Here is a 54,455-nt window from a genome sequence, read left to right on the forward strand (position 1 = left end):
GTACAGCGCTCCGCGCGGGGCCACGCAGCTCACGCCGGGGATCTCTTCGAGCCGCTCCGCGGTCAGGGCCAACTGGCGTTCGATCCGGCCGCCGGGGTCGATCACCTCGTCGTCGGTCCACGGCGAGTCCTCCGCCAGCGCCACCGGGATGGCGTGCTGGCCGGGCACGTTGGAGCACACCCGCATGTTGCTCAGCAGGGTGATGCCCTCGAGTAGGTCGGCGGCGGCGCCGAGCGGTCCGGTCACGGCGAGCCACCCGGCGCGGAAGCCGCACACGCGGTACGCCTTGGACAGGCCGCCGAAGGTCAGGCAGAGCACGTCCTCGCCCGCGGCGAGCGCCGCGTGGTGGTGGACGGCGTCGCCGAAGATCAACTTCTCGTAGATCTCGTCGCTGAGCAGGATCAGCCCGTGTCGGCGGGCGATGTCGGCCATGCCACGGACGGTCTCGGCGCTGTACACCGCGCCCGTGGGGTTGTTGGGGTTGATCAGGACCAGCGCCCTGGTCCGCGGGGTGACCTTGGCCTCGATGTCCGCGAGCGAGGGGTTCCAGCCGTTCGCCTCGTCGGCGAGGTAGTGAACGGGCACGCCGCCGGTGAGGTTCACCGCGCCGGTCCACGTGGGGTAGTCCGGCGCGGGCACCAGGATCTCGTCGCCCGGGTCCACGAGCGCCTGCAGGACGAGCGTGATGAGCTCGCTCACCCCGTTGCCGAGGAACACCTGGTCCGCGGTGATCCCATCGACGCCGCACCGCAGGTAGTACTCGGCGACGGCCTCGCGGGCGGGCCGGATACCGCGCGAATCCGAGTAGGCCTCGGCGGGCCGGATGGCGCGCACCACGGCGTCGACGATCTCCTCACGGGCGTGGAGACCGAAGGGATACATGTTGCCCAGGTTGAGCCGGAGCACGTCGTGCCCGGCGGACTCCAGGCGCATCGCCTCGGTGAGGACCGGGCCGCGCACGTCGTAGCGGACGTCGCGGAGCCGGCGGGACTGGCGGTAGGTGTGCATGCCTCCCAGGACACCGGAGAAGTGGAGCGTCAGGAAGGTCCACTTCCGTCAGTTCTGAGAGACCACTTTCAAGGCCCGCCGCGCCGGGTGCGTCAGACGGTGGGCCCCTGCTGCTCGACGATCTTCTCGGATTCGCCGGCATCGCGGCCCGAGGCGCGGGCGGAGCTCAGCCGCGTCTCGTGCGCGGCCCGGATGATCTCGGAGTACCTGTCCTTATGGTCGAGCAGCTCGTCGCGGTACTTGGGCGCGACGTCTTCGGCCTTGCGCGTCCAGGTGTCCATGAGCTCCTCGGCGCGCTCGCGGTCGGCGTCGGAGACGTCCTCGCGCTCGACGAGCTTGGAGTAGCGGAACGAGTAGCGCTCGGCGTTCTGCAGTGCCCGCAGCGCCTGGCCCTTGGGGCTGAGCAGGGAGAGCGCCACGGTGATCGCGAGGATCACCATGATCACGATGAGCGAGATCGTGGTGGGGATCTCGGCGACGGGCACGTTCTCGCCGTCGTTGATGAACCCCAGGTTGTTCTCGTGCAGCGCGTGCAGGATCAGCTTGACGCCGATGAACCCGAGGATGGCCGCCAGCCCGTAGGACAGGTAGACGAGCCGGTCGAGCAGGCCGTCGATGAGGAAGTACAGCTGCCGCAGGCCCATGAGCGAGAAGGCGGTGGCGGCAAAGACGATGTACGGCTCCTGCGTGAGGCCGAAGATCGCGGGGATCGAGTCGAACGCGAACAGCAGGTCGGTGGCGCCGATCGCCACCATGACCAGCAGCATCGGGGTGAGCACGCGCTTGCCGTCGATGCGGGCGAAGAGCTTGTCGCCGTGGTACTCGTCGGAGGCGGGGAGGACCTTCTTGGCCGCGCGGACCATGATGTTGTCCGCGGCGTCCTTGTCGTCGTCGCCGCCGGTCATCTCGCCCTTGAGCTGCTGGCCGGCCACGAGGAGCAGCGCGAGGCCGAAGAGATAGAACACGTCGGACCAGGCCGCGATGATCGCGGCGCCGAGCAGGATGAACGCCGTGCGGGTGATGAGCGCGAAGGTGATGCCGAAGAGCAGGACCTTCTGCTGGTACTCGCGCGGCACCTTGAACGACGCCATGATCACGAGGAACACGAAGAGGTTGTCGACACTCAGCGCCTTCTCCGTGATGTAGCCGGCGTAGTACTCGACGGCGTGCGCGCTGTCGCCCACGGCGAAGAACAGCAGGCCGAACAGCAGGGCGATGCCCACGTAGATCGCCGACCAGACGGCGGCCTCGCGGATCGTGGGCAGGTGCGCCTTGCGCACGTGGAAGATGTAGTCAAAGGCCAGCAGGCCCACGATCGCGGCGATCGTGAATCCCCAGAGCAGCGGCGTGATCTCCATGAACGGAGGAATCCTTTCGTGCGAGACAGGTGGGGACGACGAATCCCCGTGAGTCTCTCCGCCCGCATCGCCCGTGGTCGGGCTGCGGACCGCTGCGCCCGGCGGACCTCGTCGGCCCACGTGTTGACGTCCACAGCGTGTGGATACTCCCCCACTGTCGAGGAATCGTACACCTCTCGCCGGCCCTAGGCTGGGCCCCATGGTCCGCACCGCCCGCGCCGCGACGCTCGCCCTGGGGACGACGACGAGCTCGGCCGACCTCGTGGAGCAGATCGTCGCGAGGATCGCCGACGGGGCGCTCGCCGACGGGGACCGCCTGCCCTCGACGCGGGCGCTCGCCGCGCAGACCGGACTGTCCCGCGGCACCGTGGTGCGCGCCTTCGACGAGCTCGCCGCGGCGGGATTCGTCGAGGCCGCCCACGGCTCCGGCACGCGGGTCAGCCCGGGAGCGGCGCAGGCGGCCCGCGCCGGCGCGCGCACGCGGGGACGGGGGCCCGCCTCGTCGTCGTCACCGGACCCGGGGGCCGCGGGGAGTGCCGAGCCGCCGACCCCGACCCCGCGCACCGGCCGCTCCCCGCACGACCTCCGCCCCGGCACCCCCGACGCCTCCCTGGTGGACGAGCGGGCGTGGCGGGCGGCGATGCGGGCCGCCGCGGCGCAGGGCCTGTCCGGCCTCAACCCGTGGGAGGAGCCGAGCCCCGCGCTGCGCGCCGCACTGGCCGCCCACCTGCGCCGTCACCGCGGGATCGCCGACGCCGACCCGCTGCTGTTCGACAGCTCGCGCTCGGCGATCGCGGCCCTGTGCGCGGCGTTCGTGGCCGAGCACGGCGGCAGCGGCGAGCGCGTGCCGTTCCACCACGAGGACCCCGGCTACCGCGGCGCCCTGCTCGTGGCCCGGGAGCAGGGGCTCGACGTGCGCCTGCACCCCGCGGAGCCCGACGGCCTCGACGCCGCACGGCTCGACCCGGACGCGCTGGGTGACGGCCCCGCGATCGCGTTCGTCACTCCCGCCCACCAGTACCCGCTCGGCCACCGGATGAGCGTGGACCGGCGGGTGGCGCTCGTGGAGTGGGCGCGGCGCACCGGCTCGCTGGTGATCGAGGACGACTACGACGGCGAGTTCCGCTACGGCGTCGCCCCGCTGCCCGCGCTCGTCACGCTCCCCGGTGCCGAGGGGCACGTCGCGTACGTGGGCACCTCGTCCAAGTCCGTGGCCCCCGACCTGCGTGTGGCCTGGTGCCTGCCGCCGGCGTCACTGCGCCGCGAGGTGCAGCGGTGGCTCGCGGTGCACCGGCGCGGGCCGTCGACGATCCCCGCCGAGGCGCTCGGCGCGTTCATGGGCGCCGGCGCGATGGACCGGCACCTCGCCCGCGCCGGCCGGGTGTACGCCGACCGGCGCCGGCGGCTCGTGGCGGCCCTCGCGGACGAGTGCCCGGGCCTGGCCGTGACGGGTGTGGAGGCCGGCCTGCACCTGTGCGTCCTGCTGCCGGACCGGGACGACGACGAGGTGGTCCACGCCCTGTCGCGGGCCGGGTGGGAGACGCGGTCGCTGAGCAGCCAGTCGAGCGCGTTCCCGGTGTCGGGCCTGATCCTCAACTACGCGCGCCTCGGCGCACGGGACGCGCGGGAGTTCGCGGTGGCGCTGGCCGGGGTACTCCGCTGACGCGACGTCAGAGAATGCGGGTGGGGTCTCCTGCGGGGTCGAAAGACGAAGCACCGGAGGAGCCGGCAGCCGTCAGCACGATCGCCCGGACCGCCATGAGGATCGTCAGGCCCGCGCCCCAGCCGACGATCGAGAGGAACAGGCCGACGCCGCCCTGGCTGATCTCCGGAACGGCCAGGTCCACGCTGAACGCGGCCGTGAACCCGCCGGCCGTGCCCGCCGCGGCCGCCAGGCCACCGGCGACGACCGTCCGGGACCAGTGGGCGGCCAGGAAGCAGGCGCCGACCGTGGTGATCCCGCAGGCGACCACCTGCCACGTGGGGAAGGACGTCGGGGCGGGCAGGCCGGGACCACGCACCTGGCCGTCGTGGTCGGCGGCCGTCCAGCTGAGCCAGACCGCGCAGGAGAGAAAGCCGAGGACCAGAGCGAGGAATCCGGTCGCCCACATGCCCAGTCCACCCCGGGGCGCGTCGACCTCCCGCTTCCGGACGGTGGCGACCACCCCCGCGGCGACGGCCATCGGTACCACCACGAAGATCCCGAGGTTGGTCACCAACTGCTCGGGCGAGAAGTCGAAGGGCGCGGACATGGCAGCAGCGTAGGGCAGAGCACGTGTCGGGGGTAACGATGAGGCAACGCCGGTGCTCGTCCCGCCGCCCCGTGTCCCGTGCGGCTCTACGCTTCTGGGGACCGTCGCCCCCAACCCTCGAGGTGCTGACATGTCCGCGGACGCCATCGGCTTCGCCCTGTTGATCCTGGGTCTGGCCCTGCTCATCGGCAAGATGATGCGGGTCGGGTTCGGCTGGGTGCAGTCCCTGTTCCTGCCCAGCTCGATCCTCGGCGGGGCGCTCCTGCTGCTGCTCGGGCCGCAGGTGCTCGGCAAGTTCGACGGGCCGTGGGGCGAGAACGGACTGTTCACCGAAGCGATGGTCGACGTGTGGTCCGCGCTGCCGGGCCTGCTCATCAGCGTGATCTTTGCGACGATGTTCCTCGGTCAGAAGCTGCCTACCCTGAAGAGGGCCGTCAAACTCGTCGGCCCGCAGCTCTCCCTCGGCATGGCCTTCGGGTCGGGCCAGTATGTGGTGGGCCTGCTCCTGGCGGCGCTGGTGCTGGTGCCGATGTTTGCGGCCCAGCCCATGACGGGCGCGCTCATCGAGATCGGCTTCGAGGGCGGCCACGGCACCGCGGCCGGCATGCGCGGGGTGATGGAGGACCTGGGCTTCGGTGAGGGCGCGGACCTGGCGGTCGGCCTGGCGACGGTCGGCATCGTCGGCGGCGTGGTGCTGGGCATCGCGCTCATCAACTGGGGCGTGCGTACCGGCAAGACGGAGATCCTCAAGGGCGACGCCAAGATGTCCCTCGCCGAGCAGAGGGGCCTGTTCCGCAAGGACGAGAACTTCTCGGCCGGCACCATGACCTCTCGGCCGGCCTCGCTGGAGCCGCTCTCGCTGCACATGTCGCTCACGGCGCTGGCGGTCCTCCTCGGCTGGCTGATCCTCGAGGGACTGCGCTGGGTCGAGCAGCAGACCTACGCGTCGGTCATGCTCGACGACAACACGCCGCTCGAGATCTTCGCCTACGTCCCGCTGTTCCCCATGGCTCTGCTGGGCGGCGTGATCGTGCAGTTCGCGGCCGTCAAGGGCGGCTTCGACCACCTCATCGACGGCGCCACCATGCAGCGTATCCAGGGTCTCGCGCTGGACTTCCTCATCGTGGCCGCGATCGGCACGCTCTCGCTCACCGCGATCGGCGAGAACCTGGGCACGTTCATCATCCTGTCGGTCGCCGGCATCGTGTTCAACGTCACACTCTTCCTGCTGCTCGCGCCGCGGATCATCGGACGCTACTGGTTCGAGCGAGGCATCGGTGACTTCGGCCAGTCCATGGGCGTCACCGCCACCGGCCTCATCCTCATGCGCGTCGTGGACCCGGAGGCCAAGAGCCCGGCGTTCGAGACGTTCGGCTACAAGCAGTTGGTCTTCGAGCCGTTCTTCGGCGGCGGCCTCGTCACCGCGCTGGCCGTGCCGATCATCTACCTCTCGGGGCCGTGGCCGATGGTCGGCGTGATGTCGGTGGTGTTCCTCATCGCGGTGCTCAGCGGGCTGTTCTACTTCCGGCCGCGGGAGATGAAGGACCGGCGCCAGTGGAAGGAGAACGGCGGCCACGACGCGGAACCCGAGGGCGACGACGAGGCCCGCGCCGCCAGCCCGGATCCGGCCTAGGCGAGGTCCCGGCGCGCCCCGACTCGCGTGTACGACGCTCCGCGGTTTCGCTCACTCGCGCACCCGCTGGAACCCGAGCTGCGGCGGACCCGCCCGGAAGGTGGGCCGTCACCAGCGACTTTCCCGCCGCGTGTGGGCGAAGTCCGGCATCTGAGGGCGCGAGGTGGCCCGGCCCGGTCCGGTGCGGTGCCCGACGTGAGCGAATCCCGGGTGTCACCCTGCGCGACAGGGCTGGGCAGGGTCGATTCGCGCAGGGGTGGGCACCCTACTCGCTCACACGGCCCGTCGATGGGCGTCCGCCGGGCCTTTCCGGGGAGGCGCCCGGACCTCCGGGCGGGACACGGGTGGCGCGAGGGGCGAACGGTTCTCCTGGTGTCTGCGTGGGTGTGAGCGAGTGAGCGAAAACCCAGAGCCTCCGGAACGCGTGATCGCGGACCTCCGCGGCTCCGTGACACCCTGGGGTCGTGAAGACCCCGGTAACGGACTATCTGGACGAGATCCGCACCCTCTGCGACGCGGGGGAGGACGGCACGCTCGCCGACTACATCCCCGAACTCGCGGCGGTGGACCCCGAGCGGTTCGCGCTGGCAGTCTGCATGCGCGACGGCGTCGTGTATGCCACCGGCGATGCCGACGTCGAGTTCACCATCCAGTCCATGAGCAAGCCGTTCGTCTACGCCCTCGCCCTGCGCGACCGCGGCATCGACGCGGTCCTGGCCAAGGTCGCGGTGGAACCCTCCGGCGACGCGTTCAACGAGATCTCCCTCGAGGACTCCACCGGCCGGCCGGACAACCCGATGATCAACATCGGCGCGCTCACCACCCACGCGCTCGTCGGCGAGCCGGGGACGGGCGAGTTCGACCGCGACCTGATCATCTCCGCGGGACTGTCCGCGTTCGCCGGGAGGCCGCTGGGCTTCGACGACGAGGTGTACCGGTCCGAGATCGAGACCGCGTTCCGTAACCGCGCCATGGCCAACCTCGTGCGCGCCACCGAGATCATCACCGACGACCCCGACGAGATCGTCCGCGGGTACACCCGGCAGTGCGCCTACCGGGTGACGGTGCGCGACCTCGCCGTCATGGCCATGACCCTGGCCACCGGCGGCGTCAACCCCGTCACCGGGGAGCGGGTCGTGACCCCGCGGGTGTGCCGGCAGGTGCTCAGCGTGATGGCGACCTGCGGCATGTACGACGCCGCCGGCGACTGGATGTCCACCGTCGGCATTCCCGCCAAGAGCGGCGTCTCCGGCGGGATCTTCGGGGCGCTGCCCGGCCAGCTGGGCCTCGCCGCGTTCTCGCCGCGCCTGGACTCCCACGGCCACAGCGTCGAGGGGGTGCGGACCTTCGAGCGGCTCTCGCGCGACATGGACCTGCACCTGATGAACGTCGACGGCGCCGACGTCGAGGTGGTGCGCTCCGCGGTGACCGACGACGAGGGCGGACGGCGCTTCCGTCTGCAGGGCCCCATGACGTTCGCGACCGCCGAACTGGTGCTCCGGCAGTTCGAGGAGATCCCCGCCGGCCCGCAGACGGTCACCGTGGACCTCGAGCACGTCTCGACCGTCAACCACACCGCCCGGCGTATGCTGCTCGAGGGGATGCGGCGGCTCGGTCTCGACGGCCACGAGGTGGTGCTCGTCGACCCGGCGCACCGGCTGCCGGACCCGGGCCTCGGCTCCCCGTCGCCAGCCGGTCGGTGAACGCCCCGAGCGCGCGGACCACGGCGAGGAGGCGCGGAGACGGAGACGTTCACCCTCGCGTTCACGCGGTGGGAGGACGTCGCGCCGAGTCGATTCACCTGGAGGGTGTCATGAGGATCGCCGCCGTGCAGTTCGAGGGCGTGCCCGGGGACGTCGCGGAGAACCTGGGTCGTCTCGGGCCGCTCGTCGCCGAGGCCGTGGACACCGGCGCGGAGGTGATCGCCCTGCCGGAGTTCTGCACCTCGCCCGTCGTGTTCCGGCCCGAGGTGCACCGCGCCGTCCTCCCCCCGGAGAACACGGCGTTGGAGATGCTGCGCGACGTGGCGCAGAGGCACGGGGTGATGATCGGTGGGTCCCTGCTCGTGGCCGACGGCGACGAGGTCTACAACCGCTATCACCTGGTCGAGCCCGACGGTGCGGTCCACACGCACGACAAGGACCTGCCGACCATGTGGGAGAACGCCTTCTACGGGCCGGGCCGGGACGACGGCGTGGTCTCGACCGGGACCGCCGCGGGCCGCGTGGGCCTGGCGGTGTGCTGGGAGCTCATCCGCAACCGGACGGCCCGCCGGATGCTGGGCCGCGTGGACCTGGTCCTGAGCGGCACGCACTGGTGGACGGTGCCGACCAACTGGGGGCCGGTCGACCGCGTGCTCGGCGGGGTGGCGCAGTACAACCGCTACCTGTCCGAGAACGCCCCGGCCGAACTCGCGCGTCGACTCGGGGTGCCGGTGGTGCAGGCCTCGCACTGCGGGGAGTTCACCACCGGGTTCGGGCTCGTGCCGGGCGTGCGCGTGGCGCCGCCGTACCGCACGCACTTCGTGGGGGCCACGCAGATCGTCGACGCCGACGGGCGGGTCCTGGCCTGGCGCTCGACCGAGGACGGGCCGGGCGTCGTGGTGGCCGACGTCGAGGTGGGTGCCCGCGCACCCCGGCAGCCGATCGCGCGGCGCTTCTGGACCCCCGATCTGCCGTGGGCGATCCGCGCCTACTGGTGGCAGCAGAACGCGTTCGCCCGGCGCTACTACCGGGCGCGCGGTCGCGCGGCGGGGCTGGCCGCGGCCGCGCGGGAGAGCTGATCACTCCGCGGACGCGGATCGGAGGGCCCGGCGATCGACTCGCCTCGATCGGCGGGCCCTTCGTGACGAGCGCGATGGCATCGATCGCGCCCAGTGCGCCGGCGCTCGCCCGGGTCACCCCAGGAACGCCTTGTCCGAGAGCGTGGCGCCCTTGATATTGGCGAACTCCTGCAGCAGGTCGCGCACGGTGAGTTTGGACTTCGTTGCGGCGTCAGCTTCGTAGACGATCCGGCCCTCGTGCATCATGATCAGCCGATTGCCCAGGCGGATTGCTTGTTCCATGTTATGCGTGACCATGAGCGTGGTGAGCCCGCCCTGCTCCACGATCCGCTGGGTGAGCGTGGTGACGAGCTCGGCGCGCTGCGGGTCGAGTGCGGCGGTGTGCTCGTCGAGCAGCATGATCCGCGGCTGGGTGAACCCGGCCATGAGCAGGGACAGTGCCTGGCGCTGGCCGCCGGAGAGCAGGCCGACCCTGGCGGTGAGCCGGTCCTCGAGCCCGAGCTCGAGGGTGGCGAGCTGCTCGACGAACTGCGCCTTACGCTTCTTGTTCAGCCCCATGCCGAGGCCACGCCGCTTGCCGCGCAGCAACGCCAGCGAGAGGTTCTCCTCGATGGTGAGGGTGGGCGCGGTGCCGGCGAGCGGGTCCTGGAACACGCGGCCGACGTACTTGGCTCGCTTGTGGTCGGGCAGTTTGTTGACACATCTACCGTCGATCTCGATGGTCCCGGAGTCCGCGAAGATCCGGCCGGCGACGGCGTTGAGCAGCGTCGACTTGCCGGCGCCGTTGGAGCCGATGACGGTGACGAAGTCGCGCTCGGCCAGCGTGAGGTCCACGCGGTCGAGGGCCTTGCGCTCGTTGACGGTTCCGGGGAAGAACGTCTTGGAGATGCCGGTGATGGTGAGCATGGTCAGGCCTCCTTCGCCCCGGCGCCGGACAGGGCGCGTTCGTCGGCGGCACCGGTCGCGGTCGGGTTGCGGCCGAAGCGTCCGCCCACGCCCTTCCAGCGGGGTAATAGGAGCGCGGCCACGACGAGCAGGGCGGTGACCGCCTTCATGTCGTTCGGGTCCAGCCCCACGCGCAGTGCGGCGAAGATGATGAGCTGGTACAGCAGGGCGCCCAGGATGACGGCGAACACCGCGAACACCAACTTGCGCTGGCTCAGGATGGCCTGGCCGATGATCACCGACGCCAGACCCACCAGGATGAGGCCTATGCCCATCGAGATATCGGCGAAGCTGCGATACTGCGCTATGAGCGCGCCGCACATGCCCACGAGTCCGTTGGACAGGGCCAGCGTGAGGGTCTTGGTGAAGTCGGTGGAGACGCCGAAGGAGGCGATCATCGGGCCGTTGTCGCCCGTCGCCCGGATGGACAGGCCGAGGTCGGTGGAGAGGAACCACACGACGACGAGGCCGAGCAGGATGACGGCCACGGTGAGGATCGCGACCCCGCCCCACGTTCCGAGCAGGCCGGCTTCGCTGAGCGGGGTGAAGGCGGTCTCCCGGCGCCCGACCGGGACGTTGGCGCCGTCCATGATCCGCAGGTTGACGGACCAGAGCGCGATCATGGTGAGGATGCCGGCGAGTAGCCCGTCGATCTTGCCCTTGGTGTGTAGCAGGCCGGTGACGATGCCGGCGAGGAACCCGGTTCCGAAACCCGCGAGGGTCGCGAGCGCCGGGTTCCAGCCGGCGAGGATCGCCATGGCCGCCGTTCCGGCCCCGGTGGTAAAACTGCCGTCCACCGTGAGATCGGGGAAGTTGAGCACGCGGAAGGTCAGGAAGACCCCGAGTGCCATGACCCCGTAGATCAGGCCGACCTCGACGGTGCCGATCACTTCTTCTCTGCCTCGGCGAGGATCTCCTCGGGGATGGTGACGCCCTGGCGCTCGGCCGCGGCCTCGTTGACCACGTAGGTGTACTCCTTTGCGGTCTCGACGGGCATGGAGGCCGGGTCCTCGCCGTCGCGCAGGATGCGCAGCGCCATCTCGCCGGTCTGCTTGCCGAGCTCGGTGTAGTCGATGCCCAGGGTGGCGACGGCGCCGCCCTCGACGGTGCCGGACTCGGCGGCGATGACGGGGATCTTCTTGGCCTCGGCGATCTGGACGAGCGCGGCGATACCGGAAACGACCATGTTGTCCGTGGGAACGTAGATCGCGTCGACGTCACCGAGGGCCTCGACGGCCTGCTGGATCTCGTTGACCGTGGTGACGGTCTGGGTCTCGATGGTCAGGCCCTTCGGCTCCGCGGCCTCCTTGGCCTGGTCCACCTGGACCTGCGAGTTGACCTCGCCCGAGGCGTAGACGATGCCCACCGTCTTCGCGTCGGGGACGATCTGCTTGAGCAGGTCCAGTTGCTCCTCGATCGGCGCGGCGTCGGAGGTGCCGGTGACGTTGGCGCCCGGGGCGTCCGTCGAGTCGACGAGCTCGGCCTCGACTGGATCGGTGACGGCGGTGAACAGCAGCGGGATGTTCATGATGTTCTGAGCCATCGCCTGCGCGGCCGGGGTCGCCACGGCCAGTGCCAGGTCCAGGTCGTCCGAGGCGAACTGCTGGGCGATGGTCAGCGCGGTGCCCTGCTCGCCGTTGGCGTTCTTCTCGTCGAACTCGACCTCGACGCCCGCCTCCTCGAAGGCTTCCTTGAAGCCGGCGGTCGCGGCGTCGAGCGCCGGGTGCTGGACGAGCTGGTTGATGCCGATCTTGTACGACTCGCCGTCACCGCCCGCGCCGCCGTCGCCGTCGCCACCGGCACAGCCGGTGAGGACGAGCGCGCAGGCCGCGACCATGCCGCCGAGGATCTTGGAGGGGGAGACTGCCATGGTGATGCCCTAACTGCCGTCGCGGGGTCCGTGGACCCCTCGGGGTGTGACGTGTCTGGCAGTAGAGACTACTTGTTCTCCTCTCAGGGTTCGGCGCCGACGGCGAGACCGTTCCCCCCTCGCCTTCTTAACCGAGCCCATCCGCCCTCATCATGTCGGATATATGTGATCCGAGGGGGGCGGGCGGTGGGTGCGGATCCGAGACCTCCCGGATCGGTTCACCCACCTCGCGTTCTGGCTCCCGGTGGCCACCGTGGTGATGCAGCTCGCCCACCCGGGCGTCGGCTACGGAGGCCCACCGGATCCACGAGCAGGTGGACTCGGCCGGGTCGAGCCCGGTGCGCTACAACGCCAACTCGGCCCCTGCCCTGCACGCTGGGCGTCGTCACACCCCGGCCACTACGTCTGTATTGCGCCGTGGACCTGGCCGGTGAGCGGGTGCGGCGCCGCCTAGGGGTCAGCGTCTTCTGAACAGCGCCTCGCGCAGGTCGTAGGTGAGTTGGTCGAGCTCAATGGTGGCGCGGGCGAGGTCGGCCGCCGTGGTCGGCGGTTCGAGGACGGCCCGGGCGTGAGCGGACTCAGCCTGCAGGACGAGGTCCTGGAATCCCAGGTCGAGCACCGTGCGCTGCTCGAGCCGGTCGTACGAGTCCTGCAGCGGCGTGCCGATCGCGCGGGTCACGCTCAGGTGCTGCCAGGCGGAGAGCGTGGCGGACAGCGCGTCCCGGGCGGCGTCGTGCGAGCGCGCGGCGATCGCGTGCGCCCGGGCGCCGGTCACCTGGAGCGGCTCGGTTCCAGCGGCGAGCCGATTGCGGCGTCGCAGGTCCGCCACCGCCGAGTAGATGAGCCACCCTGCCGCGCCCAGCCCGGCGACGACGATCGCCAGGCCGACGAGGAACACGATGAGGCTGATGATCATCGACACCACGATCATCAGACCGACCACGCCGAAGCAGCCGATGCTCTCCCTCGACCCCATGCGTCAGCCCGCCATTCCGGCGCCCATGGCCACGGCGGTCCCGACGCCGAGCGCGCCGGCCAGGACGGCGCCGACCAACTTGGCGAGCGCGATCCACAGCAGCCGGCTCCGCTCGGACTGCGCCTCCGCGGGGGACAGCGGCTGCGCCGCGGAGGCCGCCCCCACGAGTTCCGCCACGTGGTGCTCGGCCCAGCCGGTGGGCGCGGCCGCGGCCGGGTCCTCGCCGAGCGGAACGAGGGTCGTGCCGCGACGGTGGAGATCGCGGCCGCGGCTCATCGCCTCGAATCGGGCGAGGGCGAGCCCGGCCTCGGCCTCGGCGCGCGCGGCCCGTTCGCGCGCCTCGTCTGCCGGCGACGGCGTACGCGGGGTGGTCATGATGTCCTCTTCTCCTAGGCGGGGATGGTCTCCGTCCGGTCTTCGGTTCCAAGGATAGGAGCGGGGTCCGACACGACCCGCCGATCCACGGTGCGAGCGCGGACCGCACGACCCAGCGAATGGACCCGGCGACCACCTCGTACGTGTGATCGACCACCGGCACCGTCTTGGCCAAGGTGAACCCCACCGCGGTGGCCGCGGCCCTCGTGGCGTTCCGGGCGAGACTCGTCAGCTGACCGGCCCCACCACGACCACCTCGCCGTCGCGCCCCGGTCGCGCCCCGTACGCGGCGAGCCGTGCCGCCAGCTCGGGCCCGGGCGGGTTGTGGTGGCCCAGGTGGACGGCCACGACGTCGGTGCGTGTCGTCACCGCGCCCACCCCGCGCATTCGCTCCACCATGCGGCCGAAGCGCTCCAGGCCGAGGTGCACCTCGGAGATCTCCTCGCGGTCGCCGAGCGTCTCCTCGAGGAACACCGCGCCGTAGCGGGCACCGGCCACCGCGGCGAACCACGCGTCCGGCCACGGCCCGGTATCGGTCGCCCAGAGGATCCGGGCCCCGTCGGGGCCGGTCACGTCGTAGAGGACCGCGTCGCCGTCGTCGAACACGCGGTGCCGCGCCGGCAGTACCCGCACGTCGGGGGCGCCGACACTCACCCGGTCCCCGGCGGCGACGGGCATGAACCGCACCGGCTCCCCGGGTCCCACCCACGGCCGGCACACCTCGAGCGCGGCGTCGGGTCCCACCATCTCGAGCGGGCCGGGACCCTCGGCCCAGGAGCGGCTGAGCAGGGCCTGCGGGCCGAGGTGGTCGGTGTGGGAATGGGTGACGACGAGGTGATCCACCGCGGTCAGTGTGCGGCCGTGGCGGACGGCCGCCCCGGGTGCCTCGGGGCCGCAGTCGAGGAGCAGGACGCCGTCCACGAGCGCGGCCGTCTGGCCCCGCAGATCGCCCCGGCGCGCGGCATCGGAGCAGGAGGCGCAGCGGCAGAACGGGTTGGGCCAGCCGTCGGCAGCGCCGGTGCCCAGCAACAGGACCTCCATCAGTGGCCCGCCATCACCGGAGACCGTGGTGGCCGGCCGCGAGGCCAGGTCGTGCAGGCCCAGCCGGTCGATGACGCGGTCCACCCGGGCCACGGCACGTCGCTGCCCCTGCTGCGGGTCGATCCCGGCCACGTCCACCACGCCGCTCGCCGAGACCGGGCCGGGGGCAGGGTGCGGGTGAGTGGCACGACCGTCCTTCGTCCGAGGGCAGCGGGTACGAACCGCCGCACCGGCCGGCCTGGCTCACCCTGACGGGATCGCAGTTGCGGGCCAGCGTCTGACTCGCACCGACTTCCACCGGGTACCGCGGTGCCCCGCCGCCGGGGCGGGACTCCTGCAGCTTATCCGCCCAGCGCCGCGGGTCGGTGCCGCCGACGGGCGTGCTGGCGTCGGCCACCAGGGGTGTTCGCCTCCGATGCCGGGCCCGGGGAGTCGTCGCGCGCGCCAAATAACAGGACCCGCAGGGTCGCCGTGAGTGCGCTCTGCTCGGGTCGTGAGTGCTCCCCGGTGAACGGGAACCAGCCGATCGAGTTGGAGGCCGGCGGGCCCACCGCGGTGCCCTCTGCGGTGGACACCGCGGACAGGGAGTGCGACGGCGAGGCGGTGCGCCTGTTCCGGCGTCAACTGACCCGAGCCGACCGGGTGTTCCGGGGAGGTGTTCAAGGCGCCCGTTGATGGCGTCGACGGGTCCGTTGGAGGCGCCGCACCTGAGCGGGGAGGATGGGCGCGGAGAGCGCCCGGTACGGAGAGCGCCCCACCACGGAGAGGACCACCGGAGATGACGACGACGAGTGTGAACCACCACGGGCCTTCGGCCGCCGACCTGCGCGACCAGGGCTTCTCGACACGTCGCGAGGTGATGAGTGACGCCTTCGTGGACCGCGCCATGGGCCGGGCCGAGGGCACCGCCTGGGAGGCGATCCAGTACGTGGTGACCGAGAACGTGTGGGGCAACATCTGGAACCGCCCCGGGCTGGGGCGCCGGGACCGGAGCCTGCTCACCATCGGCATGCTCGTGGCGCTGCGGGCGAACGCGGAGCTCGCCGGGCACGTTCGCGGCGGGCTCACCAACGGGCTCACGCGGGACGAGATCACCGAGGCCGTGATCCACGCCTCCGGCTACTGCGGTGCGCCGGCGGCACTCTCGGCGATGAAGACGGTCCAGGAGGTCTTCGACACCCTCGACGGGGAGGGCTGAGAGCGCGGCGGCGTTTGCGTCAGTTCACGGCCCCGGCGGGCTCCGCCTCGTCGGCCCCGCCCTCCGCGCCCTCCGGCGGGATGGTGCAGGCGAGGGGCTCGCTGTTCGACCAGTCGTGGCCCCAGTAGCTGTCCGCGGAGATGAGCTCCGGCAGGTACTGGCCCTCGGTCACCTCGAGACCGTCGTAGCCGTACTCGATGTCCCAGCCGCCCGGCGCGCGGAGGTAGTAGGACACCATCTTGTCGTTGGTGTGGCGGCCCAGCGTCGAGGAGATGGAGAAGCCGCGCTCGAGGGTGCGCTCCATGGCTTGGGCGACCATGTCCATCTCGGTGACCTCCACCATGATGTGGACGATGCCGGGGCCCATCTGTGGGGCGGGCATCACGGCGAAGCTGTGATGCCGCGGGTTGACGCCCATGAACTGGATCCGCAGCGGGGGCATCCCCGGCGCCGGCGGGAACGGGAACGCCCCGCGGGTGTGGAAGCCCAGGACGTCGCGGTAGAAGGCGATGGTGGCCTGGTGGTCCGTGGAGGGGATGACTATGTGCCCGAGTCCCAGGGAGCCGGTGATGAACTCCGTGCGGTACTTCGTGGACACGGCGGAGTGGTCGAGCCCGGCGCCGTGGAAGATCTCCAGCGGCTGGCCGGTGGGATCCTCCAAGGCGATCGCGCCGTCCACCTTGCGGGCGCGCGCCTCGTCGAGGGAGAGGTCCCGGTAGGTGTGCCCGTGCTCGGTGAGGGTGGCGCGGACACGGTCGAGGGCGAGCTCGTCGCGCACCTCCCACCCCATCGCGGCGAGCCCGTCGGTCTCCGCCCGGCGGATGACGAGTCGGTGGGCACGCTCGTCGAGACGGAGGTAGAGGGTGTCGTCGTCGGAGTCGGCGCCGCGGCCGAGGTCGAGGACGTCGAACGCCAGCGTCTGCCAGCGGTCGAAGTCGGAGGTGTCGATGGCGAGGTAGCCGAGGGCGCGGATGTCTCCCATGGCGGTGGTCCTTTCGGTGGGGTGGAGCTGGGTCGGGGAGGGGTCAGATCATGGCGCGCAGCGGGCCCTCGGCCTCGATGCCGAGTCCGGAGAGCGCGGCCGCGTGGAACACGGTGCTGGGCACGTGGATGGCGTGATGGAGGCCGGCGTGGGCGTCGCGCCAGAATCGCTGCATGGGCTTGTCCATGCGCAGGGCGGTTCCGCCACACCGGGCGTAGACGTTGTCGACCGCGCGGACCGCGGTCCACGCCGCCTGTACCTGCGTCCGGCGGCCCTCGGCGCGCCGGCCGAACGTGGGCTCGTCACCGCGGGCGACGATCTCCCACAGCTCCTCGGCATTGGCGATGAGCGACTGCCGGGCCTGGTAGATCTCGGCCTCCGCCTGACCCATCTGGTACAGCACGTACGGGTCGTCCCGGACCGCGGTGCCCTGGGCGCCGATGCGTTCGGTGAGGTACTCGCGTGCGGTGTCGAGGAAGCCCTCGCAGATGCCGATCGTGGCCGAGGTGATGCCGAGCGGAAACATGCAGGACCACGGCATCCGGTAGACCGGCTGTTCGAGTCCGGCGCGCGCGACCTGGCTGCCGTCGATGAGGTGGTCGTACTCCATGACGCGTTCGTCTGGGATGAACGCGTCCTCGACGACGAGGTCCTTGGAGCCGGTGCCCTGGAGACCGATGACGTCCCAGGAGTCCTCGATGATCTCGTAGTCCGAGCGGGGGACGACGACGTGCAGCATGCGCGGGGGCAGGGACATCTCGTCCTCGGACTCCCACGGCATGGCGCCGAGAAACGCCCACTCGCAGTGGTCGGTGCCGGACGAGAAGCTCCAGCGGCCGGACATCCGGTAGCCTCCCTCGACCCGGACGGCCTTGCCGTTGGGCATGTACGGCGACGCCATCCAGGTGTCGGGGTCCGAGCCCCACACGTCCTCCTGAACCGACTTCTCGGCCATCGCCAGCTGCCAGGGGTGGACGCCGACGATGCCGTGGACCCAGCCCGCCGCCGGGCTGATCGCGGCCGTGGCCATGACGGTCTCGGCGAACTCACGGGGGCCGCACTCCATGCCGCCGTGCTCCTCGGGCTGGAGCATGCGGATCGAACCGGCCTCCTTCATGCGCGCCACGGTGGTATCGGGGAGACGACCGATACGGTCGGCCTCTTCGCCCTCGGCGAAGAGCGCGTCCCGGTCCGAGGTGACCTTGGCGAGAACGGAATCGGACATGGTCCGCCTTTCTGCTGAGTGCGGGACGAGGCCCGCTGGGAATGTGATGCGAGCCACTGTGCACCGCCGCCCGGATCGCCGGCCCGCGAATTTCCGATGAACGGAAATCGTCTGAATGTGACCAAGGTCATGCCACTAGAACGGGAGCATGGACACCATCGACCCCACGCACCAGACCGATTTCCGCAGGCTGCTCGGCCGTTTCTGCACCGGCGTGTGCATCGTGACCACCCGGGACGGCGACGACGAGGTGGTCGGCTTCGCCTGCCAGTCCTTCTCCGGGCTCTCCCTCGACCCGCCGATGGTCCTCATCTCGGTGATGTCGTCGTCACGGACGCTGCCGCACCTGCTCGCCCGTGACGAGTTCGCGGTGAGCGTCCTCGCCGAGGGTGCCGAGGACATCTCCTCCGTCGTGGGCAGCCGCGCCGAGGACAAGTTCGCGGCCGTCCCCCTGGCGGAGACGCCCTCGGGGCTGCCCGTCGTCGAGGGCTCGCTCGCCTGGTTCGACTGCTCGGTCGCCTCCGTGGTGGAGGGCGGGGACCACATCGTCATCCTGGGCCGCGTCCGCTCCGCCGGGGCGGCGGAGGGCGGGGGCCGGCCGTTGCTGTTCTTCGAGGGCCGCTACACGGAGATGCACGACCCCGTCATCGCGCCCACGCCGTCCGGCGACCAACTCGCCAGTCTTCTCACCGCGGCCGGGCCCGGAACCTGGTTCTGATCACGCGAGCCGGCGGCCGGCCGATCATCGGCATCAACCACGGCGCCCGGCCGCACGCGGGGCCTCCCGCGTCCGGCCGGCCTGCTCTCAGGTCCCGGGGGTCCTTTCGACGGCGCCGATGCCGCCTTCGTCGAATGCCTCCCGGACGGCGGTCTTGAGGGTCTCGCAGCGCCCGGTGCCGAACCGGCCCGGCTGTGCCGCGAGTTCCGGACACCTCTCGTGCCCGGACACGAACCTCGTGATGGTGTGCTCGCGCGAGTACTTGGTGACCTCCACGCACTCGGCGCAGCGCGGGCAGGTGAGTCGGGTGCCGGCGGCCATCAGGCGCCCTTCATCGCGGCCAGGTTCTCCTCGACCTCGCGCTTCCAGGTGCCGACCGCGTGCTCGGTGTCGATCTCGACCTCGACCCGCTGGGTCATGTCCTCCTCGATGTCCTCGACGTCCACGTAGAACTGCTCGTACCACCGACGCAGCTGGTAGACGGGCCCGTCCTGCTCGGTGAGTAGCGGGTTGTCGATCCGCGCCTTGTCCCGCCAGATCTCGACGTCCTGGCCGAACCCGTAGGTGAGGGTCTGCGTGAGCCCGTCGGCGACGGCGCGGGCCTGTTCGGGGTCGACGCCCGGCTCGCGACGGGTGGCCACCCCGAAGTTGATGAGGAACGACGACGAGTCGATCGGGTAGTGGCTGTTGATCAGTACCGCTTCGACCGTCTTGCCGCCGACCTCGAGCTGCTGCGGATTGATCATGTAGGACGGGCCGAAGTAGCTCGCCTCGGACCTCAGCTCGGAGTCCTCGCCGCCATAGGAGTTCTCCGGGTCGATATCCGGCCGGGACCGGCTGTGCATGTACTGGGTCGCGACGTGGCCCTCGAAGACGTTACGGAAGTAGTGGGGGAACACCAGGTGCACGTAGAAGAAGTGCGCCATGTCCACGACGTTGTCCACCATCTCCCGGCAGTGCGCGCCCTCGACGAGGAAGGTCTGCCAGCTCCAGTCGCTCCACTGGCCGTCCTCCCACCCCTCGATCTCGGGGATCGTGACCTCCTCGGTGGGCTGGGAACGCTGCGGGTCGTGCCAGACGAACAGCTGGCCGTTGCGCTCCATCGTGGGCCACGAGCGGGTCTTTGCGGCGACGGGGACGCGCTTGGCGTACGGGATGCCCGTGCACCTGCCGTTGCCGCCCCATCGCCAGTCGTGGAACGGGCAGGCGAGCGAGTCGCCCTTGATGGTGCCCTTGGCGAGGTTGGCGCCCATGTGGCGGCAGTAACCGTCGAGGACCTTGAGGCCCTCGGAGGTGTCGAACACGACGATGCTGGTGCCGAACGCCTTAACCTGGTGGGGCTTGCCGTCGCGGTACTGCTCGACGAGCCCGAGGCAGTGCCATCCCCGGGCGAACCGGGTCGGGTTGCCGGCGCTCTCGATCTCCCGCACCGGGGTGCTCGTGCTGGACGATGTCATCGGATCCTCCTGATCTCGTGGACTGGTCCCCGCACGGTAGGAAACGTGACCCGGGTCACGCCGGGAGGATTCCGATGGTCGGAAGTGGCCTCAGTCGAGTTCCGCGACGGGGTGCCGGGCGACGTCCTTGAGGATCGCGGTACTCGTGGTGAGGACGGCCGAGGCCAACGGGCCCTCCCGCCGGAAGAGCTCGAGCGGTCCGCACACCGAGAGCGACGCCGTGGGGTGGTGGCCGTCGCTCGTCGTCGTGGTCAGGGCGGTGATCGGGGCGGCAACGCAGCCCAGGGTGGCCTGGAACTCCCCGCGGTCGTGGGCGAGGCCCGAGTTCCGGACGTCCTCCACCACGGCGGCGAGCTCGTCGCGGGTGGTCAGCGAATTCGGGGTGGTGCGGGGGAAGGTGGCGTCGAAGTGGCGCTCGACGTAGCCTGGGTCCTCGGCCGCGAGGAGGACCTTGCCGGAGGCGGTGCGGTAGGCCGGGTGCCGGCCGCCGACGACGGTCGGCACTTCGCTCAGCGTGGCGTCGCCGACCCGGTCCCACCACACCGACGAGGTGCCATCGAGGAATCCGAAGTGGACGATGAGCCGGGTGCGGCGGCGCAGGTCCTCGAGGTGGGGTCGGGCGAGCCGGTAGAACCAGTGTCCCTGGCGGGCCACCGAGCCGAGCTGGAAGGGGCGGACCCCGATCTCGTAGCTCTTGTTGATCCGCAACAGCCACCGCCGCGCCACCATCTGTTCGAGGAGTCGGTGGACGGTGGTGCGCGGCAACCCGGTGGCGTGGGCGATCTCGGTGAGCGTGGTGGGGCCGTCGGTGGCCACGACGTCGAGGATCGAGTCGACGCGGTCCAGGACGCTCACGAGATTGTCCGATCGGGACATCGCTCCTCCAGGGGTCACGCGGCGAGTCCACGCCGTGACGTGGGTCACTGTAGCGCGGGGTGAACCCAGGATGACGCCCGGGTGACGGGCGGGACCGGCGGATTTCCGATGAACGGAAGTCGGGACGGCACCCCGCCTCGGTGCCGGGCAGGATCCGTCCGACACGGACCCGGGCCGTTTCCGGCCGTGCCCGACGACCAGACGGAGTGGGACATGACCGACGACGCGATCCGATACGCCGACGCCCCCGGGGGCCGGCTGGCCTACCGTGAGCTCGGGGATCCCGGCGCGCCGGCGGTCCTCTTTCTCCACGGCTCCGGTCCGGGCGTGACGGGGTGGCGCAACTTCGGCGGGTCGGTCCCGGGTTTCGCCGAGCACTTCCGCTGCCTGGTCCTGGAATCACCCGGCTTCGGGATCAGCGACGACCGCGGCGGCCACCCCGTGGTCGACGCCCGCGAGGCCGCGCTCGAGTTGCTCGACGCCCTCGGCGTGGAGCGCACGCACGTGGTCGGCAACTCGATGGGGGCGATCGTCGGTGCCGGACTGGCGGGCCTACATCCCGAGAGGGTTGACCGGCTAGTGGGGATCGGCGGGCTCGGGACGACGCTGTTCAGTCCGGGCCCGGCCGAGGGCATCAGGCTCCTCACCGCGTTCCTCGCAGCCCCGGACCGGGAGAACCTGCGCCGCTGGCTCGAGTCGATGGTCTACGACCGGGGCCTCGTCGACGACGACATGCTCGCCCAGCGGTGGGAGCAGGTCAGTGCGCCCGGCGTGATCGAGGCGATGCGGAGGCTGTACGACCCGGCGGCGATCGCTTCCGTCGCCAGCGGAGAGGTGTCCTTCGACCTGGCGGCCATCTCCGCCCCCACCCTGCTGTTCTGGGGTCGGGACGATCGGGTGACGCCGGTGGACATGATGATCCTGCCGATGCGGATGGTCCCGCACGCCGAGATCCACATCCTGCCGAACTGCGGGCACTGGGTGATGGTGGAGCGCAAGGACGAGTTCGAGCGTCAGACGGTGGAGTTCCTCCGGCGCCCGAACCGGGCGGACGGCTCCCCCGCGGCGGAGTAACCTCGACGGCGAGAAGTGACACCCGTCACCTGCCGTCGCCCGAGACCCCTCGAAGGAGCCCCTGACATGCGCAGCACGATGCAGTCCGCCCCGCTGAACATCAGCACGATCCTTCAGTTCGGTGCCACCGTCCACAAGGACGCGACCGTCACCACGTGGACCGAGTCGGGGCCGCGGAGCCTGACGTTCGGCGAGCTCGCGGGGCGTGCGGCGCAGCTGGCCCATGCCCTGCGGGGCCTGGGGATCGACGGCGACCAGCGCGTGGCCACCTTCCAGTGGAACAACTCCGAGCACATGGAGGCCTACCTCGCGGTGCCGTCGATGGGCGCGGTCCTGCACCCGCTCAACATCCGCCTGTTCCCGGAGCAGCTGACCTACATCGCCTGCCACGCGGAGGACAAGGTGGTCATCGTCGACCCGAGCCTCGTCCCGCTGCTCCAGCCGCTGCTGCCCAGTTTCACCACGGTCGAGCACGTCGTCGTCACCGGCGGCGCCGCGGCCACCCTCGACGCCCCTGAGCACATTACGGTGCACGACTACGAGGAACTGCTCGCCGGTCATCCCACCGAGTTCGACTGGCCCGAGGTGGACGAGGACTCGGGTGCCGCGATGTGCTACACCTCCGGGACGACGGGCGACCCGAAGGGCGTCGTCTATTCGCACCGCTCGATCTACCTGCACTCGATGCAGGTCTGCATGACCGACGGCATGGCGCTCTCCGTGGACGACAAGGTCCTGGCGATCGTCCCCATGTTCCACGCGATGTCGTGGGGCCTGCCCCACGCCGCCTTCATGGTGGGGGCGTCGTTGCTGATGCCGGAGCGCTTCCTGCAGCCCGAGCCGCTCGCCGCGATGATCGCCGCCGAGCGGCCCACCCTCGCCGCCGCGGTGCCCACTATCTGGCAGGCCGTCGACGCCTACAGCGTGGACCACCCGATCGACATGTCGAGCTTCCGTTCCGTCGTGGTGGGCGGCAGCTCCTGCCCGCCCGCGCTGATCCGCAAGTTCAAGGAGAACTACGGGATCGACATCATCCACGCGTGGGGTATGACGGAGACCTCGCCGCTGGGCACCCTCGCGCGGCCCAAGGCCTCGCTCCCGGAGGGGCGGCAGTTCGAGTTGCGCACCACCCAGGGGCGGCTCGTCACCGGCGTGGGGCTGCGGATCGTCGACGACCTCGGCGAGGCCCAGCCGTGGGACGGCGAGTCCGTGGGCGAGGTGCAGGTGCGCGGTCCCTGGATCACCGGCAGCTACTACAAGGTCGACTCCCCGGACTCGTTCGACGACGGCTGGCTGCGAACCGGCGACGTCGGCTACATCCTCCCCGAGGGCTTCCTCCAGCTCACCGACCGCGCCAAGGACATCATCAAGTCCGGCGGCGAGTGGATCTCCTCGGTGGAGGTGGAGAACCACCTGCTCGAGCACCCGGCGGTGGCCGAGGCGGCCGTGATCGGCGTCCCGGACCCCAAGTGGGATGAGCGGCCGCTCGCCGCGATCGTCGTCAAGGACGGCGTCGCCGACCCGAGCGTCGCGGAACTGCGCGCGCACCTCGAGGAGCGCATGGCCAAGTGGCAGGTGCCCGAGCGCTTCGCCTTTGTGGACGAGATCCCCAAGACCTCCGTGGGCAAGCTCGACAAGAAGCGGATCCGGAGCTCGCACGCCGAGGGCGAGCTCGACGTGGTCAACGCACTGGAGCAGTAGTGCCCGCCGGGCGCTGCGGCTGACGAGGCCGCAGCGCCACGGGCAGGCCGTCGCCCGGGTACGGCAGCGACTCGTTGCGCATGGGCGGGGTGTAGTCCGCCGGCACCGTCCACTCGAAGTGGCGCAGGAGGGCGCTCAGGACGAGCTTGGTCTCGAGCTGGGCGAAGATCATGCCGATCCGGGCCGAGAAGGGCGGTCCACGTCGCGCCCAGGAAGTTCAGGTCGGAGACCGGCCCGTGGTCGCGGTACCGGCGGGCCATGGTGGCCAGGGGGTCGTCGACGTACTCCAGGGTCCCGCCGAGGACGGGCAGCCGGGCGCGGAGCGGGGCCGGCCCGGGCCGGAAGACGGTGTCACGCGAGGGGGTTGCGGTTGACATAGGGCACCTCTGTGTCGGGTGCCCCCAGTTTGTGACTGCCGTCACATACTGTCAAGTATGGACCGCGGGCTCGCGCGCGGGTCTCGGCTCAGGCGCGCTCGACCAGCGCGGAGACCTCCACGCCGTCGGGCAGGGCGCCACGGAGCGTCACGGGGTCCTCCTGCGGCTCAGGCCTTGAAGTACATCAGCTGGTTGCTCGTGGCGAGCAGCGTGCCGTCGCGGCCCCAGAGCAGCGCGGACTCGTCGTGGTAGTTGCCGTGGAAGCGGTGCGAGTGCACGGCGCCGAGGAGGAAGTCCGAGCCCTGCGCCGCGATCTCCTCGGCCGTGGCCAGGTAGTGGATCGTCAGCGTCACGGTCCCGGCGGGGACCGCCCGGGCCAGTCGGAGAAAGGACCGGGGATAGAACGAGTCGCACATCGCGGTGAGCGCGAGATGGTCGACGGGCCTGCCGGCCGCGTCGCGGATCCACATCGTCGTCGTCGACTCCGGTGCCCCCTCCCCGCCCTCCTCGGGCATGGGGCCGTCGGCGAAACGCATGTCGTAGTTCCCGACCCACCGCACCGAGCGCTCCACCGAGGCGCGGGGGAGGTCCTCCGGCGCGGGGACCGGCGGCGGCCCCGCCTCGGTGTCCGACCACGTCTCGCGGCGCAGGGCGGTGAGGGCAGTCGCGGTGGTCACCACCTCCTCGCCCTGCCGCATCTCCAGCGACCAGTGTTGGTTGGAGCGGTTGGTCCGCACCGGGCGCACGGTGACCTCGAACGCGCCGGGCGCCACCGGGCCCGCGAAGTTGATCGTGAGCGCCAGCGGGTCGCCGTGCCGCTCCGGGTGCCGCAGCACCGCCTGCAGCAGCGTGGCGGCGGTGATGCCGCCGAAGGGTCCCACCATGTTGGACCAGGCGTCGTCGGTGTGGCCGCGCAGGGTGCCCTCGACGAGGGGCTCGAGCGCCACCGCACGGTCGAGGGGATGAGTGGTCTCGGTCACGCCACGCACGCTACCCGGTCGGTCCGACACGGCCGCCCGGAACGGGCCCATGCGCCTCATGGGGCACTCTCGCCTCGCCGGCCACGACTTCGGATGCGGAAGCGCTCAGGAGATGTTTAGGTGGCACTCGGCGTCGCACCTCCCGTGAGGGTCCCGGGCTGCGCGGCGATGCCGAAAGGCGCCCGAGATGGCCACGAGACGCACGCTCATCCGGCCCCTGCTCGCGGCGGTGCTCGCCGCCGTGATCGCGCTGGCCGGGCTGGTCGCCACGGGGGCACGGACCCCCGCCGCGGCGGCGCCGACCATCACCCCGGACCGCGTCTTCACCCCGTTCATCCAGGACACGATCCGCGACGGCCGGCTCGCCTCCCGCGGAGAGTTGCTGCCCACGCTGCCGCGCGACGACCCGTTCTACCGCCCGCCCGCGGACCTCGACCCGCACACGCCGCACGGCACACTGCTGCGCGCCCGGCCCGTGCAGATCCAGTACCTCGCCGTGCAGCCCGCACACATCCGCGCCTGGCAGCTGCTCTACGTCTCCACCGGCCTCGACGGCCTTGCCCGCCCGGTGAGCGGGCTACTCATGATCCCCGACACCGCGCCGGCCGACGGGCCGCGCAGCCTCGTGGGCTACGTCGAGGCCAACGACAGCCTGGCCGACGGCTGCAACCCGAGCTTCCAGTGGACCGGCGGCGACCAGGTCGACCCGGCGCTCGCCTCCGCGATGGGCCCCGTGGCCCAGATGTTCAGCGACGGCCACGCCGTGATGATGTCGGACTACGTCAACGACGGCGAGTCCGGTCCGCACCCGTTCTCGGTGAGCAGCCTCTCGGGGCCGTCGGTCCTCGACGGGCTCACCGCGGCCATGCAGATCGAGGAGGCCCGCCTCGCGCCCGACACCCCGATCGGGCTCTTCGGCATCGCCGGCGGCGGCGTCGCGGCGGGCGCCGCGGCCGAGCGGGCAGCCGAGTACGCGCCGCATCTCGACATCCGTGGAACCGTGTTGCAGGCGATGGTGGTGGACCCCGCGTCGTTCGAGCGCACCGCGGACGGCGGGATCGGTGCCGGCTTCGTCTTTGCCAACGCCCTGGGCTACGCGGCCGGCTACCCCGAGGACATCGATCTGGACGCCGAGCTGACCCCGGCCGGCAAGGCGCTGGCCGACGTGTTCCACCGCTCCTGCCAGGCCGTCTACCTGGGCACGCCGTTCGTCCCGCTCGGCGCACTGTTCGTCAACGGTCGGCCGGCGGACAACCCGGCGTTCCGCCGCGCCTACCAGGAGAACCGGCTGGGGCAGGGCATCCCCAACGCGCCCGTGCTCATCAGCTCGTGCCGCGACGACTTCCTGGTGCCGTACCGCGACGCCGAGAACCTCGGCAACTACTACAGGAGTGGGGGCACGGATGTGACATTCGAGCCCTCCGGGTGCTCCCTCGGCGACGTGCTCTCCGACCCGTACAAGGCGGGCACGGAGCTGTTCGGCATGCAGACCGTCCCGTGGCTCACGGAGAAGCTCCGGTGACGGGGGTGATGACGGCGAGGCGTGCGGTCGCCGCGGCGACCCTCGCCGGCGCGCTGACCGCGGGCCTCGCGCACCCCGCGTCCGCCGAACCGCTGCCCGGGTCGGTGGAGATCGCCCGCGTCACGCCCGGGTCGGCGATGCCGCCCACGCCGCCGCCGCTCGAGCCGCTGCCGGGGACCGGCACGCTGCGGTCGCAGGAGGAGGCCCTCGACCTGCCGGCCGTCAATGCCAGCGCCGAGGGCAACGGCGGCTACCACCCGGCGCTGCCCACGGACCCGGGGTTGCTCGGGGCGCTCGTCGACCGGGCGCGGGCCGACCGCCTGCCGCCCGCGCGCTACGCCACGCTGCTCGCCCAGTACTGGCTCTCCGTGGGCTCGGAGAAGGCGGGGCTCGAGCCCAACAACTGGGACCCGACGCTCGGCGTGGAGGCCAACCAGGGCAACCTCGCCCGGACGTTTAGTTACTACCAGCGGCTGCAGCGCGAGAACCCGGACTTCCTGTGGACCGGCCAGGGCGGCCTTGCCGGGCCGAGCTTCGCCGCCGGAACGATGGACGTCACCATCGGCCGGCAGGTGCTCGAGGTCCGCGAGGTGCGGGCGATCGTCGCGGACCTAGCCGGGCGCCTCGAGGCGGCGGCCGCGCCTGCCGTGGTGGCGCTGCCCGAGGACGTGGCCTCGCTGTTGCAGGTGGGCAACCGGATCACGGCTCAGGACATCGCGGACTTCGAGGTCCGTGTGGTGGCCATGAGTAAGCACATCTACCAGGACCTCATCCCGCAGCACGAGGCCTATCTCTCCGGCGGCCTGGCGGCGATCGACGAGTACCGGGCGGCCGGGCTCATCGACGACACCACACGCGAGGCGTGGCGACTCGTCGACACCGGCGATCCCGATGCGGTGGTGGCAGGCAATGCGATGCTCCTGCACCGCGAGCAGTTCGACGTGATCGGCGACCAGTGGGACGCCGCCCGCGCGGCCGGCGGCCCCGTGGGGCGCGCGCTCACCTACCTGGCGACCGTCGCCGCGGACCCGGCCATCCCCGGGATCGTGCCGCCGCGCGAATACGCCCCGCTCACCCTGGGTACGGCCGACCTCGGTGGTACTGAGCCGCCCCCGCCGCGGTGGCGGATGGTCACGCCGCTGCCGGCCTTCAACTGGTCGGTGCGCGAGGAGCGCTGGCGCTACATCGAGGAGGTCATGCTCCCCACCTACCGGTCGCTCAAGGACACGCGCCCGGACGTGTGGCGGGCCGCGCTCGAGCGACCAATGGACGAGCAGTTCCTCCGCCAGCGCGCCGCCGTGCGCCTGCCGGACATGCTCGCCTCGATGGCGCGGGTGACGTACCCGGTCTACGGCTGAGGCGCACCGCGCTGCTCTCAGCCGTCCAAGAAGAGGTCCAACTGGAGGCTCTCGAGTGAGCCGCCATAGCGCGACAGGTCTGTCACGCCCTCCTCGGCGAGGACGTCGTCGTCGATGTAGAAGATTCCGGTGCAGGTGTGAGGGTCGCGGGTGACTATCGCGTGGGCGGCATCCGCCATGATCTCGGGGGTGCGGCTGACGCGCGACGTCGGCACCACGTTGTTGGTGCCTGGTCCCGGCAGTTGGCAGAGGCGCTCGGCCGCACATCCTGAGGAGAGAGGTCCCGCCTCCGCGCCGCGTACGAACCCCTCGACCGCCGCCCCCGTCTCCTCCGGCGTCTCCTCAACGAGGAAGCACCCGGCGTCGCTCGCCCGCCCCTCGGTGCCCCCGAAATCGGCGACCCCGTGGCTGGATCGGCGAGCCTCAGAGGGGCCGCCGATCCAGCCGCAGAGTCGCCGATTTCCCCGGGCTGGTGGGCAATCGTGCGGGGGCCGGCGGGTAAACCGGCGGAAGGCGGGCAGAATCGGAGCCATGCGCGCGACGTTCACCGAGTTCACCGAGGGCACGCCCTTCCTCCCCATGGCCGGCCGCAAGGGCCCCGACCTCACCGCGGCGGGCTACCACCGTTCCGAATGGGAGATGTGCGGCGACGCGGTCTCCTACGACGCGGCCGAGGTTCCCGAGGACGGCCGGGTCGAGCTCAACCGCGCCGACGAGGCCGCGTACGCCACCCGCGTGCTCGTGCGCCGGCCGGAGGCGGAGGACTTCAGCGGCGTGGTGCTCGTCGAGTGGCTCAACGTGAGCGGCGGCCAGGACGCGGCACCCGAGTACACGTACGTGGCCGACGAGATCCTGCGGCGCGGCCACGCCTGGCTCGGGGTGAGCGCCCAATACATCGGCGTGGAGGGGGGCGACGCCGCGGTGGGCCTCGGCGGGCTGACCGACGGCCTTCGTCGTCACACCCCCGAGCGCTACGGCGACCTGCACCATCCCGGCGACGCCTACTCCTACGACATCATGACCCAGCTCGCCGAGTACGCCCGCGTCCCCGAGCCCGGCGGCCCGCTGGGGGACCTGCGGCCCACGACGGTGATCGCGGTGGGGGAGTCGCAGTCGGCGTTCGCGCTCACCTCGTACGTCAACGGCGTCCACCCGTTCACCGGCGCGTTCGACGGCTACTTCCTCCACAGCCGTGGAGCCGGGTACCTGCCGTACGACGACCGTGGCCGCGGCAGCGACATCTCGGCGTCGCTGTTCAACGGCCCGGTGCGGCTGCGCGAGGACGTGGACGTACCCGTGATGCTCCTGCAGGCCGAGGGCGACCTGACCTTCCCGATGGGCTTCGCGCCGGCCCGCCAGCCGGACTCGGCGAACATCGTCACCTGGGAGATCGCCGGCTCGGCGCACGCCGATGTGTTCCAGCTCGGCGAGTTCGCGCCGTTCGTGGACTGCGGCGGGCCGATCAACAACGGCCAGCAGGCCTTTGTGCTGCGCGCCGCGTTGCGTCACCTGCTCGACTGGGTGGCCGACGGGACGCGGCCGCCGGCGGCGCCGCCGGTGGAGATGATCGGCGGCGAGGTGATCACGGACGCCTGGGGGCACGCGCGCGGCGGCGTGCGGACCCCGGCCGTGGACGCGCCGGTCGAGAGGCTCGTGGGGGCGCCGCTGCCGGACGCACAGCCGATCTGCATGCTGCTCGGGAGGACCATCGCGGTCTCGCGCGCCGAGCTCGAGAGGCGGTGGGCCTCCCGTGAGGAGTACCTGGGGGCGTACCGCGAGGCCACCGACCGGCTGATCGCCGAAGGGTTCCTGCTGCCCGAGGACCGCGACGAGGTCCTGGCCGACGCGCGGGTGGGGCGGGTGGAGTGGTGAGGGAGACCTCCGCACTCCGGGCAGACGCTCACCTACTCCGGCACGGCCTACTACGGCGTCTATAGTTCTTTTTCGTGCCAACTCCATCGCCGATTCGACGGCGTAGAACCGCTGGTCGCACTGCCACCGGCGGTGCTCACGATGCGCGGCGGCCGGCGCGGCTGGTCGCGTTAGGATTCCTCGGTGCAGGGCTCGTCGGTTCGGTTCTGTTGATGCTGCCGGTCTCCTCGGCGGACGGTAGTTGGACGCCTGTCCTGCCGGCCCTGTTCACGGCCACGTCGGCGGTGTGTGTGACCGGATTGAACGTGGTCGACACCGAACTGCACTGGTCAGGGTTCGGCCAGGTGGTGATCCTCTTGCTTATCCAGGTCGGCGGGCTCGGTGTGATGACCCTTGCCACCGTCCTGGGCATGCTCGTCTCCCATCGTCTGGGTCTCCGCATGGGCCTGACCGTTCTCAGGGAGGGCCGCGGACAGGGACTGGGCGACCTGCGGCGGGTGATCCTGGGCATCTTGAGGACCGCGCTGGCTGTGGAGCTGGTCATTGCGCTCGTACTCGGACTGCGGTTCAGCCTCGCCTATGAACTCGGAGTGGGGCACGCGGCCTGGTTCGGGGTATTCCACGCCATCTCGGCGTTCAACAACGCGGGCTTCGGCTTGCGATCACAGAGCCTCATGCCGTACGCCACCGACCCGCTGATCATCTGGCCGGTGGCCGCCGCGATCGTCATCGGAGGTCTCGGGTTCCCGGTACTGCTCGAGCTCCGCCGGATCGTGGCCGCCCGGTACCGAGCCGACGGCGCCCGCCGAATGATCTCTGTGCACACCCGCCTGACCCTGGTGACCTACGGGACGCTGATGGCGATCGGAGTGGTCGCGTTCGTGCTGTTGGAATGGACAAATCAACGCACCATCGGCGGATGGTCGGTCGTGGACAAGATCACCGGCGCCGGATTCCACGGCATCACCGTACGCACCGCCGGCTTCAACACCCTGGACATCTCCCAGATGCGCACACAGAGCTGGCTCGTCTCCGACGTCCTGATGTTCATTGGCGGCGGCAGCGCCGGAACCGCAGGCGGAGTCAAGGTCACCACCTTCGCTCTGCTGGCGGTGCTCATCTGGTCGGAGATCCGCGGCGAGGGCGCCGTGCACGTCATGGGCCGGTCCATCTCTCCGGACATCCAACGTCAGGCCGTTACCGTCGCACTGCTCTCCGTCGGCCTGGTGCTGGCGTCGACCCTGGCACTGTCGATCATCACCGAGTACACGCTGGACCAGATCCTGTTCGAGGTCATCTCCGCATTCGGCACCGTCGGCCTGTCCACCGGCATCACCCCCTCACTCCCCGCAGAGGCGCAGCTCATCGTGATCTGCCTGATGTACATAGGCAGACTCGGCCCCGTCACCCTGGCCACAGGGCTCGCGCTGCGCACCGTCCACCGCCACTACGACTACCCCCGAGGGCAGGTCGTGGTCGGTTAGACCACCCGGACAAAGGAGAAGCCAATGTTCACCCAGCACAGGCGGGCAGCGGACCACAGTCGGGTCGCCGTAGTGGGCCTGGGCCGGTTCGGTACCTCGCTGGCACGCACACTCACCGAACGAGGAGTCGAGGTCCTCGCCCTGGACACCGACGCCAAACGAATCCAGGCAGTGGCCGACGACATCACTCACACCGTCATCGCCGACACCACAGACGAAGAGGCCCTACGGCAGGCCGGTGTGCCTGACTTCACCCACGCCGTCGTGGCCATCGGCTCCGACATCGAGGCTTCGATCCTCACCACCACCCTGCTCGCCGAATTCGGCATCCCTGACATCTGGGCCAAAGCCGTCACCGCGACCCACGGACGGATCCTGTCCAGGGTCGGGGCCACACACGTGGTGTTCCCCGAAGCCGAGATGGGGCGACGCGTGGGGAACATGGTCACCGCATCGCTGCTCGACTACTCCCAGGTCGACGACGATCTCGCACTGGCCAGAAGCCACCCCCCGGCCCGCATCCTGGGTCGCCCGTTCTCCGCCGCCGCGCTAGAAGAACGCGAAGGCGTCCGACTCGTGGTGGTCAAACGCGGCACCACCGGGTACACCACCCCCGCAGACGGCATGCACCTGGACCCCGCCGACGTCCTCGTGGTCTGCGGCCCACCCGATCGGGTACGGAAGTTCTCCACCCTCCAGTAGAAACCCGGCCCACGATCCGCGCCGCCAGCGCTGGTCCCGACGTAGACGGAGGTACGCGATGCCCGAATGGCTTGCGGCCGGCGGTGCCGGACTTCTCGCCGGTGGCGCGTTGGTGGTGGGCAGCGCCGTCGCGTGGTTCATCGCGGTACCGGCGCGCGTTGTCGCGGTGGTGATGGCCTTCGGTGCGGGCGTACTGATCTCCGCACTGTCTTTCGAATTGGTCGAGGAAGCGCATGAACAGGGCGGCCTGCCGAGTACCGCGTTCGGTTTCGTCGTGGGTGCGCTCGTGTACGTGGGGCTCAACATTCTGCTGGCACGGCACGGTGCCCGGCACCGCAAGCGCTCGGGGCGGCAGCAACCGTCCGATTCCGACAGCGGCGCAGCGATCGCAATCGGGGCGCTGATCGACGGCGTCCCCGAATCGATGGTCCTGGGCCTGAGCTTCCTCACCGGCGGAGGCCTCAGCGTGCCCATGCTCGCCGCGGTCTTCATATCCAACGTCCCAGAAGGGCTGTCGAGTACGGCCGGCATGAAGAAGGCGGGGCGGACGCCCGGGTACGTCTTCGGCGTATGGGGCGGCATCGCCGTGGCCTCCGGACTGGCAGCCCTGGCCGGCTACCTGCTCCTGGGTGACGCGCCGACCTCCGTGCTGGCCTTCGTCAACGCACTGGCCGCCGGTGCGATTCTCGCGATGATCACCGACACGATGATCCCTGAGGCTTTCGAGCAAGCGGCGGTCTACGCGGGGCTCGTCGCGACGCTGGGCTTCCTCGCCGCGTTCAGTCTCCATGCGATGGGCTGAGAACGGGGAACCGCCAGGCACGCGCATGCTCAGGAACGTCGCGGCCCTCGTCGTCGTCCCCGGGCCAGATGGCAGACCAGGCCGATCATCACCGCGGCGCAGCACACCACCCCCACCCCGAACGCGGTGGTGATGCCGGCGTCGGTCGCGTAGGTGGACGCCGACGGGTGCGCGGCGAGCACGGCGGCCGACACCGCGGCGCCGATCGCCCCGCCCACGGTGCGCAGAACCTGGTTGAAGCTGACGGCGCTGCCGAGCTGGTCAATCGCCACGCTGCGCGCGATCAGCGCGGGCATGGCGGCGTAGCCGGACCCGATGCCGGCACCGAAGAGGAACATCCCGATCGCCAGCACCCAGAAAGTTCCGTGTGCGAGCCACAGCAGCACCGACGAGGCCGTCATCACCGCCGCGCCGACCGGCAGGAACACGGCCATGTCCCACCGCCTGTTGAGCCGGCGGACGGTGCGATTGGCCACGAGGCTGCCCATCGAGAGCGGGGCCATCATGAAGCCGGCCCATACCAGCGGCACGGCCAGGCCGAAGCCCGTCTCGGCGGGGGCCTGGGCCACGAGGCTCGCGATGGACAGCCCGATGTACATGGCGGTGCCCAGGCCGATCGCGGTGAGGTTGGCCAGCAGCACCTCCGGGGTGCGCACCACCCGCAGGTTGACCAGCGGATGCGGGGTCCGGACGCTGTGCAGGCCCCACGCGATCAGGGCGATGAGCGCCACGGCGAGAACCGCCAGCGTGGACGGGGCGGCCCATCCCCAGCCCTGGGCCTCGGAGATCCACAGCAGCAGCGCGGCCAGGCCGGTGCCGAGCAGGAGCGCACCGGCGAGGTCGAAGCGCGTGCGGGGGGCGAGGCTGTCGGGGCCGGCCGGGACCAGCCGCCACACGGTCAGTGCGGCGGTGACGACGAAGAGAGCCGCGAAACCGAACGCGGCGCGGTACCCCAGCAGCGCCGCGAGGACGCCGGTGAGCGGATACCCGAGGCCCATCCCCACCGAGACGGTGACCGACAGCGTGGAGATGGCCGGCTGGGACTCGGCGTAGGACAGGTGCCGTCGCGCGAGGGCGATAGTCACCGGCACGATCCCGTACAGCAGCCCCTGCAGAGCGCGGCCCACGAGGAAGACGGTGAAGCTGGTGGCGACGGTCGCGATCACCGAACCGACGAGGATCACCCCGAGTGCCACCAAGAGCAGACGGCGGGTGTGGGGCCCGTCGGCGAGACGGCCCATCACCGGGGTCGCAACGGCGCCGACGAGCAGGTTGATGGTGAGCATCCACTGCGCCGCACTCACCGTGATGCCGAACTGCTGCGCCACCGACGGCACCAGCAGCATGCCGAGTGAGCTGACGACCGAGCTGGTCAGCGCGGCGTACACCAGGGCCTGGACGAACCAGCGGGGTACCGGACTGCGATCGTCGACGGTCATCGCCGCGTCCCCGGGGAGCCGGCGGCATCTGCCGCGGCTGCGGTGTCGAGGGTGTCCGCGTCCAGCCGGCGCAGGAGCGGGATCGCGGCGGCGATGGTCGCGCGGTCGGCGTCGTCGAGGTGGTCGGCGACCGAGCGGGCCAGCCAGTCCTGTCCGGCGGACTGCTCGACCCGAAGCCGTTCGCGGCCCGGGTCGGTGAGCTCGACCAGCACGCGGCGGCCGTCGTCCGGGTCCGGGCTGCGCCGGATCAGGCCGAGTTCCTCGAGTTCGCGAACGGCGTTGGCGATCGCCTGGTGGCTGATCCGCTCGAGGCCGGCCAGTTCGGTCGCGGTCAGCGGGCCGCGGCCGGCGAGGTGCGACAGGATGCCGATCTTGCCGAGCGACAGGGTGCGGTGGGCGTTGAACCGTCTCCACAGTGGGCGCAGGGCATCACGCAGCTCGGCGGCCAGTGCGGCGGGGTCGGCGGGGTCGGCGGGCGAATCCGGGTCGTCGGGGTGGGTCACCCGCCCGACTTTACAACCAGGTTGCGCAATTACGTTGCGGAGCTGCCCCGCCCCGCCCCGGCGGGCGATCGTGCCGGTACGACCCTTGCGTCAGATACCCTAGGGGGGTACCGTAAGCGACGTGGCGGAGCACGGGTATATCCAGAGCAAGGATGACCATCTCAAGCGACTGCGCCGCATCGAGGGCCAGGCCCGGGGGCTGCAGCGGATGATCGAGGAGGACAAGTACTGCATCGATATCCTCACGCAGGTCTCCGCCATGACCCGGGCGCTGCAGTCGGTCTCGCTCGCGCTGCTGGAGGAGCACCTCGGCCACTGCGTCGCCGGTGCCATCGAGCACGGCGGGCCGGAGGCCGACGCCAAGCTCAAGGAGGCCAACGAGGCCATCGCGCGCCTCGTGCGGTCGTGAACACCGCCCGGTCGTGAACCGGCAGCTACAGAAGGAGGGCACCATGAGCATCGCCGACAACCACACCGCCACGTACACCGTCTCCGGGATGACCTGCGGCCACTGCGTGGCCTCGGTCGAGGAGGAGGTCTCCGAGATCCCCGGCGTGAGCAGCGTCGAGGTCGAGCTGGCGTCCGGCCGCCTCGTCGTCGTCTCCCCCGATCCCATCGACCCCGCGCTCGTCCGGGCCGCCGTCGACGAGGCCGGGTACACCGTCACCGACCAGGAATGAGGCCCGCATGAGCACCCCCGCCACAGGCAGCCAGGTGGAGCTCGAGATCGAGGGCATGACCTGCGCGGCGTGCGCCAACCGCATCGAGCGCAAGCTCAACAAGCTCGACGGCGTGAGCGCGGCCGTCAACTACGCCACCGAGAAGGCGCGCGTCGAGTTCGGCGACGGCGTGGAGCCGCAGCTGCTGCTCGACACCGTGGAGAAGGCCGGCTACCACGCCCGGCTCCCGCAGCCCCGCGAGACAGGCCGCGACGCGAGGGTGGACGGCGCCGGGGCCCCCGAGGACTCCGCCGGAGCCGACCGCGTCGAGGGCCTGCGCCGCCGCGTGATCATCTCGGCGCTGCTCTCGGTGCCGGTCATCGCCATGGCCATGATCCCGGCGCTGCAGTTCACCTACTGGCAGTGGCTCTCGCTCACGCTCGCCGCGCCGGTCATCGTGTGGGGCGCCTACCCGTTCCACCGGGCGGCGTGGATCAACGCCCGTCACGGCACGTCCACCATGGACACGCTCGTCTCGATCGGCACCCTCGCCGCGTTCGCGTGGTCCCTGTACGCCCTGTTCCTCGGCCACGCCGGGGTGCCGGGCATGACGCACGGCTTCGAGTTGACGCTCTCCCCGAGCGACGGCGCCGGCGACATCTACCTCGAGGCCGCCGCCGGCGTCACCACGTTCGTGCTGCTCGGCCGCTACTTCGAGGCCCGCTCCAAGCGCTCGGCGGGCTCGGCGCTGCGCGCGCTGCTCGATCTGGGCGCCAAGGACGTCGCGGTCCTGCGCGCCGGACGCGAGAGTCGCATCGCGGTCGAGGACCTGCGGGTGGGCGACGAGTTCGTGGTGCGCCCGGGCGAGAAGATCGCCACCGACGGCACCGTGGTCGACGGCACCTCTGCGGTGGACACCTCCATGGTCACCGGCGAGTCCGTCCCCGTCGAGGTGACCGGCGGCGACGCCGTGGTGGGCGGCACCGTCAACGCCGGCGGCCGCCTGGTCGTCCGCGCGAGCCGCGTCGGCGCCGACACCCAGCTCGCGCAGATGGCGCGGATGGTCGAGGACGCCCAGTCCGGCAAGGCCGCCGCCCAGCGCCTCGCCGACCGGATCTCCGGGGTGTTCGTCCCCGTCGTCATCGTCCTGGCCCTCGCGACCTTCGCCTTCTGGATGGTCACCGGCGCCGGCGCGTCGATGGCGTTCACCGCCGCGGTGGCCGTGCTCATCATCGCGTGCCCGTGCGCGCTCGGCCTGGCCACGCCCATGGCGCTCATGGTGGGCACCGGGCGCGGCGCGCAGCTCGGCATCCTCATCAAGGGGCCGGAGGTCCTGGAGTCGACGCGCAGGGTCGACACGATCGTGCTGGACAAGACCGGCACCGTCACCACCGGCACACCCGCGCTCGTCTCTACCGTTGTCGCCTCCGGCGAGGACGAGGCCCGCGTCCTGCGCGCGGCCGGCGCCGTCGAGGACGCCTCCGAGCACCCCATCGCCCGCGCGATCGCCGCCGGCGCCCGCGAGCGCGTGGGCGACCTGCCCGCCGTGCGCGACTTCCGGAACCACGAGGGGCTCGGCGTCTCCGGGCACGTGACCGGCGCGGGTGACGACGACGAGGTCGGCCCGGTCGCCGTCGGCCGGCCCGCCTTCCTGGCCGAGCGCTCCATGCCGCTTCCGGAGGAGCTGCGGTCCGCCTTCGACGCCGCCGGCGAGCGCGGCCAGACCGCCGTCGCCGTGGGCTGGGGCGGCCGCGCCCGCGGCGTGCTCGTGGTGGCCGACGAGATCAAGCCGACCTCCGCCGAGGCGATCCGCCGCTTCCGCGACCTGGGGCTCACGCCGATCCTGCTCACCGGCGACAACGCAAAGGTCGCCGCCGCCGTCGCGCGCGAGGTGGGCATCGATCCGGACCCGTCGGCGGGCGCGGTGATCGCCGAGGTCATGCCCGCGGACAAGGTCGAGGTGCTGCGCCGCCTGCAGTCCGAGGGGCGCGTGGTGGCGATGGTCGGCGACGGCGTCAACGACGCCGCGGCCCTGGCCACCGCCGACCTCGGCCTGGCGATCGGCACCGGCACCGACGCCGCGATCGAGGCCTCCGACCTCACTCTGGTCCGCGGGGACCTACGCGTGGCCGCGGACGCGATCCGCCTCTCGCGCCGCACGCTGGGCACCATCAAGGGCAACCTCTTCTGGGCGTTTGCCTACAATGTGGCCGCCCTCCCGCTGGCCGCGGCGGGGATGCTCAACCCGATGATCGCCGGCGCCGCCATGGCGTTCTCCTCGGTGTTCGTGGTGAGCAACAGCCTCCGGCTGCGGAGGTTCCGGACCGAGGCGTGAGCGGGCCTCGGGCAGCCGGCCGCCCGCCCGGGCGGTTGACTCGCCGGATCGCGTGGGTACGGTGGCCCCCACGACGCCACGAGGAGGTCCGACATGACCGAGATGTACGCGCCCGCCCCCCACCGCCTGCGCGGCGGCACCACGATCGTCGCCCTGTCCGCCGCGGCCCTGCTCGCCGCCTCCTGCGCGACCGGGGACGGTGACGACGGCGAGGGCGGCACCGCCGCCGGCGAGGCGACCACCGTGACCACCACCGAGACGTCCGACGAGGGGGCCGGCGCCGACGGTACGACCTTCGCGACCGCCGACCTCGCCGACCCCGAGGGCGAGTCGCGCGGCACCGTGCAGTTCTCCGAGATCGACGGCGGCACGCTCGTCACGGTGGAGGCCAGCGGCCTGGGGTCGGGCTTCCACGGCCTGCACATCCACACCACGGGCCTGTGTGAGCCGGACAGCGAGGACCCGGAGAAGCCGGGCCAGACCGGCGCGTTTCTCTCGGCGGGTGGCCACCTGGCCGGGCCCGACGGCGAGGCGGGCCACCCCGAGCACGCGGGCGACCTGCCGCCGCTGTACGTCTCAGACGACGGCACGGCCCGGGTCTCCACGCTCACCGACCGGCTCGACCGCGACCTGCTCTTCGACGAGGACGGCTCCGCGGTGATGGTCCACGAGGGCTCGGACAACCTCGCCAACATCCCGGAGCGCTACGCGCCGGAGGGAGCCGACGAGGAGACCCGCAACGCCGGCGACGGCGGCAGCCGCATCGCCTGCGGTGTGGTGACCGAGGAGCAGTAGGCCCGACTCCGCCCTCTACTTCTGTCGCGGCGTACGGCCCATCGCGTAGAACTCGGCGTTGGGCCGCATGTCCGTGGCGTTGGCCAGGCGGTTGCTCAGGCCGAACAGGGCGGTGATCGCGGCGATGTCCCACGCGTCCTCGTCGTCGAGCCCGTGCTCGTGCAGGGCGGCGAAGTCGGCGTCGCCCAGCTCGTCCGAGCGCAGGTTGACCTTGGTGGCGAAGTCGCAGATCGCCCGCTCCCGCGGCGTGAGTTCGGCCTTGTGGTGGCTCACCGCGACCTGGTCCGCGATGTAGGGGTCCTTCTTGACGATCCGCAGGATCGCGCCGTGCGCCACCACGCAGAACTGGCAGTTGTTCTGCCCGGAGATGGTCACGATGATCATCTCCTTGTCCGCCTTGGACAAGTTGGAGCCCTCGCGCTCCATGAGCGCGTCGTGGTAGGCGAAGAACGCGCGCCATTCGGCCGGGCGGCGGCCGAACATCAGGAAGACCTCGGGGACGAAGCCGGCCTTCTCCTGCTCGGCGAGGATGCGCTCGCGCAGGTCCTCGGGCAGGTCGGCGAGGTCGGCGACGGGGTAACGGTCGGACATGCGGTACTCCAGACTCGGGGGTGTGAGGCTCACCACAGGCTAGGTCCGTCCGTCGCCCGGCGGGTCAGGACGGGCGTGCGTCCCCCACGTGTGCACGCGCTCGATCTCCACCCACGCGTCCACGCGAGCCCGCTCCCGGTCGTGGTACCGCTCCAGGCCGTAGTGCCGGGCGAGGGCGTCGATGCCGGTCAGGTCCGGGTCGTCGGCGATCTCCACCACCCGGCCCTGGACGCTGACGTGGGTGTACCAGTCGCCGGCCGCCAGCACGGTGAGTGCGACCCGCGGGTCGCGGCGCAGGTGCTGCAGCCGCACGCGACCGGCGTCGAGGTTGAGGTGGATCCGGTCGTCGACCAAGCGGTACCAGGTGGCGACGGTGACGGGCGCGCCATCGCGGCGCAGCGTGGCCATCACCGCCGGGTTGGGCGCCGCGAGCAGGGCGCGGAGGTCGTCGGTCAGCTCGGGGTGGGTCATGCCGCCATTGTCCCCTCCGCCGCGGGGTGGCGTAATACTTTAGGGGGTACTGTCCTGGGAGCCGGCGGCGGCGGGCCGCGGTGACCGCGTGGGAGTAGCGTTCCCCCCATGACCACACGCGCAGGGGGCTCCCGGACCGAGCGCCTCGACGGCCTGCCGTTCACCCGCAGGCACCGCAAGCTCCTCGTGGGCTCCGGCGTGGGCTGGGCCCTGGACGCCATGGACGTCGGCCTCATCTCCTTTGTCATGGCCGCCCTGGCCGTGCACTGGTCGCTCACCCCCACCGAGCTGTCCTGGATCGGCTCGATCGGCTTCGCGGGCATGGCGATAGGTGCCGCGCTCGGCGGTCTACTCGCCGACCGCTTCGGCCGCCGCCAGGTCTTCTCCGCCACGCTGCTCGTCTACGGCCTGGCCACCGGCGCCGCCGCGCTGTCCACCGGCGTCGCGATGCTCATCGTCCTGCGGTTCATCGTGGGCCTGGGTCTCGGCGCCGAGCTGCCCGTCGCCTCCACCCTGGTGAGCGAGTTCGCGCCGCGCCGGATCCGCGGCCGGGTCGTGGTGGTCCTCGAGGGGTTCTGGGCCGTGGGCTGGATCATGGCCGCCGTCGTGGGCTACGTCGTGGTGCCCACCGGCGACGACGGGTGGCGCTGGGCCCTGGCGATCGGCCTCGTACCGGCCGCCTACGCCCTCGTCATCCGCTATGGTCTGCCCGAGTCCGTGCGCTACCTCGAATCCCGCGGCCGCCACGACGAGGCCGAGCGGATCGTCCGCGACTTCGAGGCCTCCGCCGGCGTCGACCCCGCCGCCGCGCCCGAGCCCGCGACCGGGTCCGTCGAGCCCGCGCCGGCCGGCACCGCACCCGAGGCGCCCCGCGAGTCGCTCTGGTCCCGCCGCCTCCGCGGGCGCACCGCGGCGCTGTGGATCGTGTGGTTCGGGATCAACTTCTCCTACTACGGCGCGTTCATCTGGCTGCCCAGCCTGCTGGTCTCCCAGGGGTTCGACCTGGTCAGGTCGTTCGGCTACACGCTCGTCATCACACTGGCCCAGCTGCCCGGGTACGCGGTGGCGGCGTGGCTCATCGAGGTGTGGGGCCGCCGGATCACGCTCGCGGTGTTCCTCGTCGGCTCGGCGGTCTCGGCCGGCCTGTTCGGCCTCGCGGGCTCGCCGGCCACCATCATCGCGGCCGGCATGGCCCTGAGCTTCTTCAACCTCGGCGCCTGGGGCGCGCTGTACGCGATCGGCCCCGAGCTGTACCCCACCTCGACGCGCGGGTCCGGAACCGGCGCCGCCGCGGCGTTCGGACGGATCGCCTCGATCATTGCGCCGCTGCTCGTGCCGGTCCTGCTCACCGCGGGAGGGTCCGTGATGGTGTTCGGGGCGTTCGCCGCGGCGTTCGTCGTCGCCGCCGTCGCCGCCTTCGCTCTGCCCGAGCGCAAGGGCGTCGCGCTCGAGGAGGTCTGACCCGCTCAGCCCGCGGGGCGCTCGCGGCCGTCGCCGAGCTCGCGGATCCGCTCGTTCGCGGCGCGCAACCGGGCCTTGCGGGCTTTGGCGTCCTCGTCCTTGAGCTCGTCGTAGAGCTCCTCGTCGTCGTCGGTGAAGTGCATGATCGCGCGCGGCAGGCCCAGAGTCAGCGCGAGCGACGGCCACACGATCCACGCGTAGTCCCAGCCCACGATCACCTGCAGGACGAGGAACACCACCAGCGTCGCGCCCACCACCACGCCGTCCCACGCCTCGACCGCCCGGCCCTTGCGCTTGATCTCCTCGAGCTCGCGGTCCGGGTCGTGGCGGGTGGGGACCGCGGGGGACGACGACGAGGCCGGCACCAGCTCCCCGCCGGCCCCCGAGCCGGAGGCGGCCTGCACGATCCGCCCGTCGACCGACTCCAACGGCACACCGCCGGGGAGATCCCGGAACGAGGCGGTGAGCGCGCCGAGCGTGCGGGCCGCGGCGACGTCGCCCGAGCGGGCGTGGAACTCCGCGTCGCCGAGGCGGCCGGCCGCATAGTGGTCGCCGAGAGCGGTGAGCGCGTGGAGCCGCTCGGCGTCGGAGAGCAGGAGGCCGGCGTCGTCGCGGGCGTCGGGCCCGTCGCTGGTGGTCATGTGCCCAACATAGGAGCGGGTCGCCGCGCGCGCCATGGGGGATCCCCCGGAGTTCACGCGACTGCCGCCCACGCGCTGTCACATTCCGGGGCCCTCGTGCGTCGAGAGGGTATGAGCACACAGGGAGCATCACGCCAAGCACCGACACCACGAACGCCGATCAGCAAGGCGGCATTCGCGCCCATGCTCGCCCTCGAGGCCTACACGCGGGCCCGGGTGGGCCGGTCCGACAGGCATCTCGTCCGGCTGCGCGTCTCGGCGCTCAACGGCTGCCGCTACTGCACGGCCATGCACCGGCGGGACGCGCGGAAGGACGGGTGGGACGACGCCGCGCTCGTCGCCGCCGAGGACTGGCCCGCGCACGCCGACCGGTGGTCGGAGGCCGACCTCGCCGTCCTCCGGTTCGCTGACGCGGTGACCCACATCCACGGCGAGGAGTCCGTCCCCAACGAAGTGTGGGACGCGGTGGCGCGGCACCGCGGCGGATCCGGGGCTGGTCTGGTCCTCATGGAGGCTGTCACGATCAACGCATGGAACCGCATCGCCGTCGCGACGAGGATGGACCCGGCGTCGCTGCGCGGGGTGGTTCCCGCGGACATCGATCCGGCGCGGTGAACCCGGCGACGGTGCTCGAGGACCGCGCGACCCTCGCCCGCGTGCGCGGCCGGCTCCTCGGCCTGGGGTACCGGCTCACCGGCACGTGGGCCGACGCCGAGGACGCCGCCGACGAGGCCCTCGCCCGGCTCGTCGCGCTCGGACCCGGCCGGGCGCCCGACAACCCGGAGGCGTGGCTCACCACCGTCGCGACGCGGCTGTGCCTGGACCGGCTCCGGCGGCGGAGGAACGAGACCTACGTGGGGTCGTGGTTGCCCGAGCCCGTCGACACCGCGCTCCTGCCCGAGGAGACGGCCGAGCGCCGCGACGGCCTGCGTATCGCCATGTTGCTCGCCTACGAGCAACTCGGCCCGAACGAGCGGGCGGCCCTCGTCCTGCGCGAGGCGTACGCCCTGCCGTACGAGGAGATCGCGGGCGTCCTCGACGCCCCCGCCGCGACCGTCCGGCAGTGGGCTAGCCGTGCCCGGCGGCGCCTCGACACCGATCTGCGGCCGCCGGGCCGGGCCCCGAACGAGCTGATCGAGCGCCTCGTGGGTGCGGTCCTGTCCGGCGATCTCGACGCGACGATCGCCGTGCTCACCGCCGACGCCCGGGTGATCTCGGACAGTGACGGCCGCGTCAACGCCGCCCTGCGCGACATCGTGGGTGCGCGCAAGTGCGCGTGGTTCATGATCAAGGGCGCCGAGCAGACCGGCGGCGCCATCGCGCCGGTCGAGGTCAACGGCGAGCCCGCGCTCGCGATGGTCACGCGCGGGATCCTGCGGGTTGCTCAACTCGCCGTGACCGACGGCCGCGTGGACCGCGTGTACTTCCACTGCAACCCGGTCAAGCTCACCCGGCTCCCCCTGCCGGAGGACCTGCCGGTGCCCACATAGCGATCTCGTTGCCGCGCGGCTCCCGGACGTGGACGCGGCGCCCGCCGCGTACCTACTCGGGCGCGGAGTACTGCCGTAGCCGCTGGCGCCGGGGCGCCTCGGACGGCGGGCCCTCGTCGGCCGCGCCGGGGGAGCGGTCCACCGCGCCGGTGTCCGCGCCCTCCGTGTCGGAGCCGGGCTTGGCGGTCTCGCCCACCCCGGTGTCCGCGTCGGTTCCGGCCTTCTCGATGTCCGCCTCGGCGTCGCCCTCGTCGCCGGTGTCCGCGGCCGCATCCCGACCGGACGGCGCCTCGTCGCCCTCGGGCCCGGGGAGGCCGTAGTGCGAGTAGAGGCGGTCCTCCTCGGACGAGCTCAACTCGCCGTCCTCGTCGATGCGGGGAGCATCCTTGATCTGCTCCTTGGTGTAATCGAGGTGCAGCTCGTCGCCCTTCATCCGCGCCCCGGCGAGCGGGACGATGGTCTCGGACATGCCGAACAGTCCGGAGTTCACGGCGACGAAGGTGGGGTCACCGCCCTCGGAGTCGGTGAAGACCCGGCCGGCGGTGCCGACCTTCTCCCCTTCGGAGTCGTACGTGGTGGCATCGGCGATCCGGTCGATCGCGTAGTCGTCGCGCATGACGGGTGCTCTCCCTCTGGTCGGGTGGCGTGCCCCGAGGCTAGGACGGCGTGCGGGTGTCCGCATCCGCTCGCGCGGGCATGATCGATGGCGTGAGAGCACAGCAGGGGTGGATCGCGCTCGTCGTGACGGCCGCGCTCGGCGTGGCCGCGTGCGCCCCGGACGACGGGACCGGCGATGGGCCAGGGAACGGGGCGGGGGGTGGCGGTTCGGCGTCGCCGCCGGCCACCTCCGTGGTCATCAGGGTCCCGGTGGTGGACACGATCGACGTCCCCGGCGCGCGGGCGGCGATGGAGGCCGGGCAGGCGGAGATCGCGCGGATCCTCGAGCGCGAGCTCGGGTCCGAGGGGTGGACCGAGGCACGGCCGGCGCAGGAGAACGCCTCGAGCAGCTGCGGCGGCACCCCGGGCGTCGGCAAGTTCTACGCCCGCGAGATGTCGCACCCCGGGGTACTCGGCGACGCCGACCGGGAGCGCGTGTGGACGGACGTCGTGGACGCCGTGGCCACCCACGGGTTCCGGCCGAAGGACGACGAGGCCGGAACCGCGGACCGCGGCCCCCGGCCCCGCCCCTTCGAGTATCTGATCAACGAGCACCGGGACGAGCTCACGCTCTCCTCCGCGCCGGGCATCGGAAGCGGCTACGGCGGCTTCAGCGTCTGCCACCCCTGGGGGCCGTGACGCGGCGCCGACCAGGGCCGCCCTGAACGTCCCGTCCAGGGCGCCGCAGGTCAGCGGGGTGGAGGCCCCGCCGGCCGTACCCGATCCCAGGCGGTGAGGAGGTCCGCGGCGGCGGCCCGCGGGTCGGCGGCGGCCATGATCGCCGACACCACGCACACCCCGTCGAGCGCCGTCTCCGCGAGCGCGCCCACGTTTCCCGAGTGCACGCCGCCGATGCCCACCGCGCGGACCGGCCGCCCCGGGGCGGTGTGTGCGGCCCGCGCGATCCGGTCGGCGCCGTCCGGGCCGAGCGCGTCGGCGGTGTCGGTCTTGGTGGGGGTGGCCCAGACGGGACTCACGCCGATCACGTCCGGCGGGATCCACGGCCCACCCAGCGCCGTGGCGAGCTGGGCGTCCGACTCGATGGACAGCCCCACCATGAGCTCGGCGGGCAGCTCCGCGCGCGCCCGCGCGTACGGCACGTCCCGCTGACCCACGTGCAGGTGCACGCCCAGCTCGCGCGCCACGGCCAGCCGGTCGTTGACGAACACCGGCACGTGCCGACCCACCTCCGCGGACGCGCGTCGGACGGCCCCGGTGACGGCGGCTGCGCGGGCGGCGAACTCGTCGTCGTCACACTCCTTGTCCCGGACCTGGACCACGCCCACCCCGCCGAGCACCGCCTGGTACACGATCCCGGGCACCGCGTCGGGGCCGCCGCCGAGCCGCGGGTCGGTGACCAGGTAGAGGCGCCAGTCGACGCCGGGGTCGGCGGCCGGGGAGCTCACGCGTCGGTCACCGCGGCGAGGTCGGCGATCTCGGCGGGCGTCAGCGCGTGCAGCGCGTCGAGCCAGGCCACGGCGAAGCTCCCCGGCCCGGAGGCGGCGCGGCCGGCGACCGTCCCCGCGGCGCCGACGTGGGCGTGGGCGGCGACCACGGCGTCGTGGTCGTCGATCCCCTCCGCCCGCGCGGCACCGAGGTAGGCCGCCGTGAGCGCGCCCAGCGAGCAGCCCGTGCCGATGACCTTCTGCAGCAGCGGGTGCCCGGACTCGATCCAGGTGGTGCGGGTCGCGCCGGAGTCCGGGGCGGTGACGACGAGGTCGCGCGGTCCCGACACCGCGACCACTCCGCCGGTGCGCCGGGCGAGCTCGCGCGCGGCGGGTTCGGCCGCGGCGACGTCGTCGGTCGAGTCGACGCCCCTCCCGCCCGCGCCCGTCCCGGCCAGGGCGACGGCCTCGGAGGCGTTCGCGCGGATCGCGGTGGGCGCGGTTCCGGGGGCGCCGTCGAGCCAGCCGGTGGCCAGCTGCGTGCGCAGCGCCAGCCCGCCCACCGCCACGGGGTCGAGCACCCACGGCGTGCCGGCGGCCCCGGCGGCGGCGACGGCGGCGTGCATGCCCTCGACCTGCTCGGCGGTCGGGTTGCCCACGTTGACCAGCACCCCGGAGGCCACGCCGGCGAAGTCGCCGGCCTCGTCGGGGTGGTCGATCATCGCGGGCGCCGCGCCGGCGGCGAGCAGCACGTCGGCGGTGATCTCGCGCACCACGCTGTTGGTGAGGCAGTGCACGAGCGGGGTGGTCTCGCGGACGAGGGCCACGAGGCGGGTGACGGGAACGGTGCTCATGCCCCCAGTGTGCCCGCCCGCACGGAATACCCTCGGGCGGTCGGAGGTTGAGACGGACATGACCTCCTCTGCCCTGAACGCCCCGCTTCCGCTGTCCGTGATCGACTTCGCCACCGTCCGCCCCGGCCAGGCCGTGGGAGAGGCGCTGCAGGACTCGGTGGCGCTCGCGCAGAAGGCCGAGGAGCTGGGCTACGAGCGGGTCTGGTACTCCGAGCACCACAACATGGGCTCGATCGCCTCGAGCGCGCCGGCGGTGCTCATCGCGCACATCGCCTCGCAGACCTCGACTATCCGCCTCGGCTCCGGAGGGGTGATGCTGCCCAACCACTCGCCGATCGTCATCGCCGAGCAGTTCGGCACCCTCGCCGAGCTCCACCCCGGCCGCATCGACCTCGGCCTGGGCCGCGCGCCCGGCACCGACCCGCAGACGCTGGTGGCGCTGCGCCGCGAGCCGTCGGCCGCCGAGCGGTTCCCCGACGACGTCCGCGAACTGCGGGCCTTCCTCGGCAGCGACCCCGCCGACCTCGCGCGCACCCGCGGCATCACGGCCACGCCCGGCCGGGGCACCGAGATCCCGCTGTACATCCTCGGCTCCTCGCTCTTCGGCGCGCAGCTCGCCGCCGCGTTCGGCCTGCCGTACGCCTTCGCCTCGCACTTCGCGCCCGACGCGCTCGAGCAGGCCGTGGCCGTGTACCGGGATCGGTTCGAGCCCAGCGCCCAGCTCGCCGAGCCGTACGTGATCGCCGCGGTGAACGTGGTGGGTGACGACGACGTGGCCCGCGCCGAGGAGACTCTGCACTGGTACCGCCGCCAGCGCGTCAAGCTCATGGCGGGGCGGGGCCGCACCCTGTCCGACGACGAGGTGGACATGGTCATGGAGTCCCCGGCGGGTCGCCAGATCCTCCACATGATCACCTACACGGCCGTCGGCGACGGGCCCGCGGTCGCCGACTACCTCGAGGGCTTCGCGCGGACGGCCGACGCCGACGAGCTGATGGTGGCCCCGGTCGGCTCCTCGCGCGAACGCGTGCACGGCTCGCTCGAGGTCCTGCGCGCGGCCTGGGGGCGCTGACCTCGTCGTCGTCACCCTCCACCCCGCCGGTAAACGGGGTTCTGCGGTAGTTCTGCGGGCCCGGGGGGGGCCTACTCTGGACGCTATGGCCATCACCGATGTTCGCGAATACGCGCACCTGTCGCCCGAGCAGGTCGAGGAGTTCGGGCGCGAGCTCGACGCGATCCGCGCCGACGTCGTGGCCGATCTCGGCGAGCGCGACTACCGCTACATCCATAGAGTGATCCGTTTTCAGCGCGCCCTCGAGCTGGGGGCGCGCGCTGTTCTGCACGTGGGCGCCGCCAACCGGACCGCGTGGGTGCTCGGCGCCGGCGCGCTCGGCGTGGCCAAGATCCTCGAGAACATGGAACTCGGGCACAACGTGATGCACGGGCAGTGGGACTGGATGAACGACCCGGAGATCCACTCCACCACCTGGGAGTGGGATCTGGTCGGCAACTCCGCCGACTGGAAGCACACCCACAACCACCTGCACCACAAGTACACGAACATCGTGGGGATGGACGACGACGTGGGCTTCGGCGTCCTGCGCGTGACCCGCGACGTCGAATGGGAGCCGCGGTACGCCGCCAACCTGCTCGTCAACACCCTCCTCATGGCCGGGTTCGAGTGGGGGATCGGCCTGCAGCGCGTGACCCTGCGCGCCGCGCTGCCCGGGTTCGACGCCACCGAGGCCGAGCGGGCCACCGCGCGCGGGTTCCTCCGCAAGGTCGGCAGGCAGCTCTTCAAGGACTACGTGGCCTACCCCGCCATCGCCTGGTCCGATGGCCGCCGCGTCCTCGCCGCCACGCTCACCGCCAACGTGATCCGCAATATCTGGACCAACGCCGTGATCTTCTGTGGCCACTTCCCCGACGGCGCCGAGCTGTTCTCCGTCCAGGACGTGGAGAACGAGACCCGCGCCGAGTGGTACCTGCGCCAGATGCTCGGCAGCGCCAACCTCGACGGCGGCCCCGCCATGGACCTGCTCTCCGGGAACCTCTCGTACCAGATCGAGCACCACATGTTCCCGGACCTGCCGTCCAACCGATACGCCGAGGTCTCCCTGCGCGTCCGGGAGCTCTGCGCGCGCTACGACCTGCCGTACGTCTCCGGCCCGCTGTGGGCCCAGTACCTGCAGTCGTGGCGCACCATCGCCCGGCTCTCGCTGCCCGACCGCTTCCTGCGCCGCACCGCCGACGACGCCCCCGAGACCCGCAGCGAGCGGATGTTCGACGCCCTGCCCTCCCGTCGTGCCGTCACCGGCCTGGGGGCCGCGCTCGCCGCCGCCGCGCTGGTCCGCCGCAGCCGAGGCCGGGCCGCGGCCGCGCGCTGAGCGCCTGGCAGACTGACCGCATGCCGCTGCAGGACATGCTGGATGCCGCCGCCGCCGGCGGGACCGTGGAGATCGAGGACGGGTGGACGCAGGGCCGCGCCATCTACGGCGGGCTCACCGGGGCGCTGCTGCTGTCCGCGGCCAAGGGCACGCTGCCCGAGCGCCACCCGCTGCGCTCGCTCACCGTCTCGTTCGTGAGCCCCGCCACCCCCGGCACCGCCGAGGTGACGGCCGAGGTCCTGCGCGCCGGCTCCAACGTCACGCAGTGCCAGGCCACACTCCGGCAGGACGGCGCCGTGGTGGCCACCGCGCTCGCGAGCTTCGGCCGCCACCGCGAGTCGGCCCTGGCCATGGCGCCCGCGCACCCGATGCCGGACCTGGGTGACGCCGACGCGATCGAGCCGTTCCCCTATATGGAGGGCCTCACCCCCGAGTTCTACCGGTTCGTCGACCTGCGGCAGGTGGGCGGACAGATCCCCTTCAGCGGCGCCGACGCGGGCGAGCTCTCCGGGTGGACCGCCCTGCGCGAGACGCCGGACGTGTTCGGGGAGGAGCACCTCGTCGCGATAGCCGACGCGTGGCCGCCCGCCGCTATCCAGATGCTCTCCGGCTTCGCCCCCGCCAGCAGCCTCACCTGGACGCTGGAGCTGGTCGCCGAGCTCGGCGAGGGCGGACTCGCCACCGACGGTCGCTTCGCCTACGAGGCCACCACCGACGCCGCCCGCGACGGCTACGCCCACACCCATGCCATGCTGTGGCGCCCCGACGGGACGCCGGTCGCGATCAGTCGGCAGACGATCACCGTCTTCGGCTGACAACGCTCGCAGGGACCGCGGACGCTCGCGGGGACCGCGGATTGCGCATCCTCCCTGTCGCGCACGGCGAGGGGTGTGCATCCGATCGGGAGCCGAAAAGAAGCGCAACCCCCCAGGGCGGGGTGGATCAGGCGCCCGCGGCCCTGCTGGCCCGGCGGCGCTGTCCGCCCCGGCTCGACGCGGGCACGCGGGGCTGCGCCTGCTGCTGGGCACCGCCACCCTGCCGGCCCCCGCCACCCTGCCGGCCCCCGCCGGAGCCCCGACGCCGGCGACGGCCGTCTCCGGACCGACCCCGCTGCTGCGACCGCACGGACTGCCCGGCGGATCCGGACGATCCGGCGGGCACGTGCGGGGGCGGCTCCGGCGCGTCGGCCAGGGCGGCCGCGGCGTCGGCGCCCGTGGGCAGGACGATCTCGCCTGCCGTCACGCCCGCGGCGCGCAGCAGGGACCGCACCTCGCGGACCTGGTCGTCGGTCGCGACGGTGACGACCGTGCCCACGGCACCCGCGCGCGCGGTGCGGCCGGAGCGGTGGACGTACGCTTTGTGCTCGGCCGGCGGGTCGGCGTGGACGACCAGGCCCACGTCGTCCACGTGGATGCCGCGGGCGGCGATGTCGGTGGCCACGAGCGCGGTGGCGTCGCCCGAGGAGAAGGCCTCGAGGTTGCGCACCCGCGCGTTCTGCGACAGGTTGCCGTGCAGGTCCACACTGGTCACGCCGCGGCTCGTGAGTTGCTTGGCCAGCCGCTTGGCGCCGTGCTTGGTGCGGGTGAACACGACCGTGCGGGGGCTCGAGCCGGCGAGGTCGGCCAGGGCACGAATGCGGTCGTCGGACTCCACGCGGACCATGAGGTGGGCGGTCGGGCCGGGGGTGGCGGTGCCGTCGTCGACGCTGTGCTCGACGGGCTCCACGAGGAACTTCCGCACCAACGTCCCCACGCCGCCGTCGAGGGTCGCGGAGAACAGCAGACGCTGCGCGCCCCGGGGGGTGGCGTCGAGCAGGCGCGTGACGCCGGGCAGGAAGCCGAGGTCGGCCATGTGGTCGGCCTCGTCGAGGACGCTCACCTCGACCGCGTCGAGCCGGCAGTGCTTCTGCCTGATGAGGTCCTCTAGCCGGCCGGGGCAGGCCACCACGATGTCGACGCCGCGCTCGAGTGCGGAGACCTGCCGGCCCTGGGAGACGCCGCCGAAGATCACGGTGGTGCGCATCCCCATGGCCTGCGCGAGCGGGGCGAGGGTCTCGTCGATCTGCCGGGCGAGCTCGCGGGTGGGTGCCAGGATGAGCCCGCGCGGGGCGCCTGCGGTGCGGCGGGTGCCCGAGGCGGAAAGGCGCGCGACGAGCGGTAGGCAGAACGCGTAGGTCTTGCCGGAGCCGGTGCGGCCCCGGCCGAGGACGTCGCGGCCGGCCAGCGCGTCGGGCAGCGTGGCGGCCTGGATGGGGGTGGGGGAGATGATGCCGGCGCCCGAGAGGACGTCGAGCAGGGGGGACGGGACGCCGAGGTCGGCGAAGGAACGAGACAAGGAAGGGTGCTCCGTACTACGGGTGGGATGGTGCGTCTTGCCCGGCGTGCTCGCGGGTGGGGGTCGCGGAGGCGACCCGTCCGGTGCGCGACCACGGGGAGGTCGACTACCAGGTCGGCTTTCAGGCAAGCGTGGTGCGGGCCGACACGTCCACCCTACGCCCCGGCCGGGCTCCGGCCCATTCCCGCGGACCGGGTGTGACGCAGATGGCACGATCGGAGCCGTGCGCCTCGACCTGTCCTTCCTGCGCCGCCCGGACCTCGGGTCGGTGCTGCTCGGCCGGACGGGGGAGTCACCGCGCCGGCGGAGCCTGCGGGTCCAGGCCCTGCTGGTGGTCTCGCTGCTGGCCTCCAACCTCGTGGGTGTGGCGATCTCCACCACGCTCGTCTTCTTTGTCCTCCCGGGCCCGTTCCTGCTCACCGCGCGGTTCGTCGTGCCCACGGCGATCGTCACCCCGGTGTACGTGACCGCGGCGACCGTCGTCGGCGCCCTGTGGGCGGGGCTGGCCGCGCGGCGGGACCTGCGCTGGTCGCTCGAGTCCCGCGAGCCCACCCCGGCCGAGCGGAAGAAGGCCCTGCGGGTGCCGTGGCGGCTCACGCTGGCCCAGGCGTTCCTGTGGATGCTCGGCGCGGTGGTCGTCACCACCGCGTACGGGCTGGTCGACCCGGACGCTATCGCCCCGGTCGGCTTCACGATCGTCTTCTCGGGGCTCGTCGTGTGCGGGGCGGCCTACCTCTACGCCGAGTTCGGCCTGCGCCCGGTCGCCGCGCTCGCGCTCGCGTCCGACCACGACGTCGCGGCCCCCACCTCACGCACGGCGGGCGCGATGACGCGGGTGCGCGTGATGTGGGCGCTCGGCAGCGGAATCCCGATCCTGGGCCTCATCATCGTCGCGGTCTACACGCTCGCGGGCCGCGACATCACGGCCGAACGCCTCTCCGTGGTGATCCTCGTCCTGGGCGGCACCTCCCTGCTCATCGGGTACCTGCTCATCAGGATGTTGGCGGCGTCGCTGCTCGCCCCCGTCCGCAGTGTGCGGTGGGCGATGGAGGACCTCACCGAGGGCGAGCTGTCGCGCCGGGTGGTGGTCTACGACGGCTCGGAGCTCGGGCGCCTGCAGAGCGGCTTCAACCGGATGGCGGAGGGACTGCAGGAGCGGGAACGGCTGCGCGACCTGTTCGGCCGGCACGTGGGCCGCGCCGTGGCCGAGGCGGCCGAGGAGCGCGACCCCGAACTGGGCGGCCGCGGCTCGCGGGTCGGGGTGGTGTTCGTGGACATCATCGGCTCCACGGAGATGGCGGTGGACCGCGACCCCGCCGAGGTGGTGGAGGTGCTCAACCGCTTCTTCCGGGTGGTGGTGGAGACGGTCGACGAGCACGACGGCATCATCGATAAGTTCCTCGGCGACGCCGCCCTCGTCGTCTTCGGCGCGCCCAATCGCCTCGACGACCCCGCCGGAGCGGCGCTGGCCTGCGCCCGGGACCTCGCGGACCGGCTACCGCAGCGCGTCCCGGGGTGCCGCGCCGGGATCGGCGCCTCCTTCGGCGAGGTGGTCGCGGGCTACGTCGGCGCCGACGACCGCTTCGAGTACACCGTGATCGGCGACGCGGTCAACGAGGCCTCCCGCCTGTGCGAGCTCGCCAAGGAGCGCCCCGGCCTGCTGCTCGCCTCGGGGGCGGCGGTGGCCGCGGCCGCCGCGGACGAGTCCGCGCGGTGGGAGACGGTCGGCTCCGAGGTGGTGCGCGGCCGGACGGAACCCACGGAACTGTGCGTGCCGGCCGGCTAGCCGGTGACGGGCCGGCCCGCGGCGTGGCTGCCGTCGCAGTAGGGCTGGATCCGGGAGCGTCCGCAGCGGCACAGCGCCACCGTGTCGCGTCGGCGCTCCACCGGGACCCCCTGGGTGTCGACGACGACGAAGTCACCGCGCACGACCAGCGGGCCGTCGGGGGTCACCATGATCTCCGTCTCCTCGGACATGTCCCCGATCCGATCACGGATCCCCGCCCGGGTCGACCGGATGAGGCCGGGCCCCCGCGTGGGTACGGTCTGATCCCATGACGGCACCCGCACCCGCACTCGCACCCTCCCTCGGGCCGGCTCCGGTCCCGGCGCCGGCGGGCCTGCTCGGGGAGGGCGTGCGGGAGCTCCTCGCGGGCACGCCCCACCGCGACCTCGACGCCGCTCTGCCCACCACACTGCCCGCCGGCCTGCGCGCCGCGCTGGAAGAGCTGCCCGCGGACCGGGGCCTGCTCGCCGACCTCGACGCGCAGCGCACGTTCTTCACCCTCCAGGAGCTCGCCTACCGCGGCCTCGTGGGCGTGGACCCGGACTGGAACGAGCACCCCGCGGTGGCCACCGTGCGGCTGCTGCTCGGCGACGCCGTCGAGTCCGCGATCCGGGATCGGGTCGGGCCGGTGGAGCCACTCGGTGAGGACGACCCGGTCGCGCGTCTGCGCGCGGAGCTCGAGGCGGTCGACTCGCCGTCACTCTCCTCCCACCTGGCCCGCGAGGGCACCGTCGAGCACTACCGCGACCTCGTCCGGTTCCGCTCGCTCTACCACCTCCGCGAGGCGGACCCGCACTCCGCGGCGCTGGCGTGGATCACCGGCCCGGCCAAATCGGCGCTCGCCGAGATCCAGAACGACGAGTACGGCTGTGGGCGCGGGCGCCGGATGCACTCGACCCTGTTCGCCGACACGATGCGGGCCCTGGACCTGGACGACGCCTACGGCGCCCACGTCGGGGACGCGCCGGCCGTCGTGCTGGCCTGGTCCAACGCGATGACCCTGTTCGCCTCGCGGCGGCGGCTCCGGGGCGCTCTCGTCGGCCACCTCGCGGCGCTCGAGTCCACGTCCTCGCTGCCCAACCGTCGCTACGCCGACGGGCTCGAGCGCCTCGGCTTCGGACCGGAGGCCTCGCTCTACTTCTCCGAGCACGTCGAGGCGGACGCCGTGCACGAGCAGGTCGCGCTCCACGGCATGGTGGCGCCGCTGGTCCGCGCCGAGCCCGGGTTGATGCCGGACGTGGTCGTCGGCTTCCGTGCGGCCCTGCATCTGGACGCCGACGTGGGCCGTCACCTGATGGCCGCCTGGGAGGCCGGCCGGACCGGTTGCGAAGGCCCCCTCACCGGACCCACGATCGGGTCATGACCGAGACCCAGGATCCTGACACCCGAACCGTCGCCTTTCTCGTGGCCACCGAGGGGATCGAGCGCGTCGAGCTCACCGAGCCGTGGGGCGCGGTGACCGAGGCCGGGCACACCCCGGTCCTCGTGAGCACCGCCACGGGCGAGGTCGAGCTCGTCGACCACCTCACCCCGGCCGGCACGCAGACCGTCGACCGCACGACAGGCGACATCACCGCGGAGGATATCGACGTCCTCGTCCTGCCCGGCGGCGTCGCCAACCCGGACGCGCTGCGGCAGGACGAGCAGGCCGTGACGATCGTCCGCGAGATGGTCGAGGCCGGAAAGCCCGTATTCTCCATCTGCCACGCGGCGTGGGTGCTCATCGAGGCCGACGTCGTCCGCGGACGGAGGGTCACCTCGTACCCGAGCCTCCGCACGGACCTCGTCAACGCCGGCGCTGAGTGGGTGGACGAGGAGCTGGTCAGCGACGACGGCGTGTTCACCAGCCGCAGCCCCGACGACCTCCCCGCCTTCTGCGAGGCGATCCTCGGCGCGATCCGCGGAGCCGACTGAGCGCGGGCCGAACCGAACGGACCGGCGGGGCGTCGTGATCGGGGTGTACGTCCACAACCGGGGGCGCGGGCATCTCCACCGCGTCGCCCCGGTCGTGCGGGCCCTGCGGGAAGGTCACGACGACGTCACGCTCCTCGTCACCGGAAGCCTGGACCCGGCGGTGCTCCCGCCCGATCTCCCCGTGG

Annotated in this window: 56 protein-coding genes (2 of these 56 cut by a window edge); 29 read left to right on the forward strand and 27 right to left on the reverse strand. The window is 72.0% G+C overall.

Annotated elements, in window-relative coordinates; all coding sequences use genetic code 11:
* Positions 1-1,008 carry the 5' portion of a pyridoxal phosphate-dependent aminotransferase gene (locus ACH0BZ_RS04795; RefSeq protein WP_406896833.1) on the reverse strand. Its footprint begins 261 nt before the window's first position, so the window shows 1,008 of its 1,269 coding nt (coding positions 1-1,008); the start codon lies at positions 1,006-1,008; its stop codon lies off the left edge, out of view.
* Positions 1,009-1,100: 92 nt separating this feature from the next.
* Positions 1,101-2,366, reverse strand: coding sequence for a TerC family protein (locus tag ACH0BZ_RS04800; protein ID WP_406896834.1), 1,266 nt, complete (start codon positions 2,364-2,366; stop codon positions 1,101-1,103).
* A gap of 199 nt (positions 2,367-2,565) precedes the next feature.
* Between ACH0BZ_RS04800 and ACH0BZ_RS04805 the strand changes: the two genes are divergently transcribed.
* Positions 2,566-4,029 (forward strand): PLP-dependent aminotransferase family protein, encoded by a 1,464-nt coding sequence (locus ACH0BZ_RS04805; protein ID WP_406896835.1) that lies wholly within the window; start codon positions 2,566-2,568, stop codon positions 4,027-4,029.
* Between the two features lie 7 nt (positions 4,030-4,036).
* On the opposite strand, the gene ACH0BZ_RS04810 is transcribed toward ACH0BZ_RS04805, so the two are convergent.
* Entirely contained in the window at positions 4,037-4,618 is a 582-nt protein-coding gene (locus tag ACH0BZ_RS04810) for a hypothetical protein (RefSeq protein WP_406896836.1), read from the reverse strand.
* A 130-nt stretch (positions 4,619-4,748) separates the two neighbouring features.
* On the opposite strand from ACH0BZ_RS04810, the gene ACH0BZ_RS04815 reads away from it, so the two are divergent.
* From ACH0BZ_RS04815 to ACH0BZ_RS04825, 3 genes are all read left to right on the forward strand, one after another.
* Positions 4,749-6,251 (forward strand): sodium/glutamate symporter, encoded by a 1,503-nt coding sequence (locus ACH0BZ_RS04815; RefSeq protein ID WP_406896837.1) that lies wholly within the window; start codon positions 4,749-4,751, stop codon positions 6,249-6,251.
* A 464-nt stretch (positions 6,252-6,715) separates the two neighbouring features.
* On the forward strand, positions 6,716-7,954 hold the full coding sequence (locus ACH0BZ_RS04820; protein WP_406896838.1) for a glutaminase: 1,239 nt from the start codon (positions 6,716-6,718) through the stop codon (positions 7,952-7,954).
* Positions 7,955-8,064: 110 nt separating this feature from the next.
* Positions 8,065-9,033, forward strand: a complete 969-nt coding sequence (locus ACH0BZ_RS04825) for a carbon-nitrogen hydrolase family protein (protein ID WP_406896839.1) — start codon at positions 8,065-8,067, stop codon at positions 9,031-9,033.
* A 114-nt stretch (positions 9,034-9,147) separates the two neighbouring features.
* On the opposite strand, the gene ACH0BZ_RS04830 is transcribed toward ACH0BZ_RS04825, so the two are convergent.
* From ACH0BZ_RS04830 to ACH0BZ_RS04855, 6 genes are all read right to left on the reverse strand, one after another.
* Positions 9,148-9,939, reverse strand: coding sequence for an ABC transporter ATP-binding protein (locus tag ACH0BZ_RS04830; RefSeq protein WP_406896840.1), 792 nt, complete (start codon positions 9,937-9,939; stop codon positions 9,148-9,150).
* A 2-nt stretch (positions 9,940-9,941) separates the two neighbouring features.
* Entirely contained in the window at positions 9,942-10,868 is a 927-nt protein-coding gene (locus ACH0BZ_RS04835) for an ABC transporter permease (RefSeq protein WP_406896841.1), read from the reverse strand.
* A complete protein-coding gene (locus tag ACH0BZ_RS04840; RefSeq protein ID WP_406896842.1) occupies positions 10,865-11,848 on the reverse strand; it encodes an ABC transporter substrate-binding protein in 984 nt (327 codons plus the stop codon). The genes ACH0BZ_RS04835 and ACH0BZ_RS04840 overlap by 4 nt, the downstream gene beginning before the upstream one ends.
* 457 nt (positions 11,849-12,305) lie before the next feature.
* Positions 12,306-12,824 carry a hypothetical protein gene (locus ACH0BZ_RS04845; protein WP_406896843.1) on the reverse strand — a complete coding sequence of 173 codons (519 nt, stop codon included), beginning with the start codon at positions 12,822-12,824 and terminating at the stop codon, positions 12,306-12,308.
* Between the two features lie 3 nt (positions 12,825-12,827).
* Positions 12,828-13,199 (reverse strand): hypothetical protein, encoded by a 372-nt coding sequence (locus tag ACH0BZ_RS04850; RefSeq protein ID WP_406896844.1) that lies wholly within the window; start codon positions 13,197-13,199, stop codon positions 12,828-12,830.
* Between the two features lie 228 nt (positions 13,200-13,427).
* On the reverse strand, positions 13,428-14,372 hold the full coding sequence (locus ACH0BZ_RS04855; protein ID WP_406896845.1) for an MBL fold metallo-hydrolase: 945 nt from the start codon (positions 14,370-14,372) through the stop codon (positions 13,428-13,430).
* A 646-nt stretch (positions 14,373-15,018) separates the two neighbouring features.
* Here ACH0BZ_RS04855 and ACH0BZ_RS04860 point away from each other — a divergent pair.
* Complete coding sequence (locus ACH0BZ_RS04860; RefSeq protein WP_406896846.1) at positions 15,019-15,438, forward strand: carboxymuconolactone decarboxylase family protein; 420 nt, start codon at positions 15,019-15,021, stop codon at positions 15,436-15,438.
* A gap of 19 nt (positions 15,439-15,457) precedes the next feature.
* Here the strand turns inward: ACH0BZ_RS04860 and ACH0BZ_RS04865 are convergent, their stop codons facing one another.
* Both ACH0BZ_RS04865 and ACH0BZ_RS04870 read right to left on the reverse strand, forming a co-directional pair.
* A complete protein-coding gene (locus ACH0BZ_RS04865) occupies positions 15,458-16,420 on the reverse strand; it encodes a VOC family protein (RefSeq protein ID WP_406896847.1) in 963 nt (320 codons plus the stop codon).
* Positions 16,421-16,463: 43 nt separating this feature from the next.
* Positions 16,464-17,645 carry an acyl-CoA dehydrogenase family protein gene (locus tag ACH0BZ_RS04870; RefSeq protein ID WP_406896848.1) on the reverse strand — a complete coding sequence of 394 codons (1,182 nt, stop codon included), beginning with the start codon at positions 17,643-17,645 and terminating at the stop codon, positions 16,464-16,466.
* A 148-nt stretch (positions 17,646-17,793) separates the two neighbouring features.
* Here ACH0BZ_RS04870 and ACH0BZ_RS04875 point away from each other — a divergent pair, with 148 nt between their 5' ends.
* On the forward strand, positions 17,794-18,363 hold the full coding sequence (locus tag ACH0BZ_RS04875) for a flavin reductase family protein (RefSeq protein WP_406896849.1): 570 nt from the start codon (positions 17,794-17,796) through the stop codon (positions 18,361-18,363).
* A gap of 87 nt (positions 18,364-18,450) precedes the next feature.
* On the opposite strand, the gene ACH0BZ_RS04880 is transcribed toward ACH0BZ_RS04875, so the two are convergent.
* The 3 genes from ACH0BZ_RS04880 to ACH0BZ_RS04890 form a co-directional block, all read right to left on the reverse strand.
* A complete protein-coding gene (locus ACH0BZ_RS04880; protein ID WP_406896850.1) occupies positions 18,451-18,684 on the reverse strand; it encodes a hypothetical protein in 234 nt (77 codons plus the stop codon).
* A complete protein-coding gene (locus ACH0BZ_RS04885) occupies positions 18,684-19,820 on the reverse strand; it encodes a Rieske 2Fe-2S domain-containing protein (RefSeq protein ID WP_406896851.1) in 1,137 nt (378 codons plus the stop codon). The genes ACH0BZ_RS04880 and ACH0BZ_RS04885 overlap by 1 nt, the downstream gene beginning before the upstream one ends.
* A gap of 90 nt (positions 19,821-19,910) precedes the next feature.
* Complete coding sequence (locus ACH0BZ_RS04890; protein WP_406896852.1) at positions 19,911-20,696, reverse strand: IclR family transcriptional regulator; 786 nt, start codon at positions 20,694-20,696, stop codon at positions 19,911-19,913.
* Between the two features lie 213 nt (positions 20,697-20,909).
* Here ACH0BZ_RS04890 and ACH0BZ_RS04895 point away from each other — a divergent pair, with 213 nt between their 5' ends.
* Together ACH0BZ_RS04895 and ACH0BZ_RS04900 are read left to right on the forward strand one after the other, a co-directional pair.
* Positions 20,910-21,770, forward strand: coding sequence for an alpha/beta fold hydrolase (locus tag ACH0BZ_RS04895; protein WP_406896853.1), 861 nt, complete (start codon positions 20,910-20,912; stop codon positions 21,768-21,770).
* Between the two features lie 66 nt (positions 21,771-21,836).
* Complete coding sequence (locus ACH0BZ_RS04900; RefSeq protein ID WP_406896854.1) at positions 21,837-23,471, forward strand: long-chain fatty acid--CoA ligase; 1,635 nt, start codon at positions 21,837-21,839, stop codon at positions 23,469-23,471.
* Here ACH0BZ_RS04900 and ACH0BZ_RS04905 read toward each other — a convergent pair.
* Together ACH0BZ_RS04905 and ACH0BZ_RS04910 are read right to left on the reverse strand one after the other, a co-directional pair.
* A complete protein-coding gene (locus ACH0BZ_RS04905; protein ID WP_406896855.1) occupies positions 23,452-23,643 on the reverse strand; it encodes a hypothetical protein in 192 nt (63 codons plus the stop codon). The two genes, ACH0BZ_RS04900 and ACH0BZ_RS04905, sit on opposite strands and share 20 nt — an antisense overlap.
* A gap of 372 nt (positions 23,644-24,015) precedes the next feature.
* Positions 24,016-24,828 (reverse strand): acyl-CoA thioesterase, encoded by an 813-nt coding sequence (locus ACH0BZ_RS04910; protein ID WP_406896856.1) that lies wholly within the window; start codon positions 24,826-24,828, stop codon positions 24,016-24,018.
* Between the two features lie 187 nt (positions 24,829-25,015).
* Between ACH0BZ_RS04910 and ACH0BZ_RS04915 the strand changes: the two genes are divergently transcribed.
* Positions 25,016-26,350 (forward strand): lipase family protein, encoded by a 1,335-nt coding sequence (locus ACH0BZ_RS04915; protein WP_406896857.1) that lies wholly within the window; start codon positions 25,016-25,018, stop codon positions 26,348-26,350.
* Between the two features lie 8 nt (positions 26,351-26,358).
* Positions 26,359-27,708, forward strand: a complete 1,350-nt coding sequence (locus ACH0BZ_RS04920) for a Tat pathway signal protein (protein WP_406896858.1) — start codon at positions 26,359-26,361, stop codon at positions 27,706-27,708.
* A 17-nt stretch (positions 27,709-27,725) separates the two neighbouring features.
* Here the strand turns inward: ACH0BZ_RS04920 and ACH0BZ_RS04925 are convergent, their stop codons facing one another.
* Complete coding sequence (locus ACH0BZ_RS04925; RefSeq protein WP_406896859.1) at positions 27,726-27,923, reverse strand: hypothetical protein; 198 nt, start codon at positions 27,921-27,923, stop codon at positions 27,726-27,728.
* A gap of 316 nt (positions 27,924-28,239) precedes the next feature.
* Here ACH0BZ_RS04925 and ACH0BZ_RS04930 point away from each other — a divergent pair, with 316 nt between their 5' ends.
* The 4 genes from ACH0BZ_RS04930 to ACH0BZ_RS04945 all read left to right on the forward strand — a co-directional run bounded on the left by ACH0BZ_RS04930 (position 28,240) and on the right by ACH0BZ_RS04945 (position 32,568).
* Positions 28,240-29,580, forward strand: a complete 1,341-nt coding sequence (locus tag ACH0BZ_RS04930) for an alpha/beta hydrolase domain-containing protein (protein ID WP_406896860.1) — start codon at positions 28,240-28,242, stop codon at positions 29,578-29,580.
* 212 nt (positions 29,581-29,792) lie between these two features.
* The gene (locus ACH0BZ_RS04935; protein ID WP_406896861.1) at positions 29,793-31,064 is read left to right on the forward strand and encodes a TrkH family potassium uptake protein; all 1,272 of its coding nucleotides are present in this window, start codon (positions 29,793-29,795) and stop codon (positions 31,062-31,064) included.
* A gap of 24 nt (positions 31,065-31,088) precedes the next feature.
* Positions 31,089-31,766, forward strand: a complete 678-nt coding sequence (locus tag ACH0BZ_RS04940; RefSeq protein WP_406896862.1) for a potassium channel family protein — start codon at positions 31,089-31,091, stop codon at positions 31,764-31,766.
* A 58-nt stretch (positions 31,767-31,824) separates the two neighbouring features.
* Positions 31,825-32,568, forward strand: a complete 744-nt coding sequence (locus ACH0BZ_RS04945; RefSeq protein WP_406896863.1) for a ZIP family metal transporter — start codon at positions 31,825-31,827, stop codon at positions 32,566-32,568.
* Between the two features lie 29 nt (positions 32,569-32,597).
* Here the strand turns inward: ACH0BZ_RS04945 and ACH0BZ_RS04950 are convergent, their stop codons facing one another.
* Both ACH0BZ_RS04950 and ACH0BZ_RS04955 read right to left on the reverse strand, forming a co-directional pair.
* A complete protein-coding gene (locus tag ACH0BZ_RS04950) occupies positions 32,598-34,007 on the reverse strand; it encodes an MFS transporter (protein ID WP_406896864.1) in 1,410 nt (469 codons plus the stop codon).
* A complete protein-coding gene (locus ACH0BZ_RS04955) occupies positions 34,004-34,510 on the reverse strand; it encodes a MarR family winged helix-turn-helix transcriptional regulator (protein WP_406896865.1) in 507 nt (168 codons plus the stop codon). Before ACH0BZ_RS04955 ends, ACH0BZ_RS04950 begins: the two co-directional genes overlap by 4 nt.
* A 121-nt stretch (positions 34,511-34,631) precedes the next feature.
* Between ACH0BZ_RS04955 and ACH0BZ_RS04960 the strand changes: the two genes are divergently transcribed.
* The 4 genes from ACH0BZ_RS04960 (at position 34,632) to ACH0BZ_RS04975 (ending at position 38,299) form a co-directional block, all read left to right on the forward strand.
* Entirely contained in the window at positions 34,632-34,919 is a 288-nt protein-coding gene (locus tag ACH0BZ_RS04960; RefSeq protein ID WP_406896866.1) for a metal-sensitive transcriptional regulator, read from the forward strand.
* Positions 34,920-34,962: 43 nt separating this feature from the next.
* Positions 34,963-35,190 carry a heavy-metal-associated domain-containing protein gene (locus ACH0BZ_RS04965; RefSeq protein WP_406896867.1) on the forward strand — a complete coding sequence of 76 codons (228 nt, stop codon included), beginning with the start codon at positions 34,963-34,965 and terminating at the stop codon, positions 35,188-35,190.
* 7 nt (positions 35,191-35,197) lie between these two features.
* Positions 35,198-37,504 (forward strand): heavy metal translocating P-type ATPase, encoded by a 2,307-nt coding sequence (locus tag ACH0BZ_RS04970; RefSeq protein WP_406896868.1) that lies wholly within the window; start codon positions 35,198-35,200, stop codon positions 37,502-37,504.
* A gap of 93 nt (positions 37,505-37,597) precedes the next feature.
* A complete protein-coding gene (locus ACH0BZ_RS04975; protein WP_406896869.1) occupies positions 37,598-38,299 on the forward strand; it encodes a superoxide dismutase family protein in 702 nt (233 codons plus the stop codon).
* A 15-nt stretch (positions 38,300-38,314) separates the two neighbouring features.
* Here the strand turns inward: ACH0BZ_RS04975 and ACH0BZ_RS04980 are convergent, their stop codons facing one another.
* Both ACH0BZ_RS04980 and ACH0BZ_RS04985 read right to left on the reverse strand, forming a co-directional pair.
* Complete coding sequence (locus tag ACH0BZ_RS04980; RefSeq protein ID WP_406896870.1) at positions 38,315-38,890, reverse strand: peroxidase-related enzyme; 576 nt, start codon at positions 38,888-38,890, stop codon at positions 38,315-38,317.
* A gap of 39 nt (positions 38,891-38,929) precedes the next feature.
* The gene (locus ACH0BZ_RS04985; RefSeq protein WP_406896871.1) at positions 38,930-39,361 is read right to left on the reverse strand and encodes a TIGR03618 family F420-dependent PPOX class oxidoreductase; all 432 of its coding nucleotides are present in this window, start codon (positions 39,359-39,361) and stop codon (positions 38,930-38,932) included.
* A gap of 108 nt (positions 39,362-39,469) precedes the next feature.
* Here ACH0BZ_RS04985 and ACH0BZ_RS04990 point away from each other — a divergent pair, with 108 nt between their 5' ends.
* Positions 39,470-40,822, forward strand: a complete 1,353-nt coding sequence (locus ACH0BZ_RS04990) for an MFS transporter (protein ID WP_406896872.1) — start codon at positions 39,470-39,472, stop codon at positions 40,820-40,822.
* Positions 40,823-40,827: 5 nt separating this feature from the next.
* Here the strand turns inward: ACH0BZ_RS04990 and ACH0BZ_RS04995 are convergent, their stop codons facing one another.
* Complete coding sequence (locus ACH0BZ_RS04995; protein ID WP_406896873.1) at positions 40,828-41,463, reverse strand: DUF1707 domain-containing protein; 636 nt, start codon at positions 41,461-41,463, stop codon at positions 40,828-40,830.
* Between the two features lie 183 nt (positions 41,464-41,646).
* Between ACH0BZ_RS04995 and ACH0BZ_RS05000 the strand changes: the two genes are divergently transcribed.
* Together ACH0BZ_RS05000 and ACH0BZ_RS05005 are read left to right on the forward strand one after the other, a co-directional pair.
* On the forward strand, positions 41,647-42,078 hold the full coding sequence (locus ACH0BZ_RS05000) for a carboxymuconolactone decarboxylase family protein (RefSeq protein ID WP_406896874.1): 432 nt from the start codon (positions 41,647-41,649) through the stop codon (positions 42,076-42,078).
* Positions 42,075-42,953 (forward strand): sigma-70 family RNA polymerase sigma factor, encoded by an 879-nt coding sequence (locus ACH0BZ_RS05005; RefSeq protein WP_406896875.1) that lies wholly within the window; start codon positions 42,075-42,077, stop codon positions 42,951-42,953. Before ACH0BZ_RS05000 ends, ACH0BZ_RS05005 begins: the two co-directional genes overlap by 4 nt.
* Before the next feature lie 52 nt (positions 42,954-43,005).
* On the opposite strand, the gene ACH0BZ_RS05010 is transcribed toward ACH0BZ_RS05005, so the two are convergent.
* Positions 43,006-43,569: a PRC-barrel domain-containing protein gene (locus tag ACH0BZ_RS05010; RefSeq protein WP_406896876.1), complete on the reverse strand. Its 564-nt coding sequence runs from the start codon at positions 43,567-43,569 to the stop codon at positions 43,006-43,008.
* A 92-nt stretch (positions 43,570-43,661) separates the two neighbouring features.
* On the opposite strand from ACH0BZ_RS05010, the gene ACH0BZ_RS05015 reads away from it, so the two are divergent.
* The gene (locus ACH0BZ_RS05015) at positions 43,662-44,249 is read left to right on the forward strand and encodes a hypothetical protein (protein WP_406896877.1); all 588 of its coding nucleotides are present in this window, start codon (positions 43,662-43,664) and stop codon (positions 44,247-44,249) included.
* 50 nt (positions 44,250-44,299) lie between these two features.
* Here the strand turns inward: ACH0BZ_RS05015 and thiE are convergent, their stop codons facing one another.
* Together thiE and thiM are read right to left on the reverse strand one after the other, a co-directional pair.
* On the reverse strand, positions 44,300-45,016 hold the full coding sequence (gene thiE / locus ACH0BZ_RS05020) for a thiamine phosphate synthase (RefSeq protein WP_406896878.1): 717 nt from the start codon (positions 45,014-45,016) through the stop codon (positions 44,300-44,302).
* Positions 45,013-45,849 (reverse strand): hydroxyethylthiazole kinase, encoded by an 837-nt coding sequence (gene thiM, locus ACH0BZ_RS05025; protein WP_406896879.1) that lies wholly within the window; start codon positions 45,847-45,849, stop codon positions 45,013-45,015. Before thiM ends, thiE begins: the two co-directional genes overlap by 4 nt.
* A 58-nt stretch (positions 45,850-45,907) precedes the next feature.
* Between thiM and ACH0BZ_RS05030 the strand changes: the two genes are divergently transcribed.
* The 3 genes from ACH0BZ_RS05030 to ACH0BZ_RS05040 all read left to right on the forward strand — a co-directional run bounded on the left by ACH0BZ_RS05030 (position 45,908) and on the right by ACH0BZ_RS05040 (position 49,051).
* Complete coding sequence (locus tag ACH0BZ_RS05030) at positions 45,908-46,921, forward strand: LLM class flavin-dependent oxidoreductase (RefSeq protein ID WP_406896880.1); 1,014 nt, start codon at positions 45,908-45,910, stop codon at positions 46,919-46,921.
* A gap of 85 nt (positions 46,922-47,006) precedes the next feature.
* A complete protein-coding gene (locus ACH0BZ_RS05035) occupies positions 47,007-48,236 on the forward strand; it encodes a fatty acid desaturase family protein (protein WP_406896881.1) in 1,230 nt (409 codons plus the stop codon).
* A gap of 20 nt (positions 48,237-48,256) precedes the next feature.
* Positions 48,257-49,051, forward strand: coding sequence for a thioesterase family protein (locus tag ACH0BZ_RS05040; protein WP_406896882.1), 795 nt, complete (start codon positions 48,257-48,259; stop codon positions 49,049-49,051).
* 127 nt (positions 49,052-49,178) lie between these two features.
* On the opposite strand, the gene ACH0BZ_RS05045 is transcribed toward ACH0BZ_RS05040, so the two are convergent.
* A complete protein-coding gene (locus tag ACH0BZ_RS05045; protein WP_406896883.1) occupies positions 49,179-50,570 on the reverse strand; it encodes a DEAD/DEAH box helicase in 1,392 nt (463 codons plus the stop codon).
* A gap of 223 nt (positions 50,571-50,793) precedes the next feature.
* On the opposite strand from ACH0BZ_RS05045, the gene ACH0BZ_RS05050 reads away from it, so the two are divergent.
* Entirely contained in the window at positions 50,794-52,356 is a 1,563-nt protein-coding gene (locus tag ACH0BZ_RS05050) for an adenylate/guanylate cyclase domain-containing protein (RefSeq protein ID WP_406896884.1), read from the forward strand.
* On the opposite strand, the gene ACH0BZ_RS05055 is transcribed toward ACH0BZ_RS05050, so the two are convergent.
* On the reverse strand, positions 52,353-52,547 hold the full coding sequence (locus ACH0BZ_RS05055; protein WP_406896885.1) for a CDGSH iron-sulfur domain-containing protein: 195 nt from the start codon (positions 52,545-52,547) through the stop codon (positions 52,353-52,355). The two genes, ACH0BZ_RS05050 and ACH0BZ_RS05055, sit on opposite strands and share 4 nt — an antisense overlap.
* A 77-nt stretch (positions 52,548-52,624) precedes the next feature.
* Between ACH0BZ_RS05055 and ACH0BZ_RS05060 the strand changes: the two genes are divergently transcribed.
* The 3 genes in view from ACH0BZ_RS05060 to ACH0BZ_RS05070 are tightly spaced (at most 34 nt apart) and all read left to right on the forward strand, a layout consistent with a single transcriptional unit that may run on beyond the window.
* Positions 52,625-53,719: an iron-containing redox enzyme family protein gene (locus ACH0BZ_RS05060; protein WP_406896886.1), complete on the forward strand. Its 1,095-nt coding sequence runs from the start codon at positions 52,625-52,627 to the stop codon at positions 53,717-53,719.
* Positions 53,716-54,270, forward strand: coding sequence for a type 1 glutamine amidotransferase domain-containing protein (locus tag ACH0BZ_RS05065; RefSeq protein ID WP_406896887.1), 555 nt, complete (start codon positions 53,716-53,718; stop codon positions 54,268-54,270). Before ACH0BZ_RS05060 ends, ACH0BZ_RS05065 begins: the two co-directional genes overlap by 4 nt.
* A 34-nt stretch (positions 54,271-54,304) precedes the next feature.
* Positions 54,305-54,455 carry the start of a hypothetical protein gene (locus tag ACH0BZ_RS05070; protein WP_406896888.1) on the forward strand. 848 nt of this gene lie beyond the right edge of the window, so the window shows 151 of its 999 coding nt (coding positions 1-151); its start codon is at positions 54,305-54,307; its stop codon lies off the right edge, out of view.

This window comes from Dietzia sp. 179-F 9C3 NHS (assembly GCF_045369825.1).
Taxonomy (GTDB): Bacteria; Actinomycetota; Actinomycetes; order Mycobacteriales; family Mycobacteriaceae; genus Dietzia.

Coding starts and splice junctions, on each gene's coding strand:
- ACH0BZ_RS04845 (WP_406896843.1), bottom strand. CDS start 12,824: ATGGGGTCGAGGGAGAGCATCGGCTGCTTCGGCGTGGTCGGTCTGATG.
- ACH0BZ_RS05000 (WP_406896874.1), top strand. CDS start 41,647: ATGCTCGCCCTCGAGGCCTACACGCGGGCCCGGGTGGGCCGGTCCGAC.
- ACH0BZ_RS04830 (WP_406896840.1), bottom strand. CDS start 9,939: ATGCTCACCATCACCGGCATCTCCAAGACGTTCTTCCCCGGAACCGTC.
- ACH0BZ_RS04965 (WP_406896867.1), top strand. CDS start 34,963: ATGAGCATCGCCGACAACCACACCGCCACGTACACCGTCTCCGGGATG.
- ACH0BZ_RS05010 (WP_406896876.1), bottom strand. CDS start 43,569: ATGCGCGACGACTACGCGATCGACCGGATCGCCGATGCCACCACGTAC.
- ACH0BZ_RS04860 (WP_406896846.1), top strand. CDS start 15,019: ATGACGACGACGAGTGTGAACCACCACGGGCCTTCGGCCGCCGACCTG.
- ACH0BZ_RS04850 (WP_406896844.1), bottom strand. CDS start 13,199: ATGACCACCCCGCGTACGCCGTCGCCGGCAGACGAGGCGCGCGAACGG.
- ACH0BZ_RS04915 (WP_406896857.1), top strand. CDS start 25,016: ATGGCCACGAGACGCACGCTCATCCGGCCCCTGCTCGCGGCGGTGCTC.
- ACH0BZ_RS05065 (WP_406896887.1), top strand. CDS start 53,716: ATGACCGAGACCCAGGATCCTGACACCCGAACCGTCGCCTTTCTCGTG.
- ACH0BZ_RS04890 (WP_406896852.1), bottom strand. CDS start 20,696: ATGTCCCGATCGGACAATCTCGTGAGCGTCCTGGACCGCGTCGACTCG.
- ACH0BZ_RS04950 (WP_406896864.1), bottom strand. CDS start 34,007: ATGACCGTCGACGATCGCAGTCCGGTACCCCGCTGGTTCGTCCAGGCC.
- ACH0BZ_RS04980 (WP_406896870.1), bottom strand. CDS start 38,890: ATGTCCGACCGTTACCCCGTCGCCGACCTCGCCGACCTGCCCGAGGAC.
- ACH0BZ_RS04875 (WP_406896849.1), top strand. CDS start 17,794: ATGGACACCATCGACCCCACGCACCAGACCGATTTCCGCAGGCTGCTC.
- ACH0BZ_RS04995 (WP_406896873.1), bottom strand. CDS start 41,463: ATGACCACCAGCGACGGGCCCGACGCCCGCGACGACGCCGGCCTCCTG.
- ACH0BZ_RS04940 (WP_406896862.1), top strand. CDS start 31,089: ATGTTCACCCAGCACAGGCGGGCAGCGGACCACAGTCGGGTCGCCGTA.
- ACH0BZ_RS04970 (WP_406896868.1), top strand. CDS start 35,198: ATGAGCACCCCCGCCACAGGCAGCCAGGTGGAGCTCGAGATCGAGGGC.
- ACH0BZ_RS04885 (WP_406896851.1), bottom strand. CDS start 19,820: ATGACATCGTCCAGCACGAGCACCCCGGTGCGGGAGATCGAGAGCGCC.
- ACH0BZ_RS04870 (WP_406896848.1), bottom strand. CDS start 17,645: ATGTCCGATTCCGTTCTCGCCAAGGTCACCTCGGACCGGGACGCGCTC.
- ACH0BZ_RS04920 (WP_406896858.1), top strand. CDS start 26,359: ATGACGGCGAGGCGTGCGGTCGCCGCGGCGACCCTCGCCGGCGCGCTG.
- ACH0BZ_RS04895 (WP_406896853.1), top strand. CDS start 20,910: ATGACCGACGACGCGATCCGATACGCCGACGCCCCCGGGGGCCGGCTG.
- ACH0BZ_RS04815 (WP_406896837.1), top strand. CDS start 4,749: ATGTCCGCGGACGCCATCGGCTTCGCCCTGTTGATCCTGGGTCTGGCC.
- ACH0BZ_RS04880 (WP_406896850.1), bottom strand. CDS start 18,684: ATGGCCGCCGGCACCCGACTCACCTGCCCGCGCTGCGCCGAGTGCGTG.
- ACH0BZ_RS05030 (WP_406896880.1), top strand. CDS start 45,908: ATGACCTCCTCTGCCCTGAACGCCCCGCTTCCGCTGTCCGTGATCGAC.
- ACH0BZ_RS04825 (WP_406896839.1), top strand. CDS start 8,065: ATGAGGATCGCCGCCGTGCAGTTCGAGGGCGTGCCCGGGGACGTCGCG.
- ACH0BZ_RS04935 (WP_406896861.1), top strand. CDS start 29,793: ATGCTGCCGGTCTCCTCGGCGGACGGTAGTTGGACGCCTGTCCTGCCG.
- thiM (WP_406896879.1), bottom strand. CDS start 45,849: ATGAGCACCGTTCCCGTCACCCGCCTCGTGGCCCTCGTCCGCGAGACC.
- ACH0BZ_RS05060 (WP_406896886.1), top strand. CDS start 52,625: ATGACGGCACCCGCACCCGCACTCGCACCCTCCCTCGGGCCGGCTCCG.
- ACH0BZ_RS05035 (WP_406896881.1), top strand. CDS start 47,007: ATGGCCATCACCGATGTTCGCGAATACGCGCACCTGTCGCCCGAGCAG.
- ACH0BZ_RS04930 (WP_406896860.1), top strand. CDS start 28,240: ATGCGCGCGACGTTCACCGAGTTCACCGAGGGCACGCCCTTCCTCCCC.
- ACH0BZ_RS04805 (WP_406896835.1), top strand. CDS start 2,566: ATGGTCCGCACCGCCCGCGCCGCGACGCTCGCCCTGGGGACGACGACG.
- ACH0BZ_RS04865 (WP_406896847.1), bottom strand. CDS start 16,420: ATGGGAGACATCCGCGCCCTCGGCTACCTCGCCATCGACACCTCCGAC.
- ACH0BZ_RS04810 (WP_406896836.1), bottom strand. CDS start 4,618: ATGTCCGCGCCCTTCGACTTCTCGCCCGAGCAGTTGGTGACCAACCTC.
- ACH0BZ_RS04800 (WP_406896834.1), bottom strand. CDS start 2,366: ATGGAGATCACGCCGCTGCTCTGGGGATTCACGATCGCCGCGATCGTG.
- ACH0BZ_RS04905 (WP_406896855.1), bottom strand. CDS start 23,643: ATGATCTTCGCCCAGCTCGAGACCAAGCTCGTCCTGAGCGCCCTCCTG.
- ACH0BZ_RS04975 (WP_406896869.1), top strand. CDS start 37,598: ATGACCGAGATGTACGCGCCCGCCCCCCACCGCCTGCGCGGCGGCACC.
- ACH0BZ_RS04945 (WP_406896863.1), top strand. CDS start 31,825: ATGCCCGAATGGCTTGCGGCCGGCGGTGCCGGACTTCTCGCCGGTGGC.
- ACH0BZ_RS04985 (WP_406896871.1), bottom strand. CDS start 39,361: ATGACCCACCCCGAGCTGACCGACGACCTCCGCGCCCTGCTCGCGGCG.
- ACH0BZ_RS04900 (WP_406896854.1), top strand. CDS start 21,837: ATGCGCAGCACGATGCAGTCCGCCCCGCTGAACATCAGCACGATCCTT.
- ACH0BZ_RS05055 (WP_406896885.1), bottom strand. CDS start 52,547: ATGTCCGAGGAGACGGAGATCATGGTGACCCCCGACGGCCCGCTGGTC.
- ACH0BZ_RS05040 (WP_406896882.1), top strand. CDS start 48,257: ATGCCGCTGCAGGACATGCTGGATGCCGCCGCCGCCGGCGGGACCGTG.
- ACH0BZ_RS04990 (WP_406896872.1), top strand. CDS start 39,470: ATGACCACACGCGCAGGGGGCTCCCGGACCGAGCGCCTCGACGGCCTG.
- ACH0BZ_RS04840 (WP_406896842.1), bottom strand. CDS start 11,848: ATGGCAGTCTCCCCCTCCAAGATCCTCGGCGGCATGGTCGCGGCCTGC.